Annotated in this window: 43 protein-coding genes and 3 pseudogenes; 22 read left to right on the top strand and 24 right to left on the bottom strand. The window is 67.8% G+C overall.

All coding sequences use genetic code 11. From position 1 onward, the window contains the following. The 3 genes and pseudogenes from ACFWA7_RS23775 to ACFWA7_RS23765 form a co-directional block, all read right to left on the bottom strand. Positions 1-338, bottom strand: a 338-nt coding sequence (locus ACFWA7_RS23775) for a bacteriocin immunity protein (RefSeq protein ID WP_385825068.1), incomplete at its 3' end; no start/stop codon positions are given. Between the two features lie 161 nt (positions 339-499). Beyond that, positions 500-1,066, bottom strand: a complete 567-nt coding sequence (locus ACFWA7_RS23770) for a hypothetical protein (RefSeq protein ID WP_385825077.1) — start codon at positions 1,064-1,066, stop codon at positions 500-502. A 59-nt stretch (positions 1,067-1,125) separates the two neighbouring features. Further along, positions 1,126-1,497, bottom strand: a pseudogene (locus ACFWA7_RS23765) (protein-L-isoaspartate O-methyltransferase); the annotation flags it as partial. Between the two features lie 748 nt (positions 1,498-2,245). Here ACFWA7_RS23765 and ACFWA7_RS23760 point away from each other — a divergent pair. Together ACFWA7_RS23760 and ACFWA7_RS23755 are read left to right on the top strand one after the other, a co-directional pair. Beyond that, positions 2,246-2,842 carry a hypothetical protein gene (locus ACFWA7_RS23760; RefSeq protein ID WP_385825064.1) on the top strand — a complete coding sequence of 199 codons (597 nt, stop codon included), beginning with the start codon at positions 2,246-2,248 and terminating at the stop codon, positions 2,840-2,842. A gap of 204 nt (positions 2,843-3,046) precedes the next feature. Next, a complete protein-coding gene (locus ACFWA7_RS23755) occupies positions 3,047-3,373 on the top strand; it encodes a hypothetical protein (RefSeq protein ID WP_385825061.1) in 327 nt (108 codons plus the stop codon). 395 nt (positions 3,374-3,768) lie between these two features. Here the strand turns inward: ACFWA7_RS23755 and ACFWA7_RS23750 are convergent, their stop codons facing one another. Beyond that, a complete protein-coding gene (locus ACFWA7_RS23750) occupies positions 3,769-4,317 on the bottom strand; it encodes a hypothetical protein (protein ID WP_385825058.1) in 549 nt (182 codons plus the stop codon). Between the two features lie 223 nt (positions 4,318-4,540). Next, positions 4,541-5,056: pseudogene (locus tag ACFWA7_RS23745) on the bottom strand (pentapeptide repeat-containing protein); the annotation flags it as partial. Between the two features lie 339 nt (positions 5,057-5,395). Here ACFWA7_RS23745 and ACFWA7_RS23740 point away from each other — a divergent pair. From ACFWA7_RS23740 to ACFWA7_RS23720, 5 genes are all read left to right on the top strand, one after another. Then, positions 5,396-6,199: an aminoglycoside phosphotransferase gene (locus ACFWA7_RS23740; RefSeq protein WP_385825055.1), complete on the top strand. Its 804-nt coding sequence runs from the start codon at positions 5,396-5,398 to the stop codon at positions 6,197-6,199. 122 nt (positions 6,200-6,321) lie between these two features. Continuing rightward, positions 6,322-7,242: a hypothetical protein gene (locus tag ACFWA7_RS23735; protein ID WP_385825052.1), complete on the top strand. Its 921-nt coding sequence runs from the start codon at positions 6,322-6,324 to the stop codon at positions 7,240-7,242. A gap of 436 nt (positions 7,243-7,678) precedes the next feature. After that, positions 7,679-7,924 (top strand): hypothetical protein, encoded by a 246-nt coding sequence (locus ACFWA7_RS23730; RefSeq protein ID WP_385825049.1) that lies wholly within the window; start codon positions 7,679-7,681, stop codon positions 7,922-7,924. Positions 7,925-9,992: 2,068 nt separating this feature from the next. After that, positions 9,993-10,490: a hypothetical protein gene (locus ACFWA7_RS23725; protein WP_385825046.1), complete on the top strand. Its 498-nt coding sequence runs from the start codon at positions 9,993-9,995 to the stop codon at positions 10,488-10,490. A 322-nt stretch (positions 10,491-10,812) separates the two neighbouring features. After that, positions 10,813-11,601, top strand: a complete 789-nt coding sequence (locus ACFWA7_RS23720; RefSeq protein ID WP_385825043.1) for an SUKH-3 domain-containing protein — start codon at positions 10,813-10,815, stop codon at positions 11,599-11,601. Here the strand turns inward: ACFWA7_RS23720 and ACFWA7_RS23715 are convergent. Continuing rightward, positions 11,592-12,032, bottom strand: coding sequence for a DUF4259 domain-containing protein (locus tag ACFWA7_RS23715; protein ID WP_385825041.1), 441 nt, complete (start codon positions 12,030-12,032; stop codon positions 11,592-11,594). The two genes, ACFWA7_RS23720 and ACFWA7_RS23715, sit on opposite strands and share 10 nt — an antisense overlap. An 854-nt stretch (positions 12,033-12,886) precedes the next feature. Here ACFWA7_RS23715 and ACFWA7_RS23710 point away from each other — a divergent pair. Beyond that, positions 12,887-13,369, top strand: coding sequence for a nitroreductase family deazaflavin-dependent oxidoreductase (locus tag ACFWA7_RS23710; protein WP_385825039.1), 483 nt, complete (start codon positions 12,887-12,889; stop codon positions 13,367-13,369). Between the two features lie 1,448 nt (positions 13,370-14,817). Here ACFWA7_RS23710 and ACFWA7_RS23705 read toward each other — a convergent pair. Next, positions 14,818-15,285 (bottom strand): DUF5959 family protein, encoded by a 468-nt coding sequence (locus tag ACFWA7_RS23705; protein WP_385825037.1) that lies wholly within the window; start codon positions 15,283-15,285, stop codon positions 14,818-14,820. A gap of 185 nt (positions 15,286-15,470) precedes the next feature. Between ACFWA7_RS23705 and ACFWA7_RS23700 the strand changes: the two are divergent. Next, positions 15,471-15,750: pseudogene (locus tag ACFWA7_RS23700) on the top strand (hypothetical protein); the annotation flags it as partial. 22 nt (positions 15,751-15,772) lie between these two features. Further along, positions 15,773-16,204 (top strand): DUF6283 family protein, encoded by a 432-nt coding sequence (locus ACFWA7_RS23695; RefSeq protein WP_385825035.1) that lies wholly within the window; start codon positions 15,773-15,775, stop codon positions 16,202-16,204. Positions 16,205-16,889: 685 nt separating this feature from the next. Here the strand turns inward: ACFWA7_RS23695 and ACFWA7_RS23690 are convergent. From ACFWA7_RS23690 to ACFWA7_RS23655, 8 genes are all read right to left on the bottom strand, one after another. After that, positions 16,890-17,858: a hypothetical protein gene (locus ACFWA7_RS23690; protein ID WP_385825033.1), complete on the bottom strand. Its 969-nt coding sequence runs from the start codon at positions 17,856-17,858 to the stop codon at positions 16,890-16,892. Further along, positions 17,855-18,499 (bottom strand): hypothetical protein, encoded by a 645-nt coding sequence (locus ACFWA7_RS23685; protein ID WP_385825031.1) that lies wholly within the window; start codon positions 18,497-18,499, stop codon positions 17,855-17,857. The genes ACFWA7_RS23690 and ACFWA7_RS23685 overlap by 4 nt, the downstream gene beginning before the upstream one ends. A gap of 44 nt (positions 18,500-18,543) precedes the next feature. Then, positions 18,544-19,143, bottom strand: coding sequence for a hypothetical protein (locus ACFWA7_RS23680; RefSeq protein WP_385825029.1), 600 nt, complete (start codon positions 19,141-19,143; stop codon positions 18,544-18,546). A gap of 154 nt (positions 19,144-19,297) precedes the next feature. Further along, a complete protein-coding gene (locus tag ACFWA7_RS23675) occupies positions 19,298-20,584 on the bottom strand; it encodes an MDR family MFS transporter (protein WP_385825027.1) in 1,287 nt (428 codons plus the stop codon). After that, the gene (locus ACFWA7_RS23670; RefSeq protein WP_385825025.1) at positions 20,581-21,222 is read right to left on the bottom strand and encodes a C39 family peptidase; all 642 of its coding nucleotides are present in this window, start codon (positions 21,220-21,222) and stop codon (positions 20,581-20,583) included. Before ACFWA7_RS23670 ends, ACFWA7_RS23675 begins: the two co-directional genes overlap by 4 nt. Before the next feature lie 47 nt (positions 21,223-21,269). Further along, positions 21,270-22,199 (bottom strand): D-alanine--D-alanine ligase, encoded by a 930-nt coding sequence (locus ACFWA7_RS23665; protein WP_385825023.1) that lies wholly within the window; start codon positions 22,197-22,199, stop codon positions 21,270-21,272. A 50-nt stretch (positions 22,200-22,249) separates the two neighbouring features. After that, positions 22,250-23,284 carry an alanine racemase gene (gene alr, locus ACFWA7_RS23660; protein ID WP_385825020.1) on the bottom strand — a complete coding sequence of 345 codons (1,035 nt, stop codon included), beginning with the start codon at positions 23,282-23,284 and terminating at the stop codon, positions 22,250-22,252. Positions 23,285-23,286: 2 nt separating this feature from the next. Next, positions 23,287-24,591, bottom strand: coding sequence for an acetyl-CoA carboxylase biotin carboxylase subunit family protein (locus ACFWA7_RS23655; RefSeq protein WP_385825018.1), 1,305 nt, complete (start codon positions 24,589-24,591; stop codon positions 23,287-23,289). A 1,253-nt stretch (positions 24,592-25,844) separates the two neighbouring features. Here ACFWA7_RS23655 and ACFWA7_RS23650 point away from each other — a divergent pair. Then, positions 25,845-26,516: a M15 family metallopeptidase gene (locus tag ACFWA7_RS23650; RefSeq protein ID WP_385825016.1), complete on the top strand. Its 672-nt coding sequence runs from the start codon at positions 25,845-25,847 to the stop codon at positions 26,514-26,516. A gap of 207 nt (positions 26,517-26,723) precedes the next feature. On the opposite strand, the gene ACFWA7_RS23645 is transcribed toward ACFWA7_RS23650, so the two are convergent. The 5 genes from ACFWA7_RS23645 to ACFWA7_RS23625 form a co-directional block, all read right to left on the bottom strand. Beyond that, a complete protein-coding gene (locus ACFWA7_RS23645; RefSeq protein ID WP_385536847.1) occupies positions 26,724-27,101 on the bottom strand; it encodes a toxin Doc in 378 nt (125 codons plus the stop codon). Positions 27,102-27,104: 3 nt separating this feature from the next. Further along, entirely contained in the window at positions 27,105-27,356 is a 252-nt protein-coding gene (locus ACFWA7_RS23640; RefSeq protein WP_385536850.1) for a hypothetical protein, read from the bottom strand. Between the two features lie 99 nt (positions 27,357-27,455). Continuing rightward, positions 27,456-27,683 carry a hypothetical protein gene (locus ACFWA7_RS23635; protein WP_385536853.1) on the bottom strand — a complete coding sequence of 76 codons (228 nt, stop codon included), beginning with the start codon at positions 27,681-27,683 and terminating at the stop codon, positions 27,456-27,458. 56 nt (positions 27,684-27,739) lie between these two features. After that, a complete protein-coding gene (locus ACFWA7_RS23630) occupies positions 27,740-28,447 on the bottom strand; it encodes a hypothetical protein (protein WP_385536856.1) in 708 nt (235 codons plus the stop codon). Between the two features lie 35 nt (positions 28,448-28,482). Then, positions 28,483-29,637 carry a hypothetical protein gene (locus ACFWA7_RS23625; protein WP_385825014.1) on the bottom strand — a complete coding sequence of 385 codons (1,155 nt, stop codon included), beginning with the start codon at positions 29,635-29,637 and terminating at the stop codon, positions 28,483-28,485. A 339-nt stretch (positions 29,638-29,976) separates the two neighbouring features. Between ACFWA7_RS23625 and ACFWA7_RS23620 the strand changes: the two genes are divergently transcribed. The 6 genes from ACFWA7_RS23620 (at position 29,977) to ACFWA7_RS23595 (ending at position 35,698) form a co-directional block, all read left to right on the top strand. Continuing rightward, entirely contained in the window at positions 29,977-30,360 is a 384-nt protein-coding gene (locus ACFWA7_RS23620) for a hypothetical protein (RefSeq protein WP_385825012.1), read from the top strand. A gap of 107 nt (positions 30,361-30,467) precedes the next feature. Beyond that, positions 30,468-31,157: a hypothetical protein gene (locus ACFWA7_RS23615; protein ID WP_385825010.1), complete on the top strand. Its 690-nt coding sequence runs from the start codon at positions 30,468-30,470 to the stop codon at positions 31,155-31,157. 4 nt (positions 31,158-31,161) lie between these two features. Then, positions 31,162-31,494 (top strand): hypothetical protein, encoded by a 333-nt coding sequence (locus tag ACFWA7_RS23610; protein WP_385825008.1) that lies wholly within the window; start codon positions 31,162-31,164, stop codon positions 31,492-31,494. After that, positions 31,491-32,837, top strand: a complete 1,347-nt coding sequence (locus ACFWA7_RS23605) for a hypothetical protein (protein ID WP_385825006.1) — start codon at positions 31,491-31,493, stop codon at positions 32,835-32,837. Before ACFWA7_RS23610 ends, ACFWA7_RS23605 begins: the two co-directional genes overlap by 4 nt. 5 nt (positions 32,838-32,842) lie before the next feature. Continuing rightward, positions 32,843-34,333: an SCO6880 family protein gene (locus ACFWA7_RS23600; protein ID WP_385825004.1), complete on the top strand. Its 1,491-nt coding sequence runs from the start codon at positions 32,843-32,845 to the stop codon at positions 34,331-34,333. Between the two features lie 6 nt (positions 34,334-34,339). Beyond that, positions 34,340-35,698 (top strand): VirB4 family type IV secretion system protein, encoded by a 1,359-nt coding sequence (locus ACFWA7_RS23595; RefSeq protein ID WP_385536874.1) that lies wholly within the window; start codon positions 34,340-34,342, stop codon positions 35,696-35,698. A 5-nt stretch (positions 35,699-35,703) separates the two neighbouring features. On the opposite strand, the gene ACFWA7_RS23590 is transcribed toward ACFWA7_RS23595, so the two are convergent. Both ACFWA7_RS23590 and ACFWA7_RS23585 read right to left on the bottom strand, forming a co-directional pair. Further along, the gene (locus ACFWA7_RS23590) at positions 35,704-36,540 is read right to left on the bottom strand and encodes a hypothetical protein (RefSeq protein ID WP_385825002.1); all 837 of its coding nucleotides are present in this window, start codon (positions 36,538-36,540) and stop codon (positions 35,704-35,706) included. A gap of 311 nt (positions 36,541-36,851) precedes the next feature. Continuing rightward, positions 36,852-37,268 carry a hypothetical protein gene (locus tag ACFWA7_RS23585; RefSeq protein ID WP_385536880.1) on the bottom strand — a complete coding sequence of 139 codons (417 nt, stop codon included), beginning with the start codon at positions 37,266-37,268 and terminating at the stop codon, positions 36,852-36,854. 291 nt (positions 37,269-37,559) lie between these two features. Here ACFWA7_RS23585 and ACFWA7_RS23580 point away from each other — a divergent pair, with 291 nt between their 5' ends. From ACFWA7_RS23580 to ACFWA7_RS23560, 5 genes are all read left to right on the top strand, one after another. Beyond that, positions 37,560-37,712, top strand: coding sequence for a hypothetical protein (locus ACFWA7_RS23580; protein WP_385536882.1), 153 nt, complete (start codon positions 37,560-37,562; stop codon positions 37,710-37,712). A gap of 216 nt (positions 37,713-37,928) precedes the next feature. Further along, entirely contained in the window at positions 37,929-38,261 is a 333-nt protein-coding gene (locus ACFWA7_RS23575; RefSeq protein ID WP_385536884.1) for an SH3 domain-containing protein, read from the top strand. A 477-nt stretch (positions 38,262-38,738) separates the two neighbouring features. Beyond that, complete coding sequence (locus ACFWA7_RS23570) at positions 38,739-40,571, top strand: type IV secretory system conjugative DNA transfer family protein (protein ID WP_385825000.1); 1,833 nt, start codon at positions 38,739-38,741, stop codon at positions 40,569-40,571. Continuing rightward, positions 40,564-40,839 (top strand): hypothetical protein, encoded by a 276-nt coding sequence (locus tag ACFWA7_RS23565; RefSeq protein ID WP_385824998.1) that lies wholly within the window; start codon positions 40,564-40,566, stop codon positions 40,837-40,839. The genes ACFWA7_RS23570 and ACFWA7_RS23565 overlap by 8 nt, the downstream gene beginning before the upstream one ends. 487 nt (positions 40,840-41,326) lie before the next feature. Beyond that, a complete protein-coding gene (locus ACFWA7_RS23560) occupies positions 41,327-42,385 on the top strand; it encodes a hypothetical protein (RefSeq protein ID WP_385824996.1) in 1,059 nt (352 codons plus the stop codon). 66 nt (positions 42,386-42,451) lie between these two features. On the opposite strand, the gene ACFWA7_RS23555 is transcribed toward ACFWA7_RS23560, so the two are convergent. Together ACFWA7_RS23555 and ACFWA7_RS23550 are read right to left on the bottom strand one after the other, a co-directional pair. Further along, positions 42,452-43,018: a hypothetical protein gene (locus tag ACFWA7_RS23555; protein WP_385824994.1), complete on the bottom strand. Its 567-nt coding sequence runs from the start codon at positions 43,016-43,018 to the stop codon at positions 42,452-42,454. Positions 43,019-43,027: 9 nt separating this feature from the next. Beyond that, positions 43,028-43,345, bottom strand: a complete 318-nt coding sequence (locus ACFWA7_RS23550; RefSeq protein ID WP_385824992.1) for a hypothetical protein — start codon at positions 43,343-43,345, stop codon at positions 43,028-43,030. Between the last annotated feature and the right edge of the window lie 353 nt (positions 43,346-43,698).

Raw genomic sequence — 43,698 nt, 5'->3', positions numbered from 1 at the left:
GCGCGGCTAGCCGGCGGCTCCGCCACCGGGTGCAGCCAACTCCGTTGGCTGCGGCGCGAATCGCGGAGCGATTCGGCCTGGCGGAATCCGCTCCGCGGATTCCTGTATCCGGCCACGGGGTGGGGGTGCCCGGTCCTGTCAGAGTGCGATCGGCCGGTATGCGAGGGCGGCTCGATTACCTGATCTGTCGTCAGTTCCCTGTCATATCCCTCGTTCTCTGGATAATAGATCAGGTCACAGACCCGTGGATGCAGCACGTTCCTCTCCAGGGTTTCGACGAGCGCGCTGTGCTCCTCCTCCGTGCCTTCGCCGTCCATGATGCGCTGCACCAGGTCCACGAGCTCACCCCGTGTCAGACTCCCCACCCGGCCCGATTCCGCTGTCATCTGACGTGCCCTCTCCTCGACCCGTGGAGATCATCGCTCTCGCGGGAGTCTGCCGGGCATGCCCCACGATAGCGGCTGTGAGCGTCCGGCAGGGGTCTATGGAAGCACAAAAACTATGGATTCTTCGAGATCTTGGCGCGCCCCTCTGCGGATGGAACGAGGGGGTGGTCCGGGGAGTCGAGCCACAAGGTGTGTTCTCCATCGGCGTGCGCCGTCAGCCCGTGCCGGCTTACGCCGGGGCGGCCGTTGTTCGTCCAGGACGCGTAGGCGGCGGCGATCTCGTTCCATAGGTGACGGGGGCCTGCTTGGGTGACGGTGAACTCGGTGGTGTGGGTGCCGTCATAGTCAACGGTCGCCCACGAGGTGCTGGTGGTGTCCTCGACACGCAGGCGTACGGGGGCGTGCTCGCCGGTGGTGTCCCAGGAGAAGAACACTCCTGGGACGGTGAGCCCGAGGTGGAATTCGGCGTCCAGGTCTCCGCCGGCCACTGCCCACGGTGAGAGTGCCGTCGCGGACTTCGCCTCCTCGGCCGCGATCGCCTGAGCATGAGGGCCGTTCGCGGTTTCCTGTTCACTTGGGCGCATGGGCATGAAGGAGGCGAAGTCATGGAACCGGCTGCGGTGCCGCTTGCGCTGACGGTGAGGGCGAGGGTGCCGTAGCAGCACCAGGCTGACGTCCACGGCGTCACGATCCGTCCGCCCGGCACGGTCTGGGCGATCCAGGCGGGCGGGACCTGGTCGACGGAGAACGTGGCCAGCACCCGTGCGTACGGCGCAGAGCCCGGACAGCCCTGTGCTGCATCTACCTGCACCACTGTGGGTGCGTACCCGGCGGCCTTCAGGTTCCGCTCGCCCTGTTCGGCCAGCACGGCATCCAGCTCCACCGTGGTGACAGCGCCCTGCCCGACCAACGCGCACAGCAGCGCCGCGTTGAAGCCCGTCCCCGTACCCAACTCCATGACCCTGACAGGCTGCTGCCGCGTGCCTTCGAGAGCGGTCACCTGGGTGAGCTGAAGCATGCGCAGCACCATCGAGGGCATCGATGCTGATGATGTGGGCAGGGTGTCGGTGAACTGGGTGACCAGGGTCTGGTCCGCGTACGTCGCGGCCATCCACTCTTGCGGCTCTGCACTGCGGTTGATGAGCCGGTAGCCGCCCTGGCCATCGCGTACCCACACCGTCTCAGGCAGGAACCGGTGACGGGGCACCTGCCGCAGTGCCTCGGCCAGCTCTTCGGGGACCGGGTGCCCGAACTGCTCGGCGACCTGTGCGAGCAGCCCCTGCGTGTGTGCTGCTTGGGCCGGTGCGTTCACCGCCGGCTACTTCTTGTCCGGGGCAGGAGGAGTGGGGGGCGGGGGTGGAGGCAGGGGGCGGTTCGGCTGATGCCCGTCGTCCCCGATCGGTGAGCGGTGCTTGGCCGTCACGACATCCACGAAGCGCCTCCCTCTTCGTTCCGGTCCTTCACAGGGTAGAGGTCAGGTTCAGGTACCGGGAGAGCGCCGCAACGAAACGATCACGGAAGGATGTTCGGCGGCTGGCCTTACTGCTCGTACGCTCATGCGCCCACCACAGCCGCTGTCCTCCAGCAGGACGGCACGAACCACGCGGATGCCCCCGACTCCCCGTCCCTCACCATCCTGCGCGGCTGGCTGGACGGATGGGAAGGCCGGGCGCCCGGGCGCCCAGACGTACACCCCGGCCCTTGTCGGCTCCGGCGCGTACGGATGAAAGCGCACCGTCTTTGATGTGGTGAGGTCGGTGTCGCCACAACGCAGCCTCATAGTCCGTGTAGTCCGTGTAGTCCGTGTAGTCCGTGTAGTCCGTGTAGTCCGTGTAGTCCGTGTGGTCGAGAATGAGCGCATGGACGTCCCTGAGATGCTCGAATCAGCTTCCCTGCTGGTTCCCGACGAGACCGCCACCGAGAACGACATCACGGTGCGAGACATCTGGGACTACCTCGTCCATGACGAGTGGGAGATCGCCCTGGGCCTGCTGGAGGAACTCGGGGACGGCCGTCCACTCCCTCTCGCATTCTGGGAGAAGCTCGCCGAGGCGGCCGAGCAGCTCCGGCTTGAGCGGAGCGCGGCCTGGTGCCATTGGCGGTGCTCCGAGATCCGCAATGGCGTGATCCGGGCGGATCTGACGCTCCGTCCGGCCGCCGAGGCGCGACGCACGACGCCAATCTCCGGTGCCGGTGTTCTGCGGCCCATGTGGGACATCGGACACCTCTCGCCCACCGGTGCACGTGCGGTCAGTATCGCCTTCCTCTGGGTTGAGAACATGCCCAGTCTGGAGCCCGGCGGGCGAGCCACGGTTCGCCTCGTGCCCCTCACCCCCTCCCATTGGACGCACGTCCAGCCCGGCCAGCAGATCACCATGCACGAGGACCGGACCCTGGCCGGCACCGCAGTCATCCTGGACGTTTTTCGCCCTGCCACCGCCATGCCCGCGGGATGACGTGACTGGCTCAGAGCCTGCCTGCTGGTGCACGTATCTCCGCACTTGGCGGAGACTCACAGCGCAGGAGCCCGCCGAGACCCGCCTACGAGGAAGCCCTCATCCCGCACCTCTGCACCGACCTGGCCCCACCATCCAACCTCTCCGCGGCACCTGAGCCGGGACCCAAACCGAGGTGTCTGCGCCGCCGTGTTAAATGGCTGCGTGGCGATACGACAGAAGAAGCAGCAGCCTGCCTTCGGCCTGCCCAAGGGGATCGTCCTGGTGGCGACGCCGGACGGCTGGCGCCACAGCGTCCTCACCATCGAGGGCGGCACGCTCCGTGGACGCCTCAGCGACGAGCTGCTTGATCCCGACGTGGCGCTGGCCGCCGCCACCGCGATGCTCAAGGAACTCGCGCGCACCTTCCACGACACCCCCGTCGAGGTGACCTGGGAGCCACGCCAGGAACCCTGGACGTGGACCGGCCACGTCATCGCCGTCCCCGGTGACCAGACCACCCCGACCGCGGGCACCGGCAAAAGACGGTGATCAGGACAGCTCAGCGACTGCCGGAGATCTCTTCCCACGCCCAGGAAGATCTTCTACTGTCTCTCGGACGACGTCCGCCAGCGCCTCTCGCTGGCGAATCGAGTTGTGGCACCTTCCGATGCTGAGGCCTATGACAGCACCGCCCACCTCGCACACCCTCGTTGGGGCCTTGAGTTTCCGTGGGGCATGCCCGCCGGTCGGGTTGCGGCGGCAGGCGGGAGGATCTCGTCGATCAGCCGCTGTTGATCGACCGGGAGCTGTCCTGCGGTCTGCTTCATGCGGGTCTTGCACCACCACGGGCCGATCATCACAACAGCCTCTCGCCCACTGATCAGAATCACTGGTTCTCCACATCAGCCCTGGGGAACAGCCGTGATTGTCAACTGCCGTTGTTTCTAAGTGCGTTGGCTGTTCCTCTGCCCGGTAGGCGTGGCGAGGTCGATGACCGCCCACAGGCGTGTTCCGTCGGGAGCGTTGTCGGTGCCGCATGCGGCGACGGAGGGGCAGTCGGCCACTGTTGTCAGGGTCAGTTCGGTGGGTGTCTGTGGGGTGTGCTGGTGGCTGAGGACGAGGATGCAGGCGCGTCCTTGTTCGTCGGCGAGGTGGACGCTGATCCGCCGTCCCGCGTCTGCCACGGCGGGTGCGATGAGGGCGGCCACGACGTGCCGTACCGCGGCCGGGTCGGGGCGGTAGCCCCACGCCTGGAGCTGCTCGACGATGCGGCGCTGAGTGGCGGTTGCGGTCCATGGGGCGGATTCCAGCGGCCAGTTCGCACAGCGGCGGTTCGCCAGCGTCACCCGTGCTCGCGCGCCCTGGAGGACTGGCTTGGGTGCGGTGCCGGTGTCGGACGGGAAGGGGGACGGAGGCTTCTTCGGCGGGGTCGGGGTCTTGGGCGGATAGTCCGGCCGGTGTTCGGCGGCGGCGTCCTGGGAGATCTCGGCCATGTTCTGGTCCCCCTCTCCCGCCCGTGCGAGTCGCTGCCGGCTCCGTACGGGCCATGCTACGGACCACGGTGGCAGCCCGTCAGCATCTCACGCGAATCGGCAGGATGCCTGTTTGCCGCTGTATGGGGATCTGATGCTCTCCGGTCGAACGGGTAGGCGACTTTTGAGAACCCGTTCTTGACCGGCTGCGGACGCTTGGGAGCCATGAACGGGGCATGGTGGGTCAGCGTTTGATGCGTCCGCGGATGGCGAGGACGCCGAGGGCGAGGAGGGTGGGTTCGAGGAGGCGCGAGGCCATCTCGATGTAGGTGCCGGCGGTGGTGAGGTTTTGCCCGCTGGAGCGGAAGACCACGGAGTTGACGGCGATACGGGTGGCTTTCTCCGCGCGGGCCCAGGTGATGCGCGGGGACCATGTGCCGTGCAGGGCGGGGTCGGGGGTGCCGGTACTGAGGCTGATCTTGCTGCCGTGGAGGGTTCCGGTGGTGGCGGGGTGGGGGTCATGGGTGGGCAGGCCGGTGCCCATGAGGAGCAGCACGGTCAACGTCATGGCGGCGAGCAGCCAGGTGAAGGCGCGGGAGGCGCGCAGGCCGTAGCCGGACAGTATCCAGTAGGCCCACAGGAGGCGGCGTTCGCCTTTGGGGGTGCTGGTGTGGTCGTGGCGGCGCATTTCGCATTCGCCGTAGTAGAAGTCGGCTGCTCCGGGGGCGTTCTTGCCGTCCTCGAATGCTTTGCGGAGCTCCGGGTGGTCGCGCCGTCGCGTACAACGGCCGCAGGCCCGCAGGGACACGTAGCCGCACGACAGGCGGCTCACCCCCGCAGAAGCGGAGACCTGTGTGCCGCCCCTGCCCCCAGCACACCACCCCCGACGAGAACCTGCCGTCCCCTCCCCCTGGCGTCGCCGGTCGCCTCCGCCCTACCCTCGCCCCCATGACGATGGTGATCGAAGCGCGTAGGCCTCCCTCTGGTCCACCCTCCAAGCCGCCGCCCGGACGCCCTCCGTCGGCCCCGGGGCCGGACAAGAACCCCCCGATGCCCCCGAATCCTCCGGGCCCGGACGCCTGACCGGGAGCGGTGGCTCATGCACGTGGAACACATCGGCTGGGAACAGCTGCCCGCCGAGGCCCGCGCGGCGGTGGACGACCGGGTCGGAGCGGGGTATAAGAAGGCCGACATGCCCACGGGGAACAGCTCCGGCATCGCCACCCTGCTCTTCCTCCCCGACGGTTCGAAGGTCTTCGTCAAAGGCCTGCCCCTCGGGCACGAGCGGGCCGAGGAACTGGAGAGGGAGGCGCGCGTCAGCCCCCATCTGCCCGACTACGCGCCCAAGGTGCTGTGGCAGGTGGACGCGGGGGGCTGGCGGCTGCTCGGAATCGAGGGCGTCACCGCCACCCCCTGGGCGGACTTCACAGCCGACGGCGACCACCTGGAACGGGTGGCGCAGGTGCTGCGGGACCTGAGTACCCGCCCGGCCCCCGACGTCGGGCTGATGACGGCCTGGGACAGGTGGGGGCACTACTGCGAGCCCGGGGACGAACCCCTGCTGACCGGCCAGACCCTGCTGCACGCGGACCCGGCGGCCACCAACTTCCTGATCGGCCACGACCGGACGTGGCTGGTCGACTGGGCGTGGGCGGCACAGGGGCCCGGATGGGTCGACGCGGCATTGTGGGGCTTCCGGCTTGTCCTGGACGGACGGCAGAGCCCCGAGGAGGCGGCGGCGTGGGCGCTGACCGTTCCCACCCTCGCCAACGCGCCCCGCGCGGCGGTGCACGTCCTCACCGAGGCAGAGGCAAGGTCATGGGAGGACTGGAAGGCATACGGTGTTGAGGGGATCGAACGGACCGTCACCGCGTCCCGCCGGTGGGCGGACTTCTGGAGCTGAGGGCAACGAGATGGACGCTACGTGTGACTCGCCACGCACGTACGGCGCCGTGGCCTCGCAGAACGCTGTCGTTACTCTCAATTCGGGTGCTACCAGCAGGCCGTGGGCCTACCGTTGGTCTGGTGACCGATACCTGGCTCCCTCTCTCGCGCCGCGGAAACGAGAGGACAGAGCTGCGCCCGGGTGTACCCGCAGCTGCCGAGACACCGTTGCGCGAGTGGATCAACCGCGCTGCCCGTGACGCCGCGTGCGAGCGGGTCCTGATCCGTTGCAACCTCGCGCGAGATCCGGAGGACGGCCCCCATGCGGAGGTCGACGACGCGGAATTCCTCGCCTGGTACACCACCGCCGAAGAGCTCCCCGACGTCATCGACGCACTGCTCAACCTTCTGCCGACCAGCTCGCAGCGGACCACTCCCGGAACGCATCTGCTCCCCACCCAACCGGTGCCCGCCTCACTCGGAGGCGTACTCCTCTCCCTGGACCGCTACGTCTTCAACATCCACCGGGGTCCCTTGCAGGAACTCCTCGACGACGCCCAGTCCATCTACACGATCCGTATCGACGGCCGCGCCCTGGTCCACCGCGTCGACCCCACCCTTGCCGCATCCGTGGAAGCCGCCGCACAAGCCGCTGCGCAGCCCGACCGCGGGTCCGCCAGCCAGCACCTCCGCCTCGCACATAACGCCGCGTACGCGCTGCACCCCGACGCCGTACGCGCCTACAGCGAAGCCATCAAGGCCGTCGAGGCCGCTGCCCAGGCCACCCTCCAGCCCAACAACACCCGCGCGACCCTTGGCACCATGCTTGGTGAGTGGCGCCAGATCGAGCACAAGCTCCGCTCCGCCCTCCCTGGCAAGACCGGTGCCGAGGGCCTGGAGACCGCCCGCTCGATGATGGAACTGCTCTGGACCGGTCAGAGCAGCCGCCACGGAGGCCGGGCCCCGACTCCTGAAGAGACCACCGAGCAGGCACGCATGGCCGTCGACCTCGCAACAAGCCTGGTGCGCTGGTTCTCCAGCGGAGCCGTCAGCCGGAGTTGACCCTCCTCGGCCCGTCTGGCTGGCCGGGCACCGGCGCGCTGCCGTGCTGTAGCTCCCGTGGCCCTACCGGCTGCGGTCTGGTCGCATGCCCATGTCCGCTTCGGTGGCCTCGACATCTCTCGCGCTGCCTGGCTGGCCACGGGGGCGCCGCCTGTTGACCCTGGCCTGGCAGTGGAGGAAGGGGGCTGGTCACCGTCCACCGTCCTCGGCCGGACGGCTGGGTTGCCGACCTCGTGAGCCGTCCTCACCCAGCAGGGCGCCGACGGTTCACCTTGGCTTCCTGGGCGCCCAGTTCCTCGACGGGGCACGGGAGAAGGACTTCAGCCGGGCGGCACTACGAGTCGGGGGTTCCCGGGCCGCCGGCGGAGGCGGGAACGGTTTGGGGTGCGGCTGGGAGTGACGGCAAGTGTGGGGGTAGCGGAACGTCGGGGAGCAGTTGGCGACGTACCCGCTCGGCGGCTTCCAGGTCGCGCCGCGATTTCTCGCACAAGCGGATGAGTCGCTCGTCGGCTCGGGGAGCGAGCCAGACCTGAACAAGGTAAGAGTCGTTGGAGCCACGACCGGCTCTTTCGTCGCTGCGGTCGTTCGCGTGCACACGTACGCGATAGTCCCCAGGCCCAGCGAGGGCCAGGTTGCCGAACAGGAGTGGATACTGCGACTCAAGGACGTGCAGTTCTCCTGAGGAGACCGCTACAGAGACCTCTGCAACGTCTTCCCAGCCCGACGCAACCGACGGCTCCTGGGCGTATGCCTCGGTGACGAGGGGCACGTGTCCTGTGTGTGTTCCCGTGGTGACACACACCACGTCTCTGTTGGCCGAGACCAGACCCGTCGTCAGGGACGACGGCCAGGCGGGCGGGCGCTCCGGCCCGGGTACGAGATAGAAGCTTGTATGGCTCGTGAAGACAAGGCCCTCGATTCTCTCGACCACGCGGCTCACCAATCTCCTGCGAAGACCCTGAACCGGTCCCCAGCGACGACGCGTTCGCTGCCGTAGAACTCGTTCAGGGCTTCTCCGCCGAGGCGGTTATGTTCCTTCGGAATGTTGCATCGGGACCAACCGACGGAGCCTATGTCGCTGCTGACGATAGGTGTCTGCGGCCAGCTGAGCTGGCACCAGCTAAACGTGCGAGGGGCGAACGGTGCCCCGCTCGACCACGCGCCTTCTTGGGTGGAGCGGAATGGGTACTCGTCACATTGATATCCCGGGGGCCTCGGGTAATCATCGCCGCGGGGGCAGGCCCGATCTCCGTTTCGCCTTGATGTGTCGGAGTTACCGTGCCGAGTCAACACCTGCGGTAGACCGGTATAGTGGGCCCAGGAAATGCTAAGGGCGTTCAGCCACCATGCAGGATTGTGTGTCGCGTTGGTGTTCACGGAGAATTGCGGTTCGTAGTCCGAGAAGACGCAGCCAGGGCCGACGATGCCAACCATCTGATTGTCGCATCGCACAGGGAGCGAGTCTGCGACGACATCCGTCGAATATACCGAATTCATAGCCGTGAAGTGGTACTCGATTTTGGACTTTAGGTAACCCACTGCGCCAGGGGCGGCTGTCATCCCGGTGAATTTGAAATCCCGTGCGACCGTAACGCCCATGTCGATTCGGGCCGGCAGGAAAACCACATCCGGACCCGCGCACAGGTCCACGCATGTAGCGTCGCCGGCCACCGACGTGTCGGCGAAGGCTCCTGGGGACGGCGTGCCGAATGGGGTCATGGCGATGGAGTACCTCGACGTCAACCCATCAGAGCTGTACGCGGTTTGCCATTGCAGGAGAGCGTATTCGAACTGGGAAATGAGCGTCCCGTTCGTATTCTTTATTATTGTTTCGTTGAGGGTCGCGCGACATGCGTCGTGTCGCGTCATCCACCACTGCCCGTCGTTGTACGGTTCGGTACCACACCAGCTTGGAGGCTGCGGGCCAGCGAGGCTTGCGAAGCTCGCGGAGGAACGGGAGGCCACGCTCCGTCCCTCGTTGTCCATGGGTAGGTTGGTCCTCGAACAGGACACCCTAGAGAAGCCGGCGGCGCGCGCCTGGGTCAATGTCGCGTCCATATTTGCGCATGTGTCCTGGCTTGTGCCGGGAGTGGACTGCGGACCCTGGTTCGTGGGTGCACCAGGAAGGCCCGGGGGGGACGGCACGCGGCGCAGTTCCCCGGGAACCGCAGAGGAGGCAGGCGAGGGTTCGAATTCCGCCGAGGCGATGGGTGCGGTCAGTGCCATAAGCGTTGCTAAAAGTGCGACTATGAGCGCAATCTTCCGCATTAATCACTCCCTGCTCGCTATGGTATCGCCGTGAAACTTCCCTCTGCCCTCCGTTCGTTTTGATGATGGCAGTCGGTGACGATTCCGTGCGTTGCCACAGCAACGCACGGAATCGCCTGGCCATTAGCAGCCAATGTCCTCATTGCGGGCGCCAGTGATCGCATGTCGCACGCAACCCGCTCACGCGCCGGTCGGGAACGACCGCACGAGCATGCCGCCACGCCGATATCAGTGACCAGTCAATTACCGGGCATTTTTCTGGCCACGGGGTCCACTCCAGTTGGCTCATATCCTTGGCGTGCCACGCGCAACGTGGCCAGCTCCGCGAGTGGTTGTCGGACAGACGGGGAATCTTGTCGAGACGCTGGACAGCTGGGTGTTGTCGGTGTGGGGCAGAACGGAGCGAAGACCGGGGATTACCGCAGCTCGCCGCAGGACACTGAGGTCTGACGAGAAGGCGAGCCAATGAGAGGTGGCAGTGCGTGGGGACTCTGCTGAAGGGCCTTGCCGGTGTGCGCTGGAATGAGCTGCGTGACTCGCGGCGGGCTCCCGCTACCGGCATACCGCCGCTGCTCTCCAGGATCGCCTATGGAGGCGAGGGTGCCGCCCGGCTGGCGATCGACGAACTCGGTGACATGATCTGCGCGTTGGGGTTCGTCGTCGGAGAGGCGACGGCCCCGACCGTCCCCTTCCTGCTGGAACTGGTCGGGGCTCCGTACATGTGGTGCAAGGCGGAGCTGTTGGAGCTGCTGGAGGGCATCTGCCGGGCGGCGCAGTGGCACGGCGCCGCAGCAGCGAGCCGCGCGAGACACACGGCCTTGCGGGAACAACCGGCCTGGGAGGTGGCCGCCCGGGCGGCTGTGCGCGCAGGGCGACCGATTGTCGAGGGCCTCGCCTCGTCCGTCCGGCCGGAGGAGGCCGAAGCGGCGCGCACACTGCTGCGGACCATGGACGAAGTGGCACCATTCCCCGAGCTCTGAGCGACGGCGGCGCGTACCTAACCTGCGAGCCGTCGGCCTGCGTGATCGACGCGCAAAGCGTCAAGGCCTCCACCAGCGCTGGTTCGGGTTGACCGAGACGCCGCACGATTCTTGTCTCAGTCAACCCCAGCCGCAGGGACCTCTATCACGGCCTCCCGTTCCGCCATGAACTCGGCGGGAGGGCTGGAGAGTACGGTGATCGCGCACCTTGCCACTTGCGTGGCCGTGCTCCGGGTCTTTCGTCGTTGACGGGGTCGTGAAGGTGTCGCATCGTCGAGGCATGGGATCACAAGGCGCGAAGCGCAGTCACGCAGAGGCTTGGATGGAGCTCCTGGAGGCGAACCGTCCTCAGGCAGCTGAAGACGACCAGTCCTCGCCGTCCCTGTGGTTGTTGCTTCAGGCGGCCAGGCGTGAGCCGTTGCTGAGTGCGATGTATCCGTGGATCTCGATGCGTCAGCTGAGCGTGTCAGCAGCAGACAACTGGGAGGAGTGGGGCCATGAACCACTCCCGGCGATGTTCGCCCATCCAGATTCCTATGCGGTGGTGGGCCGCTTGGACCGGGGAGAGCGTGTCGCCTTCGAGACGGCAGATCCCGCTGAGGCGGTCGCGCTCGCAGCCCGTCTGGTGCGCGACCAGCGGGCAGCTCAGGCGAAGGAACCGCACGTCTGGTCGGCTGAGGCGGAGGCGGTGCTGCGTGGTGCCGGTTGGTATCCAGGGCGGAGCGTCGACACGACAGCGTGGCGAGTGCGGCTGGAAGCGGACGGCTTCCGGATCCACGCCGCCGCCGAGGAGTTCCTGCGCGAGTTTGGGGGACTGATGACCGCCGGCGGTGGCTCCGGGATCACCCGAGCGCGGGAGCCATTCGAACTCGACCCGCTGCTCGCGCTGGGGGAGGATGACCGATTCGGGGAGTGGGGCGAGGAGATCGCCCGCTGCCTCTTCCCCCTGGGGGAACTCGACCACGGTCACGCGTTCCTCGGAATGGACGAGCAGGGCGAACTGTATGTCGTGGCCGACTGGCTGGCCCGGTTCGGCCGTATGCCCCAAGCCATGGAGAACCTCGTCCTTGGGGTGATGCCGGTCCGCATGGCCGACCCTAATCAGCCCTGAGCAAGCGGAGTGGCTGTTCCCCCGGAGGATGCAGTCGAGAGGGCGGTTCGGATTTGGACGAGGCTGGCCCGCCAGGAGCCGTCCTTGTCGGTATCACCCCAAAGTTCCATCAGCTCAGATGGGTCGGTAACCACGCGGTCAAGGGCCTGGACCCCAAGTTCACGCAGCTCGCTGGAAAGCTGGGGCGGGGGCAGATCCGGCCCGTACGCGGTGGTGATGGACTCGCCCCCCGGGCACTGTGCGGCGACCAACGCCGCCGCCGCGACTGCCTCCACCGCGATGTCCTGGTTGAGGTAATCGCGGGTGCCGATGATTCGCAGGAGAGCGTCCCGGATGATGCCCTCTCTCTCGCCTTCGGGCGCCTCGTCGAGGTCGCCGGAGAAGTCCGCGGCAGTGTCGTTGTCGAAGGGGCCGACGTCCCAGGTACCCATGCGTCTCTCCCGCTCGTGGTGACGTCTGAACATCGTGCCAGCCACCACTGACATACCGTGACCCACCTGGTTCGGGTTGAGTGAGACGGCGCTGGGCTGTCCGCCTCAAGGTCACGGGATTCCCGTATTCCGGACACTCTTCGACGCAGCCTCGGCCAGGCCGCGACGTAGGACCTCGCCGCACGGATCGACGAGCTGACCGGCCATAGCCACAACTGTCCACCCTCTCCGGCAAGTTCGGCCGGATATCACTCAGTTGACGCCGCCGCGTCCCATTGGTCCTATCCCGAGCCCGGCGGCGGCCATGCTAGCCAAGTGCCCTCCGCCGCCGGGAGCCTCTGCCGAGGCCTACTCCTGATCGCTCGAGTCGTGGGAGTTGAACCCGTGAGCGCAGGATGTGGCTGCTGCGAGGTCGGGGCCGACAGGGAGGTGGGCGAAACCGTCCCGCCCCTCCAGGCCCTGGGCCCTCGGGCCGACAGTGGCCGGCACCGCCGTGCAGCGGCCGGTGACGCCGGTACTGGTCCATTGGCGCGGCATGTCCCGCCCGGCTCAGCGGGCAGACGAAGCCGGGTGAACCGTGACCGGGCTCAAGGACTGTGCGGACCAGCCGGGTCCCCTCTTCACCGGACGGGCACCCCGCCCGGTTCCTCCAGGGCGATTCAGTTCACAGGTGCTAGCCGGGCTCACCGCCGTGGCTCGGGTGGCGGTCCCGGCCACTGGAAGGCAGCGCCCCGACCCGGCTCCGGTCTCGACCGTGCCTGGCGGCGGCAGAGCGCGAACGGCCCTCTCGCCTTCGCGCGAGGCTTGTGCTGGACTGTGCACCATGATCCGTAAGCGACGACGGGGAGACCACGATGCCTCTTGAGGGCGAGTACGAGCCGAGTCCGGCGCAGTGGGTGCGTGAGCAGGTCGAGCTGTACGAGAGTTCGGGCGGCACACAGGGAACGACGCTGTGGGACACGGGCCTGCCCGTCGTCATTGTCACGATGCGCGGAGCGAAGAGCGGCAAGATCCGCAAGGTCCCGTTGATGCGCGTGGAGCACGGGGGGCGGTACGCGGCGGTGGCCTCGAAGGGCGGGTTACCGCGTCACCCGGTCTGGTACTTCAACCTCATATCCGACCCGCACGTGGAGCTCCAGGACGGGCCCGTACGGCAAGACATGACAGCCCGTGAGATCACAGGAGACGAGAAAGCCGAGTGGTGGAAGCGCGCGGTCGCCGCCTATCCGTCGTACGGCGAACACCAGGAAAAAGCCGACCGTGTGATCCCCGTCTTCGTTCTGGAGCCCGCATCTTCGGGGGCGATCGACGACCCAGCACCGTCGAGGAGGAAATGAACTCCAGGCCCCACTCGTTCGGCCCGACAGGGCGCCGCGCGGCTTGGACTCCGAGGCCGACTTGGACAGTCTCACTTGGCCGTGTCCCCGGAATGCGAACTGAACGAGGTCAGCTGAGAGCGACAAGGCCTCGTGAGACGGGACGCCTGTTTCCGAACCCAGTAGCAGCCGTCCAACGAACCAATGCCCGATAGGTAAGTTTGAGATCCGTCCGCTGAGCGGTCACTGTGACTATTCAGCGGACGGAGTCGCTGGGGCGTGTGAAGCGAGAGGCGAAGTCTCGGCTCCCAGATGGGGCAGCACGGCTCATGCTGTCGCGCTCGCCGCAGCCGCGCTGCCCCTGGCTCTGCCCGGTCCCAGCAGCGCCGCCCCCCGGGATCCGGGTGAAGACCGCCCAAGGACTGGACTCCTGCTCGGCCACGTACGCGTGCCTCTGCGAATACGAGCGGGACGACGTCTCCGGCCCGGCCCGCGTCTGCTTTTCGTAACAACGGCGCCGCCGACCGAGGGACGCCCCGCCGGGTGCTCTGGCCGGGAGGTTTCGTCGGCTCGGTTAGGTGCGAGGTGGTGAGCTGCGGGGGCTGCAGGCGGTCAGGTCCGCACCATAAGATCTTGGGCTCAGGTGCGGATCGGAGGACGAGATGGTGGAACAGCCGCGGATACGCCTCGGACGCGATAACGCGTGGCTGGAAGTGACTCGGACCAATGAGGAGAGTTGGCAGGTCACAGCCGACTGGTGCTCCTGCCTGACAGCCGACTTCACGGCATACCTTCAGCACCGAAGAGGTCGCTGGCTTCGCAGCACGGATGCTCTCTCGCCTGAAGGCCCCTTCGGGCGGACGCTTCTCCGAGGCGGTGAGCCCTGGCCGCAACAACCCTCTGGCTTTGACTGCGGAGCCCGTCGGGGACGGCTTCGCCTTCTTCGTGCGGCTCACGCCTAACGGAGACGACGACGTATGCCATTTTCAGATGGAGATCGATCCGATCACCATCCCCGAACTGCGAGAGACCTTCGATGCCCTCCAGGTAGCGCTGACTGAATGGCTTCCGGAGGACCCGAGCGGGTCAGGCCACTGTCATCAGCGGACGCCCGCCCCAGTCGGGTGCCTTGCTGCGGATGCAGGCGCGCTCGCGACTCTGGGCGTCCAGGATGCCGGGGTGGCGGGCGTTCTGGTTACGCTAGCAGAGACATATCAGGGCCCTACGGTACGACCACGACAAGTGCCGCCGTCTCGTCTGGGACCTCGGGGTGAAGCCGATGATCGCCCGCCGAGGCGCCGAGCACGGCTCCGGCCTCGACACTCAACTCTGGTTCGTCGAGCGCGCCTTCGCCCATCTGCACACTGGTTCCGCCGCCCGCGGATCCGCTGGGAGATCCGCGACGACATCCGCGAAGCCTTCCTCACGCCGGGATGAGCGCTTATCTGCTGGCGCCGACTCGCAGCAGTTCAGCGCCGCCACTCGTAGGCGCCCGGGGAAGTCTCCACAACCTCCTGGGGCCAGGCCGCCTGAACACGCCGCAACCGTTCGCGATGCTCCGCGGCCCAGCCCTGGGCCAAGCGCACCGGAACACGAACCGATGTACCGGATCCGGCAAGGTCCTCCACCGCGACCACAACGACTCCGTTCTGGCCGGAGGGTTCGAATCGGATCTCGGGGTTTCGCCCGTCGTCCATCCAGGACACCTCCCGCCCGACGACAAGCACATCCAGGACCTCGGACCAGCAGTCCAAGTCGTCCGGTGCCAGGCACACTTCCAGGTGTCCCTGGGCGAACCCACTGGTGACCATAATCTCCGCGTCGAGGAAGTCGTGCCAGAACAGCACCCCCGGCATGTGGCGGCCCAGAACCCGAACCAGAAGACCGCTCCCCTCGTCAGCCAAGTGAATCAGATCCACGGCGCTGCCCTCGCTCACTCTTACTCCCCACGCTCACATCGACTGCCGTCATGTTGCCGCGCACGGGCTCGGCAACGGCTGCCGGGCAGCCCGGCAGGATATACCACTCCTCAGCGCCGACGTACTGGACGGTGACGGCTACCTGGTTTCCTGCGCGTCGGGTGGTGCGGACGATGAGGTCGCCGGTGACGACGCCAGCCCACGAGGCTGGGTGGCCCATCGCGACCGGGATCATTGAGGGCGCGGCACGCCGTCTCGTCGCCGACCGCCTCGATACTCGATATAGGTGGCGCCCGCTGGGGTCTTGATGGCGCCGAAGCCGTCCTGAAACTCCGTACCGTCGCCGCTAATGGCGATCTTGGCGCCTACGGGAAGCACCATCTCGCTGAGGAACACCAACGCATACGCACTCACTGCCTGACCGTGGTCTCCCTCCGGAATGAGCCGGAGAGGACTTCGCAAAGCAGGCCGGACGCGGTCTGATCACCCACGCCATAATGCCTCCATGTCGTCGATCCGCCCGCCAGCGCCGCGTCCATGCGAGAGCTGCCCCTACCGGAAAGACGTGGCCTCCGGTGTCTGGGCCCGCCACGAGTACGAGAAGCTCCGTCGCTACGACGTGCAGACGGCTGACCAGCCCACCAGGCTGTTCCAGTGCCACCAGGCCGACTCCGACAGCACGAACCGTCGGCTCTGCGCCGGCTGGGTCGGTTGCCACGACGCCGCGCATCTGCTGGCGCTGCGGATCGGCATCCTCGACGGCAGCCTCTACGACGACACGTATCAAGCCGCGCTCGAGTACGTGTCACCCACCCCCCTGTTCGCCTCCGGAAACGAGGCTGCCGATCACGGCCAAGCCGGCCTTGCCGATCCGTCCGACGACGCGAAACGCCTGGCAGTCAAGATCACCCGAACCCGCGGGGACCTCGCAATCTAACCCGATTCCACAATCCCGGACACCAGCATCTTCGTCACTCGAAGAGAGCCGCACCCGACCGATACCTTCCCGGAAGTCACCGTGTTGCCACGGTCGAGCGTGCCCCCTGGCGCCCGTCCCCCCGACCGTGGAAACACCGTCGCTGACAGGCCGACGGAGCGTGCGGGGCCCGCGGCCACTTCGCACGTACACGGGCCCCGCACACCGCACGCCAACAGGCTTCTCCAACGGTCCGTGCCGACAGATGACGGGCCGGAAGCCCCGGCCCGCGAAAGCATCGCCGGTCCCACCCGCCAACGCGACCAGCCCCGCGGCCTCTTCGGCTTGTCTCCAGGGCTTGATCAACGCGCGCCCGGGGCATGGCGCACGTGCGGAGGTGTCCCGCCGTCCAGCGCCTGGATGTGGAAGCGCGCTCTTCAGCATCCCCCAGCCCAGTGCCGCCCTCGCCCACCGGCTGGGAGACCTCCTCCCCGCTGCCCCTGCCGGTCGGTACCCACCGGGCACCGGCCGGCTCACGCGGTTCTCCTGCCAGGCGATTCAGAACGCTCCCGTTCACCGCGAGTCCCCGGTCTTGCCGTCTGGCCGACAGGCGATGCTCTCAGCCCTGTTCGGTTTCCGCACGCTGCGTCCACGACCGGATGACTCGCGCTCCGGGCTGGAGCACCTCGGGCTTGCCTGTTTGCTCTCAGGGTCTGCCCTGATCATGGGTGGTCAGGACCTTATCGACTGTTGCGAAGTGGGCTTGGTATATGTGGCGAATGCCTTCCCACTTCTTGGGGTCGTTGGAGATCTCTCTCTTCTGGTAGGTGGTTTCGAGGCTGTTCCAGATCTTGTCGATATCGGTACGGGTGTGGCATTCGGCGTCGGCGACAGCGACGATGACTTCGCGGTCGCCGGGTTTGGGCCGTGGCCGGACTTCGGGAAGGTGGAGCCGGTCAGCAGCGGCGAAGACGTCTGCGGGGACATGGTGGCCCTTGGCTTTCATGCAGGCGGCCCACGCCTGCTCCGCCTTCTTGACTTTGGGGTCCTTTCTGGTCTCGTTGAATGTGCTGAGTTCCATGACGTTGGCGGCACGCAGGGCGTTGCCGTAGGTCTGTGCGGTGGCGTTCTTGCCATCGAGGGTGCGGACGGCCTCCCCGGCGCAGCCGCCTTCGGGCACGGGCTGGCCTTTGTAGGTGGGCACGGCGCCGCTGGCGACCTGTGTCTCGGCCTGGCTCGGCTGCGGCACTTGGGGAGGGTTTCGGTCGTCGCCGGGAAGCCAGTAGCCGTACTGCGCGGCTGTGGCGCGGTCTGAGATGCCGTAGCGGCGCTGGGTCATGCTCTCTGGACCGCGTGGTCCGAGCTTGGAGGTGATCTGTCCTGAGGTGATGCCGAACCGCTTCAGGCATTGGGTGATCAGGACGGCACGGGCGCGGCCGTCGGCTCCGATCTGCCGGGGGCTTGGCATGTATGCCTGGATCGGCAGTGCCGGTCCGGGGAGAGCTGACGGCGGCGCGGATGGCACGGGCGTGGAGGGGTCGGGGTGTGTGCTGCGCTTGGTGCTTGCGCTCGTGCCGTGGTCGTCTTGGGAAGTGCTGCAGGCTGCCGTGGCGCCGATCGCGCTGGCGATCAAGAGGACGGTTATCGTGCTGGGGCGTTGGGAGTGGATGTTCATCCGGCGTAGACGGACTTTCCGGAGGCGTTCTCGTTCTTGACGTAGGTGAGATCTCCGCCGCTGGAGGCCGAGAACCACTCTCGGGTTCCGTTGTGGTTGCTGTTGTAGAAAACGCCGAAGGTGTAGTTTCCGCTGGCGTTGAACACCGAGGCCGCGTTGTTCTTCACGTCCTGGCCACCGCCAGGCAGTCCAGCAGGAAAGGTGTAGCCCGCGTAGTTGTCGATGGTGGATGTGCTCTGCGAGCGCTTGAAGTTGGCGTTGTGAAGGCCGGAGTTGTAGTAGAGGCAGTGCTCGCCGTATGCGCACAAGTTGTTGGTTTGCGCGGTGCTGACATCGGTGCTGGCTGCGGCGTAGTAGGTCGTGCCGCTGATGGCGAACTGCTTGACGGGCAAGGGGGTTCCGGGGCGGCGTGCGAATCCGCTGCGTGCTTCCTGGGCCTCCTTTTCTGTCTTGTGGGTGAGGTGCTGGGGGTCGAGTTTGCCGTCTGCCAGGTCGCGCTGGTGCTGTACCTCGGCGGGAACCGGTTCCGGGTCGGGTACCGGGCTTGCGGCGAAGGCGGATCCGGCCTGCACCGTTAAGGACAGCCCGAGGGTGGCTAAGGCCGCCGTGACACGTATGCGGGCGGTGGACTGGGTAAGCATGTTGCTCTCCGTTCTCGCAGGGGAAGAGTGGTGGCGACGGTTGGTCAGCGCCCTTCCAGGGCGGCGTTGAAGCCGCCTCTGAGGTAGGGGTAGGCCTGGGCGATCGCGTATGCGGACGCCTGGCACCGTGTGCGCACGGGTGCTGCCGCAGGGCTGTCGGCACAGCGGTCGGTCCGGTAGTGGCCGGCTGCCGCAAGGATGTGGTTCGCGTTGGTGCGCAGGGTTGTGAAGTAGGTGGCTGGCTCGTGTTTGATCCAGGACAGGGCCCTCTGGGCGGTCTGTTCCGCTTTGCCCGTTGCGGTCGTGCACGCGCTGGTCAGAGCGGAGGCTCTGGCGGGCCAGCACTTGGACCCGCTTTCCGATCCGTAGGTGGCCTCCGTGTTGTTGAGCAGGGGTACGGACTTGGCGTGGATGTCCTGGGCGTCGGGGGCGATGGGCCCCTTTGGCTTGGCCTGCCAGGCCCGGTAGGGGTCGCTGGCCGGAGGAGTCCATGTCGGCGCCGTGCCGGCCGTGCCGCTTCGGGAGGGAGGCGGGGTCTGGGGGGTCGAGGAGTTCGACGGCGGCGCGGACGTCTTTGAGGTGGGTGCACTGCTGTCGGTGTGTTCTCCCGAGCTGCTGCACCCGGATATCGCGAGTGCTGCCACCGCGAATCCGGTGGCTGCCGTTCTTGTTCGACTGAGCATGTCTTCCCCAACGGTCTGGTTTCCGGCCGCCTCCGGCCAGTCAAACGATCTTTGCATGGGGCGGACTTCACGGGGGCGGAAACAGGATGCCGCTGGGGCCACCGGGCCCTTCGTCCTATGCCGCTGGTGCAGTGGGCTGGAGCGGTGGGTTGAGGCGGCCTGCCCGAGCGCGGATGGTGGGTATGAGCAGCCATTGGCCGGTGGCGGCGCAAAGGCAGAGGAAGGCGCAGGTGCCCCATAGCTGCCCGGGCCCCCATGCGAGGAGCTGTGTGCCCACGAGGGGGGCGGTGAGCATGGCTGTGGACCATGCCATCCCGTACAGGCCGTAGTAGCGGCCTCGCAGCGGCTCGGGGGCGATCGAGGCGATGACCGCCTGGTTCACGGAGCTGACGGCGATTTCGCCGAGCGTCCACAGCGCCACGGTGCAGGCGTAGCCCAGTGGCGTCGACACCAAGGCTGTGCTGCCGAAGCCGAGACCGAGGACGAGGATCCCGCCGATCAGTACGTGGCTGTGGTCTTGTCGCGTCAGCAGCGGTCCCGTGAGGGGCTGGACGATGACGATGACGATGGCGTTGACGGCCATGACGTATCCGAAGGTCGAGGGTGACAGGCCGTCCTGCTTCATCGCCAGGGGCAGGGTGGTGAGGGCCTGGCAGAAGACGATGCCGTAGGCGAGCCACGCTCCCAGGTAGGCCAGGAGCAGCCGGTCTTTCACCACGTCTCTGTAGCTGCCGGACCGGGCGGTCGTGGACGTGCTGGGCGTGCTCGCGGCGCCGGTTGATCTCCACACCAGGAGACCGGCTGCCGCGCAGGTCGCGGAGTTCACCCAGAACAGCCAGGTGAAGCCGTGGCGTACCAGGGAGCCGCCGAAGACCATGGAGAACGCGTAGCCCAGGTTCACCGCCCAGTACAGCAGGCCATAGGCGCGTGGCCGTTCGGCCGCCGGGAACAGATCGGCGACCAGGGTGGCGGAGGCGGGCCGGTGCATGTCGCCCGTGACGCCGACGAGCAGGGCGCAGACGGCGATCCATGCGAGGTGGTCGGCAGCGCCGAGCAGGAACAGGAATACCCCGGTGCCCACCATGCCCGCGGTCATGGTGATGCGGTAGCCGATCCGGTCGACGAGCAGGCCGCCGCATAACTGGGAGATGACTCCCCCGGCTCCGGAAACCGCCAGGATCACGCCGACAGTCGACAGTGAGATGTGGCGTTCCTCGGTCATGTAGTAGCCGAGGTAGGGGATGACCATGGCGCCGAGCTGGTTGGTCAGCGTGGCAGCCCACACGGCCCAGAACGTGCGGTTGAGGCCGCCGTTCCACTTCGCCCACAGTGCGGAGCGGCGGCTTTCGGCTGGGGGCGGGGAGGTGCTTGTCGCCGTGGTGTCGTGCGGCGGGGAGCTCATCGTGCCGCGCCGCCCCCCACTGGTGGGTGGAGCACGACACCTCGGCCGGCGAAGAACCGCTCGAAGTCGTCGGTCTGCACCCGCGCGTACTCCTGGGAGGCTGCGATGCCGGAGGGGTTGTTCAGATACAGCGCCTGGTCGTCGGCGCCGACCACGAGGACGAGGTGGCCTCCGCGGCCGGGCGCGGCACTGGCCGGCCAGCGGATGTCCGGGTGCACCGAGGCCATCACCAGGCAGCCCGAAGCGAGGGCGGCATGGATGTCACGGGTGGAGAGCCCGGTGTGCGTTTCGGCGACCAGACCGAAGCGGTCTTTGACGTAGGCGCAGAACGGTTCGTAGATCAGCCCGATGAGTTTGCTGTCGCGGGCGACGTAACCGCCCGCGGCCTTGCACTCCTTGGCCAGCTCGACGGTCGGGCGGGTGAACCCGCACCAGTAGTCGAGGGCCATGTTCAAGCACGCCATCCCGCAGCAGCGCCAGCTCCAGTATTCGTACTCCTCGGGCGAACGGGCTCCCGAGCGCTCCCACTGCGCGTCGTCGCGGGCGCTGGCCGTTCCGGCGATGATTGCCCCGACGAGGTCGCGGGACTCCCACTGCGCGTAGTACGGCACCCGCCGCCGGGTATCCAGCTCTGCCACAGGGTCTCCTTCGAACGAAATTCGGTTGGGCGAAGGCGCGAGGCCTCTTACGGGCAGTACGCCGGCCGGCCGGTGGCGCTGCTCAGGATCACGTCGATCATCCGCTGGTAGTCGAGGCCGAAAGCCTGTGCCATCGCGGCGAGGTTGCCTTGGTGGGTCAGTCCGGGGACGGTGTTGACCTCCAGCACCACGGGTCCGTCCGGCCCCATCATGAAGTCGACGCGCGCCACGCCGCGGCATTCGCAGGCTATGAAGACCTTCACGGCCAGATCCTGGATCGTATCGGCCACTTCAGGGGCGAGCGGGGCCGGGCAGCGGTAGGTCCGGAAGTGGGGGTCGGACTTGGCCTGACTGTCGTAGAACTCGTTGTGCGCGATGGCCTCCAGGGCTGGCAGTGCCTCCAGGCGGCCGTCGATCTCGAGGATTCCCACGGTCACGGTGTTGCCCTGCAGCAGCGGCTCGACGATGTACTCCTGCGGGGCGAACTCCTCCACCGCACCGATCAGTTGCGCCACGTCGTCACTGCTCCTGGCGATCCCGGCCGCCAGGCTTTCGCCGCTGGAGGAGGGCTTGACGAACAGCGGAAGCCCGAGCTCCTCGATCACGGTGGCGATCTCCGCAGCGGACGATCCGGGCCGCAGGACTGCCCACGGTGCGGTGGGGATCTTGTGGGCGCGCATGAGCATCTTGAAGGTGGGCTTGTGCATGCCCACCGCGCTGGCCAGCACTCCCGAGCCGGTGTAGGGGACGCCGAGTATCTCCAGCAGGCCCTGGAGCTTTCCGTCCTCCGCGTACCATCCGTGGCCGGCGATGAAGGCCACGTCGTACTGGCTGATCGACCGCCAGAAACCGTCGGACATGTCGACGAGGTCGGCCGTGTGGCCGAGGGAGGTGAGGGCCTTTTGGGCCGCTTCCCCCGAGAGGTAGGAACCGTCACGCTCCGGGCTCGGGCCTCCGACAATCACACCGATACGCATGCGTGTTCTCCTGGGTTGGTTGGTGATGCAGTTGAGTGCGGTCGTTTGCTTCAGCGGGTGAAGCGGCGCCGGATGCGCCGCGGGTCGGCGCTCAGCCCGGTGCAGAGCTCCTGGTTGGTGATGCCTGCCGCGTCCGCGTGGTCCTCGAAGGTCAGGCCGTCGCCGACGATGGTGACGGTCGTACCCGAGGGGACATCGCGGTCGAGCTTCACTGCGATCGCGTCCATGGACACCGCCCCGATGACGGGCGCCGGAATGTCGCCGACGAGCACGTGGGACCCCGTGAGCCGCTTGCTGAAGCCGTCGGCGTAGCCCACGGGCACCACGCCCATCCGCATGCGTGCCCCGGCCCTGAACAGACTTCCGTAACCCACCCCCTCTCCCGCAGACAGCGTTCGCGACTGAGCGAGATAGCTGGTCCAGCGCAGAGCCGGGCGCAGACCGAAACTCTGTGGCCTCTGCTTGGGGAGCGGCGACAGGCCGAGGACCGCGGTGCCGCAGCGTGCGGCGTCCAGGTGAGTGTCCGGAAACTGGACGGTCGCGGCACTGTTCGCGAGATGGCGGGTGACATCCGCAAGGCCGGAACTCCAGTCCGCGAAGCGTGCGGCCTCAAGGGCTGTACTGTGCGGATCCGCGTACGCGGTGGCGAAATGACCCATGACACCGACCGTGCCCTCGGGAACCCTCTTGGGGCGCCCCGCTTCCCCCCATCTGTTCATGCCGGTGTTCATCTTCAGATGGATCCTCACCTGGTGTTCCAGAAGCGCCAAGCTGGCCTCGTCGTGTGCCACACACTCGAGACTTCCGTGCCGGGCGTGCGCCACCTCGTCGTGGGTGACCGGCCCCAGCACGATGATCCGGGCTCCTGGAAGACTCCGGCGCAGCGCCATCCCCTCGCCCGCCGTCGCCACGCACAGCGCGCCAGCACCCGCCTCCAGCGCCGCCCGCGCCGTGGCGATCGCCCCGTGCCCATAGGCATTCGCCTTGACCACGGCCCACAGCGCTCCCCCTCCCAGCAACTTGAGCAGCGCCTCCACGTTGTGCTCCACCGCCGCCAGGCTCAGGGTCAGCTCCGCGCGATGCATCGCTACTCCACTACCCGAGCAGCGCAAGGCCGGTAGGAGAAGGCCTCGTCCGATGCCAGATAGTCCGCGAGGTCGAGGAGTCCCTCAGACGAATCCGCGACCGCGACGATACGGGCCAGCGTCCCGCCTGACGTGCCGCGCTCCCATTGCGGCCGGCCGCCGATTTCGCAGGACAGCTCGGCCTCGTCGACCACGTCCAGGGCGAGCAGGTCCTTGAGCGCGGGCGCGGCGGCAAGGACAACGTCCGCGGCGGGCGACTGCGGCACGCAGAACGCCGTACTGCGCAGCAGCGGCCCGCGCGCCGGCACCGAGCGGCCTGTCGCGACGGCCGCCATCGCCTGGATGACGTCGTAGCCGTAGCAGTGGTGCAGCATTTCGGTCACACCGCCGCCGATACGGCTGTTGACCTCAATGACCCGGGGTCCGTCGGCGGTGAGCATGATCTCTGTGTGGACGGCTGAGTTGGTGATGCCCATCGCGGCCACGGCCTGCGAGGCACACTGCAGCAAAAGCTCCGTCCTGGCATCAGGAAGGACGGACGGCATGATGCCGCCGTTCTCACGGAAGGGTTCCGACAGGGGGAACTTGTCGGTGACTCCCAGGTGATGGATCACCCCGTCGGCCACCAGGGACTCAACACTTGCGTAGTTCCCGTAGCGTGCGTCGCCGTGCCAGTTCTCGCCGATCAGAAGCTCTTCCAGAACGAAGTGCGCGGTGCCGGTCCCACGAGGATCCTTCTCATAGCGTGTGGCGGCCTCCTTCCACAGCTCCGCCAGATCCGTCCCAGCCGTCACGCTGTAAGTGGCCATACTGCCGACCCCGGCCGCCGGCTTGAGAACCGCGGGCGTTCCCACATGATCGGCTGCAGCCCTCAGACCGGTGAGGGAGTGCACCGAGGCGAAGCGTGGAACGGGGACACCCGCGTTGGCGAGGAACTCCCGCTGCTGATGCTTGTCCCGCAGGGCGCGCAGCGATTCCGGAGCGTTGGACGGGAGCCCTAATTGCAGAGCGGCGGCGTGCACTGCAGTCACGGCCAGTTCACTGAACCCGAGAATCCCGGCCGGTTCCCAGCTCCGCGCGAATTCCACGATCTCAGGGAGCGCATTCTGCTGGCTCGACAGGGCAGAGAATGAGCAGTGGGCATCAAACGCTCGTGACCGCTCCGCGTCCTTCTCTACCTGTCCGCTGGGCACCCATAACACGTGGACCTCATAGTCGGCGCAAAGCCGGGGAAGGAACCACTCAGGAAACGGACCTCCGGGTCCATCGAACAAGACAATCTTGGGGCGATCCGAAACGCCGCTCATACGAAGCTCCCTTGGATTCGGCTGCCTATCCATGCAGCAGACGTACAAGGGGAATCCGAAAAGAGAACCCCCTGGCCCCACTCACGCCAACCAAGGTAATTCACCTATCCCCCGTTACGAACGATCACCATAGGTGCCGCCAGGAGGAACCGCAAAACGAAATACCAGTGAGGTAGGTCACGAGGAATCCTCAATTCCACCTCAATTCAATGCCTCACTACCTGGCCGATCCTCCCTCGAAACCCTTGGGTGTGCCAGGCAATTTAAGACGGCTTCCGACGTTGGGGCGAATTGGGCATACTCCCTCAAAATGCTTTAAGAATCAACCGCTCATTTCCCTGGAGACTCGCGCCGAGCGCATCATTCATCCTGGTCAGCGGACTGGCGCCACTCGCCATGGCAAGCACTGCAAGGATTGAGGAACTGGCCTGACTTCGCCCCCGGCTGGGCGGTCGCCAGGCCAACCCATTCGGGGGCATTCAAGTCAGGAGGGGCGCCTGATCCAGCCATGAATAAAAACAGGCCGACCACTCCTTTTTGGCGCCCTTGTCGATTCGAGCTGAACGACACCCCCGACGGCGACAAAGCAACTGGACCATTGAGCCGTTTCCCGCCGCACAGGGAGGCTTGCTCCCGGCGCAGCCAATTGCTCTGCCCGGCAGACCTCGGCGGAAGCGGCGATGAACGCGGCCGACACCAGGCGAGTGCCGACGACCAGCATCTGGGGATCCGCAATCTCATAGCGCCCTGTCCCGCCGTGAGAGGAACGGGCATCGAACCGGGTGCCTCGAGGCAAACGACGCCCCCGGCCCGCAAAAGTCGCGCCTCGACCCGGCAAGGAGTCTGCCGCAGCGGGCACGGTCAGGTAGGTAGCTGTGTGCGTCATGGCGCACGGTCCCAGGTCGGACAGGTGTACCCGCGCGCCGGCAGTCCGCCCGCGAAGGCGCAAGGTGACCCGTGCCGCGCCCCGGTGCGGCGCTACTCGTCCGTCGCCATAGCGACTGGGCCCGCCGCGCACAGTGCGGCGGTGTGGAACGAGCCGTGTCGTTGCTGACGTTGAGGCGCTGGGCCGGGCCATGGCGCTGTGCTCCTGCGCGAGCGGGAGTAGCAGGCCGGGAGTCACGTGGATTCGGGTACCAGACGGAAGCGAGCACCAACCGCACCGTCGACATCGTCGAGGCGGTGGTCGTCCTTCACGGTGCTTCAACCCGGGCTTGAAGGCCTCCGCTTCGAATCACAGAGATGATCTCCCTATGGATGAGATCATTCTGATGGCGGATCCGAGGGTCACGGCTGTCCCGGTCCTTGAATGCGGGGAGAGCCTGGTGGACGTCCGCCGGTACGGCTCTTTGCTGGTCGACGGGCGCAAGCAGGACTCCGACGGCGCTTTCGCGCATCTACGCGAGGGCGTCCTCAAGCGGCTGCTGCAAGCCCAGGCATCACTCCCGCACGGCCTGCGGCTGCTGCTGGTCGAGGGCTACCGCCAGCCGTCACGGCAGCACCAGTACTTCGAGGAATACGCCGCCGAGTTGCGGGCCGCCCACCCGGACTGGTCGGACACGCAGCTCCGCGCAGCCGCCAGCCGCTTCGTGTCCCCTCCTGAGATCGCCCCGCACAGCGCAGGAGCCGCCGTCGACCTCACCCTCGCTGACTGCAATGGCGGGGAGCTCGACCTGGGCACCCCCATCGACGCCAACCCGGAGCAGAGCGCGGGCGCTTGCTACACCCAAGCCAGCACCATCAGCGCCGAAGCCCGCCGAAATCGCACAGTCCTGACAGCCGCCCTCACCGGCGTCGGCCTGGTCAACTACCCCACCGAATGGTGGCACTGGTCATTCGGCGACCGCTATTGGGCCCTGGCCACTCAAGCGCCGGCCGCCCTCTACGGCCCAACGGAGCCGGACTCCCCGTCGGGTCCTGTGTGAGACCACCTCACACGCCGCCTGAAGGGCGAACCCGACCACGCTCGCGCCTCGCGTGTCGACGTAGTTGGATTCGATCTCGGCGGCCGTGGAGCCCCGATCCCCTCGTTCCACACCACCTGCGTGCCGAACCCGGGGCTGTCTCGCCCCGGGTGTTCCGGATCGGCTTGACGTCGGCCCCTGCGTAAAGTCCCGGAGTGCGGCGTCCGTTCAGATGCGCCAGGAGCGGATGCGTTCTGCGGCGGTGAAGACGTCGGCCTTGCCCGTGGCCAGTTGCTGGGTGAGGTCGACCAGTTCGCCGTAGGGGGCGTCGATGCCTTCGCCGCTGGCGTACATGTAGGCGATGGTGATCGCGCAGGCAAAGCGGATGTTGAAGGCGGGCAGCGGCTTGAGCAGGACGAGGGTCTGGTGCAGGGCGGCTGCGCGCCAGGCGGCGTCCGAGTTGATGCCGAGGCGCGGTGGGTCGACGCGGTGGCGGGCTACGGCGGCCACCAGGGCCGAGAAGTCCGAGACAGCCGGCTGGTCAGGCATGGCGGCTTCTTGCTGCTGCAGGAGCCAGGGCACGTCGATGTGCACGATGGGCGGCATGGTTCAGGCGGCCCGTCCGGGGCGCTGTTGGGCGGGGCCGTCGTCGAGGCCAGCTGCGGCGATGGCGTCTGCGAGTGCGGGGTCGTGGAAGGTCCGCTGGAAGACGGCGGCCGCCTCCTTGAGGGCACGGTGTTCGGCGATCGCGTCGGCGGCCGAGGAGCGGACGAGGGCCTTCATGGTCATGCCGCGTTCTCGGGCCATGTCGCGGATGGCTTCGAGTTCTTCGTCGGTGAATTCCACATTGAGCGCTGCCATACCACGAGGCTACCGCTCAGGTACCGGAACGTACATCAGTGCAGCTCACAAGGGTGATGTCGCGGTACCTGGCGGGACTGGAGGGTCGCTTGACGCGGGCTACGGCTGGGGTGCGTGGGCTCGTGTGCGTCGGTGCCAGGCGCCGAGGTGGGCGATGGCCAGACCGGCGGCGGCGAGGGCGAGGCCGGGAAGGATCTTCGGGGAGGCTCCGTAGGTCTTCACGGCCCAGCCGGCGCTGCCGACTCCTACCGTGAGCAGGAGGAACGGGGCGACGTGGGTGAGGAGGAAGGGGCCGGTGCGGAGTATCCGCACGATGAGAATCACCATGTTGTCCTCCTGCCGCCGCTGCCTCACTGCTCGTGGAGGCTCAGGCTAGCGTCTTGTCAAGGGCTGTGGGCAGCGATTTGTGAGAGTCGGGCGGCGATCGCGTGGGCGGCTGGAGTGTGCGGGTCGGCCGCGTTGCGTGCGAGGAGGGCCAGGATCTCGTGGCCGGCCGCTGCGGCCTGGTCTGCGGGGAGGCGTGTCCATGCGGCGGCGGCGTTGCTGGTGGCCTGGGCGAGGTGGCGGCAGGCGGCGTGATCGTGGGCCGGGTGGCGGGGGCAGGGGCCGCCGTGGTCGTGCCAGGCGGCGGCGATCCAGCTCCAGGCGCGGTAGGCGTAGGCGAAGTCCCCTTCGATCCAGGCGAGATGGGCGCGTGTTTCGGCTGCGTTGAGGGTCTGGGGGTGCTGGGGTCCGAGCCGGGGGCTGGCGGACATCTGGAGCAGGAGGCTCTCGGCGTGCTCGATGGCGGTGTCCAGGCGTCCTTGCCGGGCCAGGGCGTGGATGGTGGCGAGGGGCTGGGCGTCTGGGGCGAGGGGGTGGGTGGTGGTGGCGCCGTCGGGGTGGACGGTCAGGTGCGCGGTGATGCCGTAGCGGCGGTCGTGGATGCGGGCGTTGATGCTGTGGCCGGCTCCCGCGGCTTCCAGGTGGAGGTAGGAAAGGACGGCGTGGTCGGGGTCGATGCCGGGGGGCAGGGCGAGGGGTTCGGTGTGGATGTGCACGGTGTGCTCGTCGAGGATGTGGACGGGGATGGCGGGGGCCGGGTGGGTCACGGTGTGCTCCTGGGGTGGCCGGGGGCGGGGCGGGTTCAGATGGAGGGCTTTCCGGCTGCGTCGGGGAAGGCGGGTTCGGCCCAGCCGCGGTAGCGCAGCCGCCAGGCTCCGTTGGTGATTTCGTGGCGGGGCAGGATGTCGATGCGGCCGGAGCGTTTGACGTCGTTGGAGGCGACGAGGTTGTTGCCGAGGTAGAGCACGACGTGGCCGGCGCTGTCGTTGTTGGCGTAGAAGAGCAGGGCGCCGGGTGGTGGGGTGTTGGATCCGGCGTGGGCCAGGCCCGCGGAGACGAGGCGGTTCCAGTGTTCGTTGGCGGTGGCTGATCCGCTGCTGCCGTAGCCGTAGGCCTGGGCGACGAAGTTGTCGCAGCAGCGCCGCCATGTTCCCTCCGCGTTGCAGGTGTTGAGGGGCAGGGGAATGCCGGGGGCTTTGCGGGCGGCCTGGATGGCCTGGGTCGGGGTGCGGGGGGTGGCGTTGCGGAACTTCTGGGTGGGGGCGTCCTTGGTGGTGGTGCAGCCGTCGGTGGTGGAGGTGACGGCCTGCGTTCCCCAGGTCTTGGCGGCCAGCGCCCCGGCGGCTCCTTCCCACTTGGCGTAGGCGGTGGGGAAGCCGCTGCGCTGGACCGTCTGGGCCGCCTGGGTCAGGGGCAGGGTCTGCCAGTTGGTGACCTTGATGAGGTGGTCGTAGAAGGTGTTCGAGGCGTAGATGGGGTCGGTGACCTGGGCCTGGCTGCCCCAGCCTTGCGAGGGGCGCTGCTGGAAGAGGCCCGCGGAGTCGCGGTCACCGTCGTTGCGGTTGATGAGCGTTGACTCCTGCATAGCGGTGGCCAGGGCGATGACGGCGGCGCGCGGGGCGAGGTGGCGGCTGCGCGCCACGTTGGTGATCACCGAGGCGTTGCGTTCCTGGGTGCTGCTCCAGGTGGGGTGGTTCTGGGGGCCTTGGGGGCGCAGCGGCACGGTGACGCGGGGCGTACTGCTGTCCTTTGTCTGGCCCTCGAATTTCACTTTGGGTCCCTGTGGGCCGCTGCCTTGTGTGCCGTCGCCGACGGGCTGCAGGGGGGTGTCGCAGGTCTGGGTGTTGGCGGCGGACTGGGTGCCGGACAGGACGGCCTGCAGGGCCAGGCTGAGCAGGAGTACGAGGCCGGCCAGCAGCGCCGTGATGATCATTGCTATGCGCCGCAGAACGGCCACGGTGTTTCCTCCGGTGCGAGCCGTCCGTAGGTGATTTGCCCGCCGTACGGGAAACAGGAAAGTCGCTTCCCGTCGGGCGGGAAATGTGTTTCCTCGCTGCGCGCGGGGCGCGACATTCGGGGCTGGCGTACCTACGGTTCTGACCTGCGAAAGGGATCAGAATCGACCGTCACCGGGAAAGAAGCGTAATCCATGAGAGGGCGCGCAGGGAAACGGCTTTGAGGATATTCAGGCAGGCTGCGGGCGCGGTTTCTGCCGGGCGGCAAGCGGTGGTTCGCCGTGTTTTCACTGCGCTGTCTTCGGTGGGTATACCGGTGGGCTACCCCGGAGGGGACGGAGATGTTCGCGTTTGTTCGCGGCGTGACAGTCATGGCCGCCGGCGATGACGGCAAAGAGCAAGGGGGAAAGGGAGGGAAGGGCGGTAAGGGCGCTGGTTCCATCGATGGCCTGCTCAACGGGATCACGCCGGACTGGGGGCCTTTCGGGGCACTTCAGACGCCCGCTCAGCAGGTGCTCGGTGCGGTGATGGCCGGGGTCGTTCTTTTCCTTCTGGGGACGGCGGTCGTGGGTGCGATGCACATCAAGGTGGGGAATGCGCAGGCGAACACGATGGAGACGAAGAAGGGGCAGACCCAGGTGGCCAGTGCGCTGGTCGGTCTTTTCTGTGTTGCCGCGATGGTGACGATCTTCACGATTGTTTACGGGATGGGGGGCACCGTCTGATGAAACCGACAGGCGCACGGCGGGGAACCCGGTCGCTGCTCCCGGAGGCAGAGGTATCGCGGTCGCCCGGTGAGCCCTCGCCCTGGCGGCGGGTGAAGGTGGCCGCTGTGGCGTTCGCTCTGATCCTGGTGATCGGCATCGTGCTGGCCAATGTCACCGGAGGCAGTCGTTCGCCCGGTTCTGCCGCGCCGTCAGGGGGCTCTCCCAGCGCGGCTGCCTCGCCCGGCGGGAGCGGTGGCGGGGTGAAGGCGGGCGGGGTGGCCAGCGGGGTCCCGGTGGGGTATCCGCGCACCCGGGAGGGTGTGACGGCGGCAGCGGTGAATTACGAGGTGGCCCGCTCCAGCCCTTCCTATGTCACCAACCAGTCGTTTCGGCATTCGGTGCTCGCGGTGATGATGGCGAGCGATTCGCTGGCCGGTCAGCAGCAGGTGGATGACCGCGATGCCATCAAGCTCACCTCTGCCCTGGGAAGCGGCAAGGACAGCTCTTCTCGCCTGATCCTGCGGGCGGCTGCGCTGGGAACGCAGGTGGGCAGCTATTCGCCTGAGGTCGCCACGGTGAGGGTGTGGATGAGTGAACTGGTCGGGATGACCAGTTCTGATTCTCCCGTGCCGGTGTCCGCTAATTGGAGCACGTATGCGCTGACCCTCCAGTGGCAGCACGGCGACTGGAAGATATCCGATATTTCGCAGAGTGCCGGTCCGACGCCGCTCCAGACGTCCGACAGGCTTCCCGACTCCGTGGGAACGTTCCGGAAGATGGATGAGGATTTCCATGCACCTCCGTATGTCGGCTGACCGCGTGACGTCCGTCATCCGTGCTGTCCTGGCGGCATTCTTCATCGTCGCGGCGCTCGCCGTCCCACAGGCTGCGCCGCGTGCGTACGCGACCGATGTCCCCCTGCCCGATCTCTGCGATCTGCCGGGGTGCGGGATTCTCAAGAAGGGCCTCGAGAAGGGGTTCGGGCTGTCCTACGACGCCAACAAGCCGCTCATCGACACGGCCGGAAAGGCCGTCGAAGCCGGGAAAACCGCCTATGACCTGGCGAGTGACCCGATGGGGTATTTCTCGGAAAAGTTCGCCCAGACCAGCGGAAAGCTCATCCAGGAGCTGGGGGGTGAGCTCGGCAAATGACGTCCCTGGCCGTTAATTACGGCACGGAGATCGACTGGGGAAATCCGGGGTTCATCGAGGTCTATGCGTATGCGTTCGGTGTGTCCACGATCCTGACCGTGCTGCTGTGGCTGTTCGCGGTGGCCAAACGCGCAGCCCAGGGGGTGCCGTTCCCGCAGGCGCTGGGCGAGTCGATCGGCTACCTGCTGCTGTCGGTCATGGTGTCCGCGTTCGCCCCCGCCGCAGTCGCCTACACGGTCCAGCTCATGGACGGCGCGGCCGAAGCGATGCTGTCCTCGCAGACCGTCAAACTCGCCGTGCTGGGCACGCTGGTCGTCGGCTGCCTGCTGGCCCTGGCGGGCACCGGCATCGGTGCCCCGCTGGCGCTCATCATCGGCTTCCTGCTGATCGTGATCCTGCTGGGCATCTGGCTGCTCCTTGTCGTGCGCAACGCGCTGATCCTGTGCGGTCTGGTCTTCGGGCCGACCGTGTTCTCCGGGCTGGTCAACAAGGACCTGTGGCAGCACACACGCAAGTGGGTCGGCGTCATGGTCGCGATCATCGCGGTCAAGTACGTCGTCTACACCGTGCTGGCGCTGGCCATCGCGCTGACCGAGGGCCTTCCCCACAACGTCGGCGACCTGAGCTTCGGGCAGGCCCTGGGCACCCTCATGATGATCTCCGCGCTGTTCTGGATCGCTCTTCTCGCACCGTTCCAGATCGGGAAGTTCGTGCCGATCCTCGGCGACGAGCTCCAGGCGACCCTCAGTGCCCGCTCCTCCCTCTTCGACCAGGCCAAGTCGGCCTATGAGCAAGGCAGCTCCGCGTACGGGAATTTCAAGGAGCTGGACAACCCCCGCCTGAGCGGAGCTGGATCTGACGGCGCGGGTGAGGGCGGCGACAGCCCCCGCAGCGGCGACGGGGGCGGCGATACGCCGCCTGCGGACGGCTCTTCGACCGGAGCGCAGGCGGCATCGGGTCAGCGGCCCGAGGACTTCGAGGCGGATGCCTTCGAGCACGAGCAGCAGACGTCGACCGCCGACACAGACCCGGGGGCCAGCGACGGCGACGCGGGGGCTGGCGACAGCGACGCGGAGCAGGCCCCTGCAACCGAAGGATCTCCTGCCGCGATCGAGGAGGGGCACAACTCGGCGCTCTCCTCTGCCGAGCCGCCCGGACGTCACGAGGCGGTGGAACCGCCCTTGCCGACGGCGGCCGCCGGGGCCGCGCCCCCTGCGTCTGCCCCGGCAGCGGGCGGGGCCAGCCCGTACAGCGCCGCGGAGGGTGCGGTGGTGCCCGATCCGGTGCCCGTTACAGCGCCCGCCTTCGCACTCGACGACTACTTCGACATCGGCAAGGAGTGATGGCGGTGGCTCGCACATTCCGCTTCCCCCGGCCCCGCCCTAGGGGCCTGCTCGGCCGGCGCCTGGAGGGCGACGAACAGCTCGTCCTGGGCGTCGGCGCCGCAACATCCCTGCTCACCCTCGCGGTCGTCCCGGGTGCCCTGTTCAAGCTCACCCTGTTCGTGTGCGTGGTCGCCGGGTGTGCGGGAGCGGTGTTCGTGCCCTTTCAGGGCCGCACCTATCTGCGCTGGTGGGAGATACGCCGCTCGTATCGCAAGCTGCTGCGCAACGGGGCGTTGCTGTACCGCTCGGATGCGCCGCTGGCCGGGCGGACCCTGGCCGGGGCCGCGGTGCCCGTCGAGGTCCCCGCCGGTGTGCCGCAGCAGATGCAGTGGTTCAAGGCCCGCACCGCGTACGGCGATGTGGCGATCCTGCTGCAGCCGTCCCAGGGCCTGTTCACCGCAGTGATCGAGGTCGAGGGGCAGAAGAGCTTCGGCGGCCTGGACGTTGCCGACCAGGAGGCGCTGGTCGCCTCCTGGGAGGCGCTGCTGCGCCAGACCGCGGATGCCGGCGGGCGCATCAGCCGGCTGCAGTGGCTGGCGCGGATCGTGCCGGTGGATCCCAACGCCCATGCCCGTGACGCCCAGTTGCGCCGCGACCCGCAGGCCCCCAGGTGGCTGCAGGACTCCTACGAGCAGCTGCTGAACAAGGTGGCCATCAGTGCCGAGGACCGCCGCCTCTTCCTGGTGGTCGGCATCCGCTACAGCCAGGACCTGGTGAGCGAGGCGCTGCAGTACCCCAGCCTCTACCAGGGCTACGGCGTGGTGCTGGGTAAGGAGATCGAGGGTTTCATCCGCAATCTCGCCACCGCTCAGCTGCGGTGGGTGCGCAGCCTGGATGAGGCGGCGCTGGCCTCGCTGCTGCACCACTGCTATGCGCCGGATCACTGGCTCGATGACCGGCGCGGCATGGACCGTGCCACGTGCTGGCCGGCCGAGATGGACGCGCGCGACGTGCAGGTGATGACGGCGCGGGGGTGGGAGGGCGGCACGCCGTGGATGCACGCCACCGCGTGGATCAAGCGGTTTCCGGTGCTGTCGGTCCGCTTGAACTTCCTGGCTCCTCTTCTGCTGTTCGTTCCCGAGGTGATCTGCACCGTCAGTGTCACGATGGACCTGGTCCCCTCCGACCGGGCGATCCAGGAAGCCATCGCGGATGCCACCAACGAGCTCGGCCAGGCGGACACCAAGCCCGGCAAGATAACCGATCCGCGTGAGCGCCGTGACCGCAATGCCGCGACCTCCACGATGGAGGAGGTCGCGGCGGGCGCGGCGGGGGTGCGCCTGACGGGGTGGGTGACCGTCTCGGCCCGCGACCGCCAGGCCCTGCAGCGCGACCAGGGCACGGTGCGGGCCGCGGCGAACAAGAGCTACCTCGCCCTGGAATGGTGCGACCGCGAACATTTCAGGGCGTTCGCCAACACCCTGCCGCTGGCCTGCGGCCTTCTGGCGCGGTGAGGGAACGTGTTCGAACTCCTGCGGCCCCAGAGCCAGACCCTGCGCCGCCCGCTGCGCACCAGCACCGCCCAGGCCTGCGGCCTCTACCCGGCGGTCGGCTCGCCCAGCTCGGACCCGCGCGGCGTCATCATCGGCCGCGAGGTCTACAGCGGCAAAGCCTTCATCTACGACCCGTTCGTGCTCTACAACCCCGATGCCCGCGAGCGCCTCGCCAGCGGGCACGTCATGGTCCTGGGCAAGAGCGGCCACGGCAAATCCGCGCTCGAAAAATGCTACGTGCTGCGCCAGCTGCGCTACCGCGAGCGGGCGTTCGTCGTCCTGGACGCCCAGGGGGAGGACGGATTCGGGGAGTGGGACGCCATCGCCCGGGCGGTGGGCGTCAAACCCATCCGACCGGTCTATGGCGGACACGGAGAGGGCGTGCGCCTCAATCCGCTCGATGCCCGCATCCCCGCCGCGCACCAGTTCGCCGTGCTGTGCGGCATGGTCGAGATCATCGGCGGCCCCCCGTCAGCGGAGACCCGCTTCGTGCTGTCCGTCGCCCACCGCGCAGCGCTGGAACGCGCAGGCCGTGAGAACCGCAGCGCGGTCCTCAGCGACATCCACGACGCACTGACCCGGCCGGGGCCCGCCGCACTGGGCCAGCGCGAGGTCAGCGAGGAGCAGATGCTGCGCTGGGGTCAGCCCGCCTCCCTGGCCCTGGACCAGCTGTGCGCCACGGACCGCGAGCTGGCCGGGCTCTTCAACGGAGACACCACCGCGGACATCGACCTCGACGCGAAGCTGATCGTCTTCGATCTCAGCGCCCTGCCCCGCGAGGGGCAGGCGATGCCGCTGCTGATGAGCGTCATCGGGCCGTGGCTGCGGTGGGGATGGATCAAACCGGACGACAACGTCAAACGCACCCTCATCTGCGAAGAAGCCTGGCACATCCTCTCCCACCGGCCCGTGGCCCGCCTGTTCGAGGAGTTCCTGCGGTTCGGCCGCCGGCTGGGGCTGTCGTTCTGGGCGATCCTCCACCACCTCGACGACTCACGTCTGGCCGAGGCCCCCGAGGCCGAAACCATCCTCAAGCTGACCGCCACCCGCGTCTTCTACCACATGGACCGGCACGAAGCCGACGTCGTGGGCGCCTACTTCCAGCTTCCCGACGGAGCCCGCGAGGCCATCGCCGACGGTGCCAGCAGGTGCGCCCCGGGCAAGGCCGTATGGCAGGTCGGCCAGCGGGTCCAGCTGGTCGAGCACATCCGCAGCCGCACCGAGATCGCACTGACCAACACCAACGCGAAGATGACCGAGAAGGTCCGGGAGTTCGCGTCTTCTGCGCCCCTGATTCCCATGAACCCACGGATGGGGTCCCGTTGAACAGGCTATCCCGTCCCGGGGTTGCTGGAACCCTCGACACGGTTCTCGGTCAGCTCGGCGTGCTCAAGTGTGTTCGCATAGCGAAGGCCGGCTTCGATCGAGAGTCCGAACAGGTCGCAGAGACGGCGTACATCACCTCCGGTCGCGTAGATCTCCTGGAGGATGCGGTCCTCACGCAGGGCCTGCGGCCGCAGCTCTGCCTTGAACCAGGGGAAGTTCCGGCTCGCTGGGGTGAGCCGGTGGGCCGTTCGGCGATTGATGAACAGATGCGGGTTGAGGGTGTTCGGCCATGTCCCGGCCCGGTGATCGAGGTAGGCACGAAGCCGCGTACGGACCGGACCAGCCAGCGGAATGACGCGGTCGTCCAGGTAAAGCCTTCCGTCACGTACGTCGGTCAGCAGGAGGCCCTGCACCTGGGGTCCAGTCAGGGCGTGAAAAGCCACCATGGACACTGCGCAAGCGCACGCCGGGTCAGGCGAGTTGAGCGCCCTGCGGATGGCGTCCGTGTCGAGCGGCAAGGGGATGGATGCGGCGACGGGCGTGAGCTTCACTCCGCGCGTCGGATCCAGAAACACATGCTTGCGGGCTTTGAGGATCCGAAAGACCGACCGGAATCCTTGCTCGGCGAAGCTCCGGTGGGCGCCGCGATCCGGCAGGCCCGCAAGGTACTCGTCCTTGGTGATCTCCGCCAGGGATTCGTGCCCTGCAGCGGCCCAGGATTGCAGGACCGACGTCATGGCAAGGGCGTACTGGTCGACGATCTCCTGCTCGAAGTCCTCGAGCTCCAGCTGGGTCAGAGTCCCCCGCGGGGAGGAGAGGTTGCGCACCACGGCCAGGGTCATGAGCGCCTCGGTTCAGGGATCCACCGCATACGTCTGGGATACCGACCGAACGTCAGGAATCCCGACGGAACAGCAGAATTTTCACCCCACCGGGTGAACCCCCCTTGGCCTGCTCTGCCAGGTCAAACAGTCCCCAGAAACTCACCGGAACACAAGGTCATAGAGACAAAAAGTCGTGGGTTCACTCCAGCTGAAGCTCCCTTGATCCCCATACACCCAAGGGCGATGGGCCGATGACGACCGTCACCCAAGGGCCGGTCCGGCCAAGCCGAGGCGCGACAGGTGAACCACACCCCCGCCCTCGGGATACCTCATGCCGGTCCCTCGTCGACGACAGCGCCATCGGCGAGCCGGCGTATCCGCTCCTGTTCCGCGCTCTCTTCACTGGCGCAGTAGTGCCGCACTTGGTTCCACCAGCGGTCGTGATCGAAACCGTCGCAGTTGTTGAAGGGATGGGCGGTGCTTCGCAACCGCTGCCACTCACGCACGATCCCGGCCCGCTGCCACGGATCGGGCCGCTCCAGCCGGAGGAGAGTGTGCAGGAACCCGGCCGAGTCACTGACCAAGATGAGCAGGGACCGTATCGCGAAGGAGGTCTCGCCCGTCTCGCCCCCGTCCTCGTATACCCGCCCCAGGTGTGTGTTGAGGAACGCTTCCAGAGCGATGACGTCTTCGCGCGTGAGGTCGCCGGCATAGCTGAGGGTGCGCTCGGACTGCGGGCTTGTCATGTGGGTGGGTCCTCCCGTTGGAATGAGGTCAACTGGGCTGGCCTTCTCCGACCCAAGATCTCAATGATGCGCACCGGGGGCCACCGGGTTGTCGATGCGGCCGCCGGTCAGGCCGGGATTCCCGACGCAAGGACGGATCCTTCCTCCCGTCGTGTGAACCCCCGCCGACCTGCACCTGCAGGTCACCTCAACGTGCCCGCGGCAATCGAACCCGCGGGAGCAGAGACAAAGGCCCACAGGGTGACCGCAGTCCGCGCCCATCATCCCCGTGAACCGACGGGCGGCGGGCCGATGACGCGCCCCATCCTCGGCCCTGCAGCGCGCTGGTGCATCACCGCGGCGACGACCAGCGCCCTGCCCGGCCCGCCCCGCGTCGGTGTCCTCGACTGGCCGGAGCGGATTCTGCTCGGCGTGCGCGGCCCGCCGGCCCCACGCCTGCCGTAGTGCGGTCATGCCCTGCCTCGCATCGGGCTCCACAACAACAAGGTCTCGCGATGCCGCACACCCAAAGACGCCCTATTTACGGCTTATCAACCAGAAGGCGACCTGCCCTTTCTGGCTGCCGCGCCACGGGCCACGGCAGGCCCGCACCATCCGCCCGTCCCTCCCGGCGGGCTCGACCCGGCCAGGAACCCTGGCCGCGACAACCTGGAGAAACTGATGATCATAGGTGCACGCACCACCATCACGGTGGCCCTCACAACGGCGCTCATCGGCACGGCGGCCATCACCGCGACCTCCGCGAGCGCCTCGGACAGCAACAGGTGCTACATCACGGCGAGCGCCGCCAACGTCCGCTCCCGCCCCACCACGCACTCCACCGCCGTCGGCGTCGCCTACCGCGGGTGGACATGCGACGCCATCGACACCACCCCCTACAGCACGTGGGCCAAGGTGCGCATCCGGCGGACCGGTGTCGTGGGCTGGGTGCGCGACGACCTCGTGCACACCCCCGGTGAAGGCGTCCCCACCTGCATCCCCGAGTACTGCTGAGAAACCGCGCCTGGCGCCGCGGCCCCGGTCACAGAACCCCCACCGCTTCGACCGGGGCCGCAGGCGCCTCCTCTGCCGGCCGACTGTCGTGCCCGCCACGGGTCAGGGCCCCATCAGTCCGGCTGCAGGGCGCCCCGTCGCCCCCCACGGCCCCTGCCCCGCACCGCCGCCGGCCCGGCCGTGCACGCGCCGATGACCGCCTTTCTACCCCGTTACCCCCGGGAGTCTCCCAATGCCCCTCGCCACCCGATGCGGGCCGCCGCCCGCCCCCGCCGGGCAGAAATCACCGCGCGCCGAGTTCCTGCCGCAGCACGCTGGCCAGGTCGCCGCACACCCTGCCCGGCGAGCAGCTCAAGCCCCTCCCCCGCCCACACGTGACGCTCGCCGCCTGCCGGTGACCCTTCATCCGACTGCGGCGCTCAGCGCGCGGCCGAGCCTGAAATACCCTGCCCCGGCCGCACAGTTCGGCGAGTACTCATGGCGAAGGTAGTCTCGCCGCACTCGGCCAGAGGCCTGCACCTGCACCGGGATGCCTGGTGGATGGCTCTGCTGGCCGCGTTCATGGCTTTCATGCTCTGGGCATGGCTGGCCGCCGTCGTCTCCGGGCTGCTGGCGCACGGGGCTTTCGCCCCGGTGACCTGGACCCAGACCTCGGCCGCCGTCACCCGCTTGCTCGCGCACCCCGGCGATCCCGCGGCCGCGTTCGGCAGCAACTCGGGTGTGGGCGGCCCCATTTCCTTCTACGGCCTCATCGCCGCCCAGGCCATCACCTGCGCGTGGGCGGCGCGCACCGGGTGGACGCGGTGGCGTGATGAAGGCAGCGACGGACTGGCCACCGCACGCCAGCTCCAGGAAGCCATGGGAGAAGCCATTGCCCTGTCCCGCCTGCCCGTCCTGCGGCCCAGCCTCGCCGCACCAGCCGCCCAGGGCGCAGCCGGGCCGGTTCACCTCAACAAGAGCTCACCCGTACAGAAGGACCCCACCGGCCCCACGGTGCGTGACGTCGCGGTGTTCGCCGGGACCGCCGTTCCCAGTGGCGTGGAGCTCTATGTCCCCTTCGAGGAGACCGTCCTGCTCATCGCCCCGCCCCGCGAAGGAAAGACAAGCCAGCTGATCATCCCGTGGATTCTGGACTTTCCCGGCCCTGTCCTTGCCACCTCGTCCAAGGTCGACGTGCTGTACGCCGCGGCCAAGGCCCGAAAGGCCCTCGGTCCGGTGCTGGCCCTGGACCCGACCGGGCTGTCGGGCTGGCCCACCCAGGTGCAGTGGTCCTTGTGTGACGGGTGCGAGGACTTCACCATCGCGCGCAAACGGGCGGAGACCCTGGCCAGCACCACCAAGAGCGAGGAGGGGACGAAGAACGGCGGGTACTTCGTCTTGAACGCCCAAATGCTGATCACCTGCTGGCTGCACGCCGCAGCCCTGGACCAGCGTCCCGCGCTGGACATCATGCGCTGGGCCACCTCCCCCAGCGAGCGTGAGGCCGTCACCATCCTCGCCAGACACGGACGCCACGAACTCTCGCGGGCCCTGTCCGCCCAGCACTCGGCCGCACCCGAGGAACGCAGCGCCTCCTGGCGCACCGCCGAGCAGTCCTTCCTCGCCATGTACGACGCCAACGTCGCGAAGATCTTCGGGGGTTCCGCCGGCGACGACGCCAACTTCAGCATCGAGGAATGGATCACCAAGGGCGGGACCGTGTTCCTGATCGGCGAAGAGGAGGAGGGATCGGCCCTCGCCCCGATTATGGCCGCGTTCTCCCGGGCGATCCTCGACACCGGCAAACGCCTGGCCGCCCGCATGCCCAACGGCCGCCTCGACCCGCCGCTGGGCATCCTCGGCGACGAGATCGCCAACGTGGCACCCCTCCCCCAGATCCCCTCCCTGATGTCCGTCTCCGGCAGCCAGAACATCTTCATGTGTGCCGTCCTGCAGAACCTGGCCCAGGCCCAGGAGCGGGGCGAGATCGGGGTCCGCAAGATGTGCGCGGCGGCAACCGTGAAAATCATTCTGGGCGGTATCAGCGACGAGCAGGCACTCAAAACGTACTCGGCTCTCGCCGGGGAATTCGAAGAAGACACCGAGAGCATCTCCGACGACGGCGAACGGTACTCGGTGTCGGTCTCCACCCGGCGCCGCGCCGTCCTGGAACCGGCCGACATCCGCATGCTCGCGGAGCGCAAAGGGCTCGTCATCCACCGGCGCACCCCCGTCACCAGAGTCAGGTTCACCCGCATCCACGAGGGCGCCCGCGCCCAGGAAATCGCCGCCGCCACCCAGGAAGCCCTGCGGGAGGCCAACGGTGCCTGACCCCCTCGATCCCCTCTTCAAAGCCCTGCAGAAGATCAACGAGGAGCTCGATGACCACCACAACCGTCTCATCCGCATCGAAGGCCAACAGCCCGGTGGAGGCAGTGGCGACGACCCCGGCAGCCCTCGCATCCCGGGCGCGCCCATCATCTGGCGCCAGCTCGAAGCCGCCGAATGCGCAGACCTGTGGGTCGAGTTCACCACCTGGGTCATCGACCTGGCCGACCGCTTCGAACTCACCGCCGACCAGCTTCCCCGCGAGTGCTGATGGAAGCACGGCGGAGTCGTCGAAGAGCTCAGCGCGCTGTGGACCTCGCACCGTTCGGCCTTCGACATCAAGGATGACTCCGGCGCCTCGGTCTATCTGTGGCACGACGCCTTCGCCCGCGCCCTGGAACGCATCTCACGGTCCTGGCTCGGCGAGTGCACCAACGGATACCACCAGCCCCGCAGCCGCGAACGCTGGGGCACCGACGCGAAATTCAGAGCCGACATCCTTGCCGCAGGCCCCCCGGGAGTATCAGCGGCCGGGTTCACCGAATGAGCAGACGCACCCCGACCGGCCCAGAGCGCCCATCGCCTGCGCCGGCCGGCCCCTGCGCAGGCGAAGGCGCTCACAAAGCGCACCCCTACCAGACCAAGGACGGGTACATGCGCCTCAATAGTCACCGGCGGGCACCAGCATCCGGCGGGGCAGAGCCGCTCCGGGCCACCAGAACCAGGGAGTGGGAGAGGGAGCGGGAGCAGATAGGGAGATGCTGCCCACCGCTGCGTCGAACCGGGGGCTGAGGGCGGCCCTGTCGGTGGTCGCAGCTCTCGCGGTGCTCGCGCTGGTCGCCGTCGCGGTCATCGGCCTTCAGCGCGGTGATGACGGCAAGCCGCACCACGGTGCAGCGCCCGCCCCGGGGCGGGTGTCCCTGGCCAAAGCGGACCTTGCCCGGCTTGTTGCCGACCACGCCGCAGCCCTGCGCGCCCGGGACGAGGTGGCCTTCCTGGCGCCCTTCAGCGCCCAGGCGAAGGACGGGCAGCGCCGTACGTACCGCAATCTGCGGAAAGTTCCGTTCAAGGAGACGGGATTCGAGATCCGGCGGACCAGCGGGCGGCTGGAAAACAGCTTCGGCGGCGGGGTGAAGGTCGACGTCGATGTCGCCTTCGTTCACCAGCTCGACGGCGTGGACGCCAGCCCGGTCCAAGAAGGCTACCGGTGGACGGTGGAGCAGAACAGCGCCACGGACCGCCCCGTCGTTACCGCGGTCGCCGGGATGCCCTACAGCAAGCTCCGCTCTGATGACGCCGACCACTTCGTCGCCTACCCCGCCCCCTGGGACCTGCATCCCGACCTACGTGTCACCCGCACCGCGCACGTCATGCTGATGAACAGCGCCGAGCATGAGGGTGCCGCCCGCACCGCTGCCCCGCGGCTCGAGCAGGCAGCCCAGCACCTGCTGAACACCTGGCGCAGTAACGGGCCCCAGGGCCCGGGCCAGGCTGTGGCGCCGGGGTTCGCTCTCACCCTGGAGCCCGACGCCTCCAAGTTCGCCACCCTCTACGGCCTGGGCGGGCAGGCAGGTGGGGAGACGGGCGTCGCCATCGGCATGCAGCGCCCCCACGCCCTGGACCATCCCTTCGGCGGGTCCCGGCTCCTGGTGAAGGACCCGGCCGTCCGCGTCGGCGCCCACGAGATGACCCACGCCATGCTCGTGCCTCTCACCGGCCAGATCGCGGTGATCGCGGTGGCCGACACCCAGTCCTGGGTCGTCGAGGGGGTGGCCGAGTATCTGGCGGGCGGTGCACTCGATGACCGCGGCGGGTGACCACCACACCGATGGTGTCCGTCAAAGCGGAACAAACTCACCCTCCCGGTCCGTGTTCGGGGGCGCTTACTTGCCCGCCAGGCCCAGGTTGATCCCGTCACGCAGGTTGGACGGTGCTTGGGCCAGATCACTTCCGTACCGCACGCACAGCGACCGGGGCTTCGCCGCCTGCGGGTTGCTGGAGCAGTTCGCCTTCTGGTAGCCGCTGAAGGCGCTGATCGTGACCTGTGCCTGTTCCCGCAAGGTGTGGAAGCCCTTGCTTCCTTCGATCTCCTTGAGGGCCGCGAGGGCGATGGACTGGAGCGACTCTCCTGCCTTGCGGCAGGTGTCGGTGAACAGTCTCTTGGCGGCGGGCGTGCAGGGAGAGTTGGTGCCCTCGCCGTACCGGGTGAAATAGCTGTCGAGCTGCTGGCTAATGGTGCTCTGGACCTGCTCCGCCTTCTTGCCCGCCTCGGAGATGGGCGTATCTGCGGTGCCGCCGGGCGGGTCAGTGGGACGCGCCGCTGAAGAGGCCGAGGGGCGCGGCGAGGATGTCTCGCAGCCGGTGACGGCCAGCGCCATCAACGAGAGAGCGATCGCGGTGACGGCGGGGCGCGCTTGGGGTATGCGCCGTGGGAACACGGTCTCTTTCACCTGTCTCTTTCACCTGCCGGACTGGTGCACCATGGCGAGCTGACGCGAAGCGCGGTCTACGAGTTCACCGAACGGCTTGCTGTCTGTGGAAAGGACCTTACTGTTCCGCGCGACGAGCTGCCGCTGGATCCTTGATTCGACAGTGAACCATGTGCCCACCCGGTTCGAGGAGTCCTTGCACCGCACGTCCGTCTGGGCCGTCGCGATCTCGGCGCGGGTCGGCGAAGAGCCCTGAATCGTGCCGAACGGGTCGAGCGGCGTCTTGTAGGTGGAGCCGCTGCGTGCCATACAGGCGGTGAGGAGCGGGCATCCGGGCGGAAGATCCATGCGGCTGAGTGCGAGTAGGTACGACTGCGTCACCCCGGGACTGCCCACCCACCGCGCGTGGCAACGAGACAACAACGGCGCACCGGCCCCGCGGAGTTGGAGGCGCAGGGTCCCACTGCTGTCTCCCGCAGGGCCGGTGCGTTGTACACGTACCCGGTGTGATGCCCCCTATACACCCAAACCCCTCCCCCGTCTTTCGTGGGGAAGGTACCCGTCCGTCGCGGGGAAGGTATCCGCGCGCATGACGTGGGGGCCCGCCGGCCCCCGCCCGGGCCCCCCCGAAACACCCGGCGGAAACCCCGGGCCCACCCCGCGGGGGAACCCCCCAACACCCGGGACAACCGCCCCCCCCG

The sequence above is a fragment of the Streptomyces sp. NPDC059994 genome, assembly GCF_042737755.1.
Classification (GTDB): Bacteria; Actinomycetota; Actinomycetes; order Streptomycetales; family Streptomycetaceae; genus Streptomyces.
The sequence above is the reverse complement of the archived record's forward strand: the minus strand, read 5'-3'. Positions and strand labels throughout refer to the sequence as shown.

Excerpts from the sequence above, each read along its gene's own strand:
- ACFWA7_RS23650 (WP_385825016.1), top strand. The coding sequence starts at position 25,845 with ATGGATGAGATCATTCTGATGGCGGATCCGAGGGTCACGGCTGTCCCG.
- ACFWA7_RS23685 (WP_385825031.1), bottom strand. The coding sequence starts at position 18,499 with ATGCTTACCCAGTCCACCGCCCGCATACGTGTCACGGCGGCCTTAGCC.
- ACFWA7_RS23740 (WP_385825055.1), top strand. The coding sequence starts at position 5,396 with ATGCACGTGGAACACATCGGCTGGGAACAGCTGCCCGCCGAGGCCCGC.
- ACFWA7_RS23645 (WP_385536847.1), bottom strand. The coding sequence starts at position 27,101 with ATGCCGCCCATCGTGCACATCGACGTGCCCTGGCTCCTGCAGCAGCAA.
- ACFWA7_RS23655 (WP_385825018.1), bottom strand. The coding sequence starts at position 24,591 with ATGAGCGGCGTTTCGGATCGCCCCAAGATTGTCTTGTTCGATGGACCC.
- ACFWA7_RS23690 (WP_385825033.1), bottom strand. The coding sequence starts at position 17,858 with ATGAACATCCACTCCCAACGCCCCAGCACGATAACCGTCCTCTTGATC.
- ACFWA7_RS23550 (WP_385824992.1), bottom strand. The coding sequence starts at position 43,345 with ATGGATCTTCCGCCCGGATGCCCGCTCCTCACCGCCTGTATGGCACGC.
- ACFWA7_RS23675 (WP_385825027.1), bottom strand. The coding sequence starts at position 20,584 with ATGAGCTCCCCGCCGCACGACACCACGGCGACAAGCACCTCCCCGCCC.
- ACFWA7_RS23620 (WP_385825012.1), top strand. The coding sequence starts at position 29,977 with ATGTTCGCGTTTGTTCGCGGCGTGACAGTCATGGCCGCCGGCGATGAC.
- ACFWA7_RS23605 (WP_385825006.1), top strand. The coding sequence starts at position 31,491 with ATGACGTCCCTGGCCGTTAATTACGGCACGGAGATCGACTGGGGAAAT.
- ACFWA7_RS23580 (WP_385536882.1), top strand. The coding sequence starts at position 37,560 with ATGACGCGCCCCATCCTCGGCCCTGCAGCGCGCTGGTGCATCACCGCG.
- ACFWA7_RS23760 (WP_385825064.1), top strand. The coding sequence starts at position 2,246 with ATGGACGTCCCTGAGATGCTCGAATCAGCTTCCCTGCTGGTTCCCGAC.
- ACFWA7_RS23750 (WP_385825058.1), bottom strand. The coding sequence starts at position 4,317 with ATGGCCGAGATCTCCCAGGACGCCGCCGCCGAACACCGGCCGGACTAT.
- ACFWA7_RS23570 (WP_385825000.1), top strand. The coding sequence starts at position 38,739 with ATGGCGAAGGTAGTCTCGCCGCACTCGGCCAGAGGCCTGCACCTGCAC.
- ACFWA7_RS23575 (WP_385536884.1), top strand. The coding sequence starts at position 37,929 with ATGATCATAGGTGCACGCACCACCATCACGGTGGCCCTCACAACGGCG.
- ACFWA7_RS23560 (WP_385824996.1), top strand. The coding sequence starts at position 41,327 with ATGCTGCCCACCGCTGCGTCGAACCGGGGGCTGAGGGCGGCCCTGTCG.
- ACFWA7_RS23695 (WP_385825035.1), top strand. The coding sequence starts at position 15,773 with ATGTCGTCGATCCGCCCGCCAGCGCCGCGTCCATGCGAGAGCTGCCCC.
- ACFWA7_RS23640 (WP_385536850.1), bottom strand. The coding sequence starts at position 27,356 with ATGGCAGCGCTCAATGTGGAATTCACCGACGAAGAACTCGAAGCCATC.
- alr (WP_385825020.1), bottom strand. The coding sequence starts at position 23,284 with ATGCATCGCGCGGAGCTGACCCTGAGCCTGGCGGCGGTGGAGCACAAC.
- ACFWA7_RS23715 (WP_385825041.1), bottom strand. The coding sequence starts at position 12,032 with ATGGGTACCTGGGACGTCGGCCCCTTCGACAACGACACTGCCGCGGAC.
- ACFWA7_RS23720 (WP_385825043.1), top strand. The coding sequence starts at position 10,813 with ATGGAGCTCCTGGAGGCGAACCGTCCTCAGGCAGCTGAAGACGACCAG.
- ACFWA7_RS23665 (WP_385825023.1), bottom strand. The coding sequence starts at position 22,199 with ATGCGTATCGGTGTGATTGTCGGAGGCCCGAGCCCGGAGCGTGACGGT.
- ACFWA7_RS23635 (WP_385536853.1), bottom strand. The coding sequence starts at position 27,683 with ATGGTGATTCTCATCGTGCGGATACTCCGCACCGGCCCCTTCCTCCTC.
- ACFWA7_RS23590 (WP_385825002.1), bottom strand. The coding sequence starts at position 36,540 with ATGACCCTGGCCGTGGTGCGCAACCTCTCCTCCCCGCGGGGGACTCTG.
- ACFWA7_RS23585 (WP_385536880.1), bottom strand. The coding sequence starts at position 37,268 with ATGACAAGCCCGCAGTCCGAGCGCACCCTCAGCTATGCCGGCGACCTC.
- ACFWA7_RS23710 (WP_385825039.1), top strand. The coding sequence starts at position 12,887 with ATGCCTCTTGAGGGCGAGTACGAGCCGAGTCCGGCGCAGTGGGTGCGT.